The 57,671-nt window shown below is 53.5% G+C and carries 48 protein-coding genes (2 of these 48 cut by a window edge); 41 read left to right on the plus strand and 7 right to left on the minus strand.

Features of this window, described 5'->3' with window-relative positions:
• From CIG75_RS10075 to glnA, 4 genes are all read left to right on the plus strand, one after another.
• Nucleotides 1-109, plus strand: partial view of an ATP-binding cassette domain-containing protein gene (locus CIG75_RS10075; protein ID WP_157729494.1) — the final stretch only. The gene continues 599 nt to the left of window position 1, outside the view; 109 of the gene's 708 nt are visible here — the last part of the coding sequence; its start codon lies off the left edge, out of view; the stop codon is at nucleotides 107-109.
• A gap of 41 nt (nucleotides 110-150) precedes the next feature.
• Complete coding sequence (locus CIG75_RS10080) at nucleotides 151-1,410, plus strand: methionine gamma-lyase family protein (RefSeq protein ID WP_265415082.1); 1,260 nt, start codon at nucleotides 151-153, stop codon at nucleotides 1,408-1,410.
• A 182-nt stretch (nucleotides 1,411-1,592) separates the two neighbouring features.
• Nucleotides 1,593-2,018 carry a MerR family transcriptional regulator gene (locus tag CIG75_RS10085; RefSeq protein ID WP_094236551.1) on the plus strand — a complete coding sequence of 142 codons (426 nt, stop codon included), beginning with the start codon at nucleotides 1,593-1,595 and terminating at the stop codon, nucleotides 2,016-2,018.
• A gap of 56 nt (nucleotides 2,019-2,074) precedes the next feature.
• Nucleotides 2,075-3,409, plus strand: a complete 1,335-nt coding sequence (gene glnA, locus CIG75_RS10090; protein ID WP_094236552.1) for a type I glutamate--ammonia ligase — start codon at nucleotides 2,075-2,077, stop codon at nucleotides 3,407-3,409.
• Between the two features lie 97 nt (nucleotides 3,410-3,506).
• Here glnA and lexA read toward each other — a convergent pair whose 3' ends face one another.
• Nucleotides 3,507-4,130, minus strand: a complete 624-nt coding sequence (lexA, locus tag CIG75_RS10095; RefSeq protein ID WP_094236553.1) for a transcriptional repressor LexA — start codon at nucleotides 4,128-4,130, stop codon at nucleotides 3,507-3,509.
• Nucleotides 4,131-4,369: 239 nt separating this feature from the next.
• On the opposite strand from lexA, the gene fabG reads away from it, so the two are divergent.
• From fabG to CIG75_RS10250, 33 genes are all read left to right on the plus strand, one after another.
• Nucleotides 4,370-5,110, plus strand: a complete 741-nt coding sequence (gene fabG, locus CIG75_RS10100) for a 3-oxoacyl-ACP reductase FabG (protein WP_094236554.1) — start codon at nucleotides 4,370-4,372, stop codon at nucleotides 5,108-5,110.
• The gene (locus tag CIG75_RS10105) at nucleotides 5,110-6,609 is read left to right on the plus strand and encodes a class I adenylate-forming enzyme family protein (RefSeq protein ID WP_094236555.1); all 1,500 of its coding nucleotides are present in this window, start codon (nucleotides 5,110-5,112) and stop codon (nucleotides 6,607-6,609) included. Before fabG ends, CIG75_RS10105 begins: the two co-directional genes overlap by 1 nt.
• Before the next feature lie 130 nt (nucleotides 6,610-6,739).
• Nucleotides 6,740-9,997 carry an AfsR/SARP family transcriptional regulator gene (locus tag CIG75_RS10110; RefSeq protein WP_094236556.1) on the plus strand — a complete coding sequence of 1,086 codons (3,258 nt, stop codon included), beginning with the start codon at nucleotides 6,740-6,742 and terminating at the stop codon, nucleotides 9,995-9,997.
• Nucleotides 9,998-10,026: 29 nt separating this feature from the next.
• On the plus strand, nucleotides 10,027-11,040 hold the full coding sequence (locus CIG75_RS10115; protein ID WP_094236557.1) for a 3-oxoacyl-ACP synthase: 1,014 nt from the start codon (nucleotides 10,027-10,029) through the stop codon (nucleotides 11,038-11,040).
• A gap of 130 nt (nucleotides 11,041-11,170) precedes the next feature.
• Nucleotides 11,171-11,770 carry a winged helix-turn-helix domain-containing protein gene (locus CIG75_RS10120; protein ID WP_094236558.1) on the plus strand — a complete coding sequence of 200 codons (600 nt, stop codon included), beginning with the start codon at nucleotides 11,171-11,173 and terminating at the stop codon, nucleotides 11,768-11,770.
• Nucleotides 11,767-12,000 carry a hypothetical protein gene (locus CIG75_RS10125; protein ID WP_094236559.1) on the plus strand — a complete coding sequence of 78 codons (234 nt, stop codon included), beginning with the start codon at nucleotides 11,767-11,769 and terminating at the stop codon, nucleotides 11,998-12,000. Before CIG75_RS10120 ends, CIG75_RS10125 begins: the two co-directional genes overlap by 4 nt.
• Nucleotides 12,001-12,073: 73 nt before the next feature.
• Nucleotides 12,074-12,655: an ATP-dependent Clp endopeptidase proteolytic subunit ClpP gene (gene clpP / locus CIG75_RS10130; RefSeq protein ID WP_094236560.1), complete on the plus strand. Its 582-nt coding sequence runs from the start codon at nucleotides 12,074-12,076 to the stop codon at nucleotides 12,653-12,655.
• A 210-nt stretch (nucleotides 12,656-12,865) separates the two neighbouring features.
• Nucleotides 12,866-14,074 (plus strand): substrate-binding domain-containing protein, encoded by a 1,209-nt coding sequence (locus tag CIG75_RS10135; RefSeq protein ID WP_094236561.1) that lies wholly within the window; start codon nucleotides 12,866-12,868, stop codon nucleotides 14,072-14,074.
• 50 nt (nucleotides 14,075-14,124) lie between these two features.
• Nucleotides 14,125-14,898, plus strand: a complete 774-nt coding sequence (locus CIG75_RS10140; RefSeq protein ID WP_094236562.1) for an ABC transporter ATP-binding protein — start codon at nucleotides 14,125-14,127, stop codon at nucleotides 14,896-14,898.
• A complete protein-coding gene (locus CIG75_RS10145; RefSeq protein ID WP_094236563.1) occupies nucleotides 14,876-15,601 on the plus strand; it encodes an ABC transporter ATP-binding protein in 726 nt (241 codons plus the stop codon). Before CIG75_RS10140 ends, CIG75_RS10145 begins: the two co-directional genes overlap by 23 nt.
• Nucleotides 15,602-15,605: 4 nt before the next feature.
• Nucleotides 15,606-16,466 carry a branched-chain amino acid ABC transporter permease gene (locus tag CIG75_RS10150; protein WP_094236564.1) on the plus strand — a complete coding sequence of 287 codons (861 nt, stop codon included), beginning with the start codon at nucleotides 15,606-15,608 and terminating at the stop codon, nucleotides 16,464-16,466.
• A 5-nt stretch (nucleotides 16,467-16,471) separates the two neighbouring features.
• Nucleotides 16,472-17,425: a branched-chain amino acid ABC transporter permease gene (locus CIG75_RS10155; protein ID WP_094236565.1), complete on the plus strand. Its 954-nt coding sequence runs from the start codon at nucleotides 16,472-16,474 to the stop codon at nucleotides 17,423-17,425.
• A 12-nt stretch (nucleotides 17,426-17,437) separates the two neighbouring features.
• Nucleotides 17,438-18,205 (plus strand): alpha/beta fold hydrolase, encoded by a 768-nt coding sequence (locus tag CIG75_RS10160; protein ID WP_094236566.1) that lies wholly within the window; start codon nucleotides 17,438-17,440, stop codon nucleotides 18,203-18,205.
• A gap of 124 nt (nucleotides 18,206-18,329) precedes the next feature.
• On the plus strand, nucleotides 18,330-19,304 hold the full coding sequence (locus CIG75_RS10165) for an extracellular catalytic domain type 1 short-chain-length polyhydroxyalkanoate depolymerase (protein WP_227874193.1): 975 nt from the start codon (nucleotides 18,330-18,332) through the stop codon (nucleotides 19,302-19,304).
• A 156-nt stretch (nucleotides 19,305-19,460) separates the two neighbouring features.
• Nucleotides 19,461-19,628, plus strand: a complete 168-nt coding sequence (locus CIG75_RS20705; protein ID WP_157729495.1) for a hypothetical protein — start codon at nucleotides 19,461-19,463, stop codon at nucleotides 19,626-19,628.
• A gap of 118 nt (nucleotides 19,629-19,746) precedes the next feature.
• Nucleotides 19,747-20,244, plus strand: coding sequence for a helix-turn-helix transcriptional regulator (locus CIG75_RS10170; protein WP_094236567.1), 498 nt, complete (start codon nucleotides 19,747-19,749; stop codon nucleotides 20,242-20,244).
• A 92-nt stretch (nucleotides 20,245-20,336) separates the two neighbouring features.
• A complete protein-coding gene (locus tag CIG75_RS10175) occupies nucleotides 20,337-20,879 on the plus strand; it encodes a GNAT family N-acetyltransferase (protein WP_157729496.1) in 543 nt (180 codons plus the stop codon).
• 344 nt (nucleotides 20,880-21,223) lie between these two features.
• Entirely contained in the window at nucleotides 21,224-21,385 is a 162-nt protein-coding gene (locus CIG75_RS20710; RefSeq protein ID WP_157729497.1) for a hypothetical protein, read from the plus strand.
• Between the two features lie 146 nt (nucleotides 21,386-21,531).
• The gene (locus tag CIG75_RS10180) at nucleotides 21,532-23,478 is read left to right on the plus strand and encodes a SpoIID/LytB domain-containing protein (RefSeq protein WP_094236569.1); all 1,947 of its coding nucleotides are present in this window, start codon (nucleotides 21,532-21,534) and stop codon (nucleotides 23,476-23,478) included.
• A gap of 127 nt (nucleotides 23,479-23,605) precedes the next feature.
• Nucleotides 23,606-25,132 (plus strand): protein O-GlcNAcase, encoded by a 1,527-nt coding sequence (locus tag CIG75_RS10185; protein WP_157729498.1) that lies wholly within the window; start codon nucleotides 23,606-23,608, stop codon nucleotides 25,130-25,132.
• Between the two features lie 97 nt (nucleotides 25,133-25,229).
• Nucleotides 25,230-25,955, plus strand: a complete 726-nt coding sequence (locus CIG75_RS10190) for a GntR family transcriptional regulator (protein ID WP_094236571.1) — start codon at nucleotides 25,230-25,232, stop codon at nucleotides 25,953-25,955.
• 19 nt (nucleotides 25,956-25,974) lie between these two features.
• Complete coding sequence (locus CIG75_RS10195) at nucleotides 25,975-26,928, plus strand: N-acetylglucosamine kinase (protein WP_094236572.1); 954 nt, start codon at nucleotides 25,975-25,977, stop codon at nucleotides 26,926-26,928.
• A 25-nt stretch (nucleotides 26,929-26,953) separates the two neighbouring features.
• Complete coding sequence (gene murQ / locus CIG75_RS10200; RefSeq protein ID WP_094238402.1) at nucleotides 26,954-27,850, plus strand: N-acetylmuramic acid 6-phosphate etherase; 897 nt, start codon at nucleotides 26,954-26,956, stop codon at nucleotides 27,848-27,850.
• A gap of 11 nt (nucleotides 27,851-27,861) precedes the next feature.
• The gene (gene nagZ / locus CIG75_RS10205; RefSeq protein ID WP_094236573.1) at nucleotides 27,862-29,520 is read left to right on the plus strand and encodes a beta-N-acetylhexosaminidase; all 1,659 of its coding nucleotides are present in this window, start codon (nucleotides 27,862-27,864) and stop codon (nucleotides 29,518-29,520) included.
• Complete coding sequence (locus CIG75_RS10210) at nucleotides 29,517-30,704, plus strand: anhydro-N-acetylmuramic acid kinase (protein ID WP_094236574.1); 1,188 nt, start codon at nucleotides 29,517-29,519, stop codon at nucleotides 30,702-30,704. Before nagZ ends, CIG75_RS10210 begins: the two co-directional genes overlap by 4 nt.
• Nucleotides 30,701-31,855 (plus strand): exo-beta-N-acetylmuramidase NamZ family protein, encoded by a 1,155-nt coding sequence (locus tag CIG75_RS10215; protein WP_094236575.1) that lies wholly within the window; start codon nucleotides 30,701-30,703, stop codon nucleotides 31,853-31,855. The genes CIG75_RS10210 and CIG75_RS10215 overlap by 4 nt, the downstream gene beginning before the upstream one ends.
• 36 nt (nucleotides 31,856-31,891) lie before the next feature.
• On the plus strand, nucleotides 31,892-33,208 hold the full coding sequence (locus CIG75_RS10220; RefSeq protein WP_094236576.1) for a sugar ABC transporter substrate-binding protein: 1,317 nt from the start codon (nucleotides 31,892-31,894) through the stop codon (nucleotides 33,206-33,208).
• Between the two features lie 88 nt (nucleotides 33,209-33,296).
• Nucleotides 33,297-34,187, plus strand: coding sequence for a carbohydrate ABC transporter permease (locus tag CIG75_RS10225; protein WP_227874194.1), 891 nt, complete (start codon nucleotides 33,297-33,299; stop codon nucleotides 34,185-34,187).
• A 12-nt stretch (nucleotides 34,188-34,199) separates the two neighbouring features.
• Nucleotides 34,200-35,165: a carbohydrate ABC transporter permease gene (locus CIG75_RS10230; RefSeq protein WP_094236577.1), complete on the plus strand. Its 966-nt coding sequence runs from the start codon at nucleotides 34,200-34,202 to the stop codon at nucleotides 35,163-35,165.
• Nucleotides 35,162-36,328 carry a serine hydrolase domain-containing protein gene (locus CIG75_RS10235; RefSeq protein ID WP_094236578.1) on the plus strand — a complete coding sequence of 389 codons (1,167 nt, stop codon included), beginning with the start codon at nucleotides 35,162-35,164 and terminating at the stop codon, nucleotides 36,326-36,328. Before CIG75_RS10230 ends, CIG75_RS10235 begins: the two co-directional genes overlap by 4 nt.
• Nucleotides 36,329-36,350: 22 nt before the next feature.
• Complete coding sequence (gene nagB, locus CIG75_RS10240) at nucleotides 36,351-37,112, plus strand: glucosamine-6-phosphate deaminase (RefSeq protein WP_094236579.1); 762 nt, start codon at nucleotides 36,351-36,353, stop codon at nucleotides 37,110-37,112.
• The gene (gene nagA, locus CIG75_RS10245) at nucleotides 37,109-38,263 is read left to right on the plus strand and encodes an N-acetylglucosamine-6-phosphate deacetylase (RefSeq protein ID WP_094236580.1); all 1,155 of its coding nucleotides are present in this window, start codon (nucleotides 37,109-37,111) and stop codon (nucleotides 38,261-38,263) included. The genes nagB and nagA overlap by 4 nt, the downstream gene beginning before the upstream one ends.
• A 283-nt stretch (nucleotides 38,264-38,546) precedes the next feature.
• Nucleotides 38,547-39,746 carry a LysM peptidoglycan-binding domain-containing protein gene (locus tag CIG75_RS10250; protein WP_094236581.1) on the plus strand — a complete coding sequence of 400 codons (1,200 nt, stop codon included), beginning with the start codon at nucleotides 38,547-38,549 and terminating at the stop codon, nucleotides 39,744-39,746.
• A gap of 398 nt (nucleotides 39,747-40,144) precedes the next feature.
• Here the strand turns inward: CIG75_RS10250 and CIG75_RS10260 are convergent, their stop codons facing one another.
• From CIG75_RS10260 to CIG75_RS10275, 4 genes are all read right to left on the minus strand, one after another.
• Nucleotides 40,145-41,107, minus strand: a complete 963-nt coding sequence (locus tag CIG75_RS10260; protein ID WP_172844447.1) for a tyrosine-type recombinase/integrase — start codon at nucleotides 41,105-41,107, stop codon at nucleotides 40,145-40,147.
• Nucleotides 41,108-41,404: 297 nt separating this feature from the next.
• Entirely contained in the window at nucleotides 41,405-42,775 is a 1,371-nt protein-coding gene (gene murC, locus CIG75_RS10265; protein WP_094236584.1) for a UDP-N-acetylmuramate--L-alanine ligase, read from the minus strand.
• A gap of 110 nt (nucleotides 42,776-42,885) precedes the next feature.
• Nucleotides 42,886-43,143, minus strand: coding sequence for a hypothetical protein (locus CIG75_RS10270; protein WP_094236585.1), 258 nt, complete (start codon nucleotides 43,141-43,143; stop codon nucleotides 42,886-42,888).
• A 70-nt stretch (nucleotides 43,144-43,213) separates the two neighbouring features.
• Nucleotides 43,214-43,729: a DUF456 domain-containing protein gene (locus tag CIG75_RS10275; protein ID WP_094236586.1), complete on the minus strand. Its 516-nt coding sequence runs from the start codon at nucleotides 43,727-43,729 to the stop codon at nucleotides 43,214-43,216.
• Between the two features lie 194 nt (nucleotides 43,730-43,923).
• On the opposite strand from CIG75_RS10275, the gene CIG75_RS10280 reads away from it, so the two are divergent.
• Nucleotides 43,924-45,117 (plus strand): glycosyltransferase family 4 protein, encoded by a 1,194-nt coding sequence (locus CIG75_RS10280; protein ID WP_094236587.1) that lies wholly within the window; start codon nucleotides 43,924-43,926, stop codon nucleotides 45,115-45,117.
• Nucleotides 45,044-45,841, plus strand: coding sequence for a HipA family kinase (locus CIG75_RS10285; RefSeq protein WP_094236588.1), 798 nt, complete (start codon nucleotides 45,044-45,046; stop codon nucleotides 45,839-45,841). Before CIG75_RS10280 ends, CIG75_RS10285 begins: the two co-directional genes overlap by 74 nt.
• 121 nt (nucleotides 45,842-45,962) lie before the next feature.
• On the opposite strand, the gene CIG75_RS10290 is transcribed toward CIG75_RS10285, so the two are convergent.
• Together CIG75_RS10290 and CIG75_RS10295 are read right to left on the minus strand one after the other, a co-directional pair.
• Nucleotides 45,963-46,853: a sporulation protein gene (locus tag CIG75_RS10290; protein ID WP_157729500.1), complete on the minus strand. Its 891-nt coding sequence runs from the start codon at nucleotides 46,851-46,853 to the stop codon at nucleotides 45,963-45,965.
• 36 nt (nucleotides 46,854-46,889) lie between these two features.
• A complete protein-coding gene (locus tag CIG75_RS10295; protein WP_094236590.1) occupies nucleotides 46,890-47,882 on the minus strand; it encodes a phosphotransferase enzyme family protein in 993 nt (330 codons plus the stop codon).
• A gap of 69 nt (nucleotides 47,883-47,951) precedes the next feature.
• Here CIG75_RS10295 and CIG75_RS10300 point away from each other — a divergent pair, with 69 nt between their 5' ends.
• Nucleotides 47,952-48,668 (plus strand): SDR family NAD(P)-dependent oxidoreductase, encoded by a 717-nt coding sequence (locus tag CIG75_RS10300; protein WP_094236591.1) that lies wholly within the window; start codon nucleotides 47,952-47,954, stop codon nucleotides 48,666-48,668.
• Between the two features lie 423 nt (nucleotides 48,669-49,091).
• Nucleotides 49,092-57,671 carry the start of a non-ribosomal peptide synthetase gene (locus tag CIG75_RS10305; protein WP_094236592.1) on the plus strand. Its footprint extends 15,807 nt past the window's final position, so only the first 8,580 of its 24,387 coding nucleotides appear in the window; its start codon is at nucleotides 49,092-49,094; its stop codon lies off the right edge, out of view.

Here is a 57,671-nt window from a genome sequence, read left to right on the forward strand (position 1 = left end):
GATTGATCCGCTGGGAGATGAGCAGGTGGTGGTGATCAAGGAAGGACAGATCGGTGAGAGCGGTGCGGTGCAACGGATCGGCGATTTACAGCGATTTTTTATGGTATAGTGGAAAGTATGTTTCATAGATGGGAGAGACGTATTTTGTCCTTGCTACAACTTTTACAGAATCCGACTTGGGTGCAACTGACCGCCAAGATTGAACAGAAATTGGCTGCGCAGTTTCGCCTGATCGACGAAACGGTCGTCTATAACCAGGCCAAACTGTTGCAAGCGTTCCAAGAGGAACAGGTGAGTGATTTTCATTTTGCTTCTTCGACCGGGTATGGTCACAACGACGCAGGCCGTGAAACATTGGAACGCGTCTATGCCAAGGCGTTTGGCGCAGAATCTGCGCTGGTGCGACCTCATATCGTTTCGGGAACGCATGCGATCGCGCTGGCGCTATACGGTGTCCTGCGTCCAGGTGATGAACTGCTGTACATCACAGGTAAACCGTACGATACGCTCGAAGAAGTGATCGGCGTGCGCGGTGAAGATGGGGAAGGGTCGTTGAAGGAGTTCGGTGTTTCCTTCGACTCCGTGCCGCTTTTGGACGGCAAAGTCGATTTTGACCTTGTAGCCAACAAGATCAAGTCGAACACGAAGATGATCGGCATTCAGCGCTCGGCTGGCTATTCGTGGCGCTCCTCGTTTTCGGTGGAACAGATCGGTGAGATGGTGCGCTTTGTCAAGAAGATCAAGCCGGATGTGATCGTCTTTGTCGATAACTGCTATGGCGAGTTCACCGAGCGTCAAGAGCCGACCGAAGTGGGCGTCGATCTGATCGTCGGTTCGTTGATCAAAAATCCGGGCGGTGGTCTCGCACATAGCGGTGGTTATGTGGCGGGGCGTGCCGATTTGGTACACCGTGCCGCGTGCCGCTTGACCGCACCGGGCATCGGGGCGGAGCAAGGGGCGATGCTCGGCACGAATCGCACGCTGTTCCAAGGCTTCTTCCTCGCCCCGAACGTTGTGGGGGAGGCGCTGAAAGGGGCGGTATTTGCTGCTGGGCTGTTTGAGGAGCTCGGGCTGATCACACATCCCGCTTCAACGGCGCCGCGCACCGACATCATCCAAGCGGTACAGCTTGGGTCGCGGGAGAGACTCATTTCATTTTGTCAGTCGATCCAGGCGGCAGCACCTGTCGATTCCCATGTCCAGCCGGTACCTTGGGCGATGCCTGGATACGCTGACGAAGTGATCATGGCAGCGGGTGCGTTTATTCAAGGCTCATCGATCGAGCTGTCGGCTGACGGTCCAATCCGTGAACCGTTTATCGGCTACCTCCAAGGTGGCTTAACGTACGCCCACGCCAAAGTAGCCGTGTTATCGGCAGTGGCTGGTCTGAAAGAAAAAGGCTTGTTGTAAAAAGCTGACATAGGAAGTGGATGAAAAGACCATGTTATGGGGGAGGGGCCTCCCTTTCCGACATGGTCTTTTGTCTGTTGCCAGGATCTCAAAAATTTTCATGTCAACTTTCCTTACATGCATTGACACCTATACCTGACACGACATATAATAAGGCTATCAAAGGAGAGGCGTTGATGTGAATGAACGACGAAATCAGACGCAATCTCGCCCTATTCCCGATTGGCATCGTCCAGAAGCTGACCGACCTGACCGCCCGACAGATCCGCTACTATGAACAGCACAGTTTGGTCCGGCCAGCACGTACAGATGGAAATCAGCGATTGTTTTCCTTCAATGACGTGGAACGCTTGCTTGAGATCAAGCGGCTGATCGACCAAGGGCTGAACATTGCCGGGATCAAGACGGTGCTTGGACCTGCCAAGACCGCTTCCGATCTGTTGCCTGCTACGCCAAAAGAACAGGTGCAGCAGATCGCACAGGATGTGAAACGAGATCTATCAGATCGTGAACTGCGCGACATGTTGAAAAAGGAAATGCTGCGCCGTCCGGCGATGCCGGGTAACAACCCGTTCAACGCTGGCGACCTATCGCGGTTTTTCCATTAAATAAACATAGAGCATTCATCCCGCATGAGGATGGAGCCTGAGGAGGAGAACCAGAAATGAGCTACACAGTAGAAGACATCAAACGCATGGCCAAAGAAGAGAATGTGCGTTACATCCGACTGCAATTTACCGATTTGCTCGGCGTGATCAAGAACGTCGAAATCCCGGTCTCCCAGCTTGAGAAAGCGTTGGATAACAAGATGATGTTCGATGGCTCCTCAATTGATGGCTTTGTTCGCATCGAAGAGTCCGATATGTACCTCTACCCGGATCTCAACACCTGGCTGATCTTTCCGTGGGAAACGGAAAAAGGTTACAAAGTTGCTCGCCTGATCTGCGACATCTACATGCCGGACGGCACGCCGTTCCAAGGCGACCCGCGTTCCACGCTCAAGCGCGCGCTGGAAGATGCAAAAGCGCTGGGCTTTGATACGATGAACGTCGGTCCGGAGCCGGAATTCTTCCTCTTCAAGCTCGACGGTCAAGGGAATATCACCACCGAGGTTAACGACCAAGGCGGTTACTTCGACCTCGCACCGGTGGATCTCGGTGAAAACTGCCGCCGTGAAATCGTGCTGACGCTCGAAGAGATGGGCTTTGAGATCGAAGCCTCTCACCATGAAGTTGCAGTCGGTCAGCATGAGATCGACTTCAAATATACGGATGCTGTCACCGCGGCTGACAACATCATGACCTTCAAACTGGTAGTCAAAACGATCGCCCGCAAACATGGCCTGCATGCGACCTTCATGCCGAAGCCGATCTTTGGTATCAACGGCTCGGGGATGCATTGCCACCTGTCGTTGTTCCAAGGGAACACCAATTCCTTCTACGATGAAAGCGATGAACTCGGTTTGTCCGAAACTGCGAAACACTTCTTGGCCGGGGTGTTGTTGCATGCGCGCGGTTTTGCAGCGATCACCAACCCGACGGTCAACTCCTACAAGCGACTCGTTCCGGGCTATGAAGCGCCGTGCTACATCGCATGGTCTGCAAAAAACCGCTCGCCGCTCGTTCGCATCCCGGCATCCCGCGGTCTGTCCACTCGGATTGAAGTCCGCAACCCCGACCCGGCGTGCAACCCGTACCTCGTACTGGCAGCGCTGTTGCAAGCAGGTCTGGATGGCATTCGTCGCGATCTGCCGCTGGCCGATCCGGTCAACCGCAACATCTATGTCATGAACGAAGAAGAGCGTTTGGAAAATGGCATCCACTCCTTGCCGGCTTCGCTGAAAGAGGCGATCGACGAACTGCTGGCTGACGAAATCATGGTCGGCGCTCTTGGCGAACATGTCGTCACACATTTTGTCGAAGCGAAGCAAATCGAATGGGATATGTTCCGCACAACCGTCACCGAATGGGAGCGCAACCAATACTTGACCATGTACTAAGAAGTAAAAAACCTGCCCTTGTGGGCAGGTTTTTTTGATTGTGTTGGATGATCGACAAATAAAAAAACCGCCCAAAGCGGGCGGAAGGATAGTAGGTTTACATAATTCCGCGAAACACGCCGACCACTTTGCCGAGGATCGTGACGTTGCGGTAGTGCATCGCTTCCATGGTCGGGTTCTCCGGCTGTAAGCGGATATGATCAGCTTCGCGGTAGAAGCGCTTGACGGTCGCTTCATCGTCCTCCGTCATGGCGACGACAATTTCACCGTTGTGTGCGGTAGCTTGCTGGCGGACGATGACGAGGTCGCCGTCGTAGATCCCTGCATCGATCATCGATTCACCGACGACGTTCAGGAGGAATACATTGCTGTCACCAACAAAGCGAGTTGGCAACGGGAAGTAGTCTTCCACGTTTTCGATCGCGGTGATCGGCAAGCCTGCCGTTACACGGCCAACGATCGGGGCCATCACGGTCGAATATTCAAAACGGGAGTCGGTCGCTTGGTCCTCGTCAAGCACCTCGATGGCGCGTGGCTTGGTCGGGTCACGGCGGATCAGGCCCTTCTGCTCCAAGCGGGCGAGGTGACCGTGCACGGTGGAACTGGAGGCCAGTCCGACCGCTTCACCGATTTCACGAACCGATGGGGGATACCCTTTGTCTTTGACTTCTCTTTTGATAAACTCCATGATTTCCTGTTGCCGCTTGGACAGCTTGATCATTGCAAGAAACACTCCTCAACTACATGGTATGAGCACTATATGATGATGGGAAAATATGTTCGCCAATTCATTGTTGATGAAATTATACCACAGGTTGGTAGCGGATACAAACGTAAGTTCTTATTTTGCTCACCCTTGGCTGAGTTTTGACCCTTGCAACTGCCCTGTAACAATGCGTGGTATAATTTTCATTAACAGAACGTGTCATTAGAACGTGTACATGATGGAGGGATCGATCAATGCGGTTACAGGACAAATCAGCGATCATCACAGGCGGAGCAAACGGGATCGGCAAGGAGACAGCACTCTTGTTCGCGCAACAGGGGGCAAAGCTGATCATCGCCGATTTTGATGAAGCAAACGGATTGGCTGTCGTTAAAGAGCTGCGCGGACTTGGCGCAGAGGCTCATTTTATAAAAGCGGACGTGTCGTCGTCCCATGATGCGGAGCAGGTCGTAGCGGCTGCTGTTGAACATTTTGGCCGTGTGGACATTCTCGTCAACAATGCTGGCATCACCCGCGACGGTTTTTTGGTCAAACTGGAGCAAGCGCAGTGGGATCAGGTGATCGCGATCAATCTGACTGGCGTTTTTCTTTGCACCCAAGCGGCTGCTAAAGTGATGATGGCACAAGGTAGCGGGGTCATCCTCAATGCGGCCTCGGTCGTCGCTCAGTACGGCAATGTCGGTCAGACCAACTACTCTGCAACCAAGGCAGGGGTGGTCGGCATGACCAAGACGTGGGCCAAAGAACTCGGTCCGAAAGGCGTGCGCGTCAACGCGGTCGCACCGGGCTTTGTCACCACCAACATGACCGATAAGGTTCCGGATAAAGTGCTTGATGTGATGAAGCAACAGACCCCTTTGCGCCGCCTCGGTCAGCCGCGCGACATCGCGAATGCCTATCTGTTCCTGGCCTCCGATGAAGCGAGCTTTATTAACGGCGCGGTGCTTGCTGTCGATGGAGGCTTGAGCTTCTGATGGGGACGGCGCGGTTTCCATGGCTGGAAGGCCGCGCCCGTCTCACTCCCGCCAAGACGGCGGTGGTCGAGGCGGGTACGGGCCTGCGCCTCACCTATGCGGAGTTGCACCTTCGTGTGAACCGACTGGCCAGTTGGATGCAACAACAGGGTATCGGGCCTGGTGACCGGATTGCGCTGTTGGCTCCCAACTCAGCCTCCTATCTCGAACTGCTGTTTGCGGCAGGCAAGACGGGCGCTGTCTTCGTCCCGCTCAACTACCGCTTTTCACATGCGGAACTGACCTATGTGCTGGCAGATTGTACGCCGAAGTTGCTGGTCTGCTATGATCGCTTTGCAGCAGCGGGGGAGAGGCTGAGCGGCTTGGTGCCGCTGATTCTGGCACAGGATGAATACCAGACGGTGGTCGAACAGGGGGCACAGACGTATCGACCGACAGAAGTGGATGCGGAAGCGGCGTGGGCGATCATCTATACAGGTGGCACGACAGGTCAAGCAAAAGGAGTCGTGCTGTCACATCGAGCGGTGCTTTGGAACTCGATCAATACGGTGGCGTCTTGGGGCTTGACCGAGCAAGAAGTGACTCCGGTCTACCTGCCGATGTTTCACACAGGCGGGCTGAATGCGCTGCTGATGCCAGTGTTATACATGGGCGGCACGGCGGTGATCGGTGACCAGTTTGATCCACCTACGGTGCTTCAAGTGTTGGAAAGCGAAAGGTGCACGATCGCGCTGTTCGTCCCGACCATGCACCACATGTTGATAGAATCTACCGAATTTTCGGATTATAAGTCCGCGACGATGCATACGTTTCTCTCAGGCGGTGCGCCTTGTCCGCTCCACATCTATGAGGCGTACCGGGCGAAAGGTTTGCAATTCAAAGAAGGCTACGGGTTGACCGAAGCGGGCCCGAACAATTTTTACATCCATCCTGATCTCGCCCAAGTAAAAATCGGCAGTGTCGGCTTGCCGATGTTGCACAACGAGGTGCGGCTGGTCGATGGTTTGGGACAAGATGTAGCTCCAGGGGAAACGGGTGAGCTATTGATTCGAGGGCAGCACGTGTTCTCCGGTTATTGGAACAACCAACAAGCTACGGACGAAGCGTTGCAAGACGGCTGGTTGCACACGGGCGATCTCGGACGGCGCGATGCGGACGGGTATCATTATATCGTCGGCCGCAAGAAGGAAATGATCATCACAGGCGGGGAAAATGTGTACCCTTTGGAAATCGAACACATTCTTGCTGCGCATCCGGCTGTCAAGGAAGTGGTGGTCATCGGTGTCCCGCATCCCAAATGGGGAGAGGTCGTGACGGCGGTGATCGTCTTGCAGGGCGGTACCACCTTAACTGCAGACGAACTCAAATTGTACGGTACGGAACACTTGGCTCGGTATAAAGTGCCGAAGTCGTATGTCTTCCTCGATCAACTGCCGATGACGCCAGTTGGAAAAATCGATAAAAAGCAACTGACTGCGCTTTGCTTTGCAACTGCATAACGAAGGAAGAGGATGCACCTGTGCGCAGGTGCATTTTTTCTGCGGCAGGGATTGTCAGTTCGGGACACGAAATAGGTCTGGGGATTTAGTTAAGAAAATTCAGGAAGTATTTGCACGAAGGAGGACGCTTATGAATTCACAGCCGCTAATGCTTACTACCAAATTGGTGCCGCCTCGTGTCAAAATTCAATGTTTGCGCAGGAAACGGTTGGACGAGCTGTTGATTCAAGTGGCCGATTATCCGGTGACGCTGGTGCAAGCTGATGCCGGATACGGCAAGAGCACGGCGCTGGTGGCTCATCTGTGTTCACAGTTTGACCACATCGCTTGGTACTCGGTGGAAGCAGGGGAGCGCGATGCCTTTCTGTTTCTGAATTATCTGATTCATGCCCTCAAAGCGATTCAGCCGCAGATTGGCGAACGCTCGCTGCGATTATTAGAAGATGCTGAACTCTCGCATGCGGTGCTGCAACCTTGTCTGACGTTGCTGATCAACGATCTTGCCGAATTTGCTCCGGACCCGACGGTGCTCGTGCTTGACGATCTGCATACGGTGGCGGGAGTTCCCGAGATCGCGACGGTGCTCGATCTTTTGATTCGTTATCTGCCTGCCCATCTCCATCTGGTGATCGGTAGCCGCAGAATGCTGGAGATCGATGCGATCAAGCGCTTGCAGGCTACCTATGACCTGCTCTTGATCGGAAAAAAAGAGCTGACCTTTTCGACAAGCGAGATCGCGGCGCTGTTTGAAGAAGAATATGGCATCGTGTTGGACCCTGAGCAGGTCTGCGAAATTCAGGAGCAGACAGAAGGCTGGATCATCGCGTTGCAAATGATCTGGAAAGGGTTGGAGCGAGGCATGGGACTGCCCGAACTTTGGCAGACTCAGCCAGAAGCGGGACGAGCCTTGCTCACCTATCTGGCCGAAGAAGTATTTGACCGTCAGCCGCCAGAAGTGCAGGTGTTTTTGGAGCGCACTTGCATTCTGCAGACGATGGAACCGGACGTTTGCAATCTGCTGCTTGGGCGGGTCAACTCGGCGGAGATGCTCCGGCAATTGGAGCGCTCCGGTCTGTTCGTGACCGAAGCCGGGTCTGGTCATTATCGCTATCATCGGCTGTTTCAAAAATTTTTAGAAACGCACGCCGTGAAAAAGCTCGAGCGATCGGAGTGGACAGACCTTCAGGAGATGGCCGCTGCCCTCTATGAAGGGCGCGGTGATCTGCAAATGGCGATGGCACATTATTCGGCTGCCGACAAAATGCAAGCGGTCGTGCGGCTTCTGCTGATGCACGGGGAAGAGTTGCTGGCAAATGGCCGATTGGAGCTGATGAAAGGTTGGATCGACAAACTGCCCGGTGCTGTGCTCGAACAATATCCGAAACTGCTGTTTTGGCGAGGCGAAGTCGATCGCGCCCTGTCCCGTTTTCACGAGGCGGAACATTGGTACACGCTGGCGGAGGGTGGCTATATCCAAAAAGGAGATGCGCTAGGTCGCAGCTATGTCTATCGCGGGCAGGCACAAGTGTTTCTCGATACGATCCAGCCAGTCAAAGCGAACTATTGGTTGCAAAAAGCGGTCCAGATCCTCGGCGACGACTACCCGGCTGAAACGTTTCAAACCCTGCGGCTACTGGCTGAGAACCACACCAACTCCGGGCAGTTACGGGAGGCGCAAGAGATGATTCAGCGCGCCGACGCGTTGATGCCAGAACAGGTGCGCGATGAGTTGGACGTGCGTCTGCACCTGCGGACCGGTCGCCTGAAGTCTGCGCGGCAGATGACGCTTGCGATCATCGAAAAAGAGTGGCGAGACGCATCGAACGGACAGCACCGCGTCGCCAAATCGCACCGGGAGATGCATTTGTTGCTGTCGCTGATCGATGCGTTCCTCGGCGAAGCGGACTCCTCGCGCTGGCACGCCGAACAGGGAATCGCGATCGGGCAAAAATTGCAGTCGCCATTTGTGGAAGCGGTAGGCTTTATGCGGCTCGGTCATGCGATGGTGCTAGCCGGACGGTTGGAAGAGGCGCAGACTTGCTACCACCGCTCTGTGCGGATGAGCGAAGAACTCTGTGTGGAGCGCGGTAAAGTTGAAGGACTGATGGGACTTTGCATCACCACAGGACTGCTCGGTGAACTTGAATTGGCGGAAACATATGCGCGAACAGGGCTGGAGCTGGCGTTGCACGTCCATGATCTGTGGTGTGCCAACCTGTTGCGTCTGGCGCAGGGGTCGGTGCTTACCGCATGGGGGTACTGCGAGGAAGCGCTGCCCTGGCTATTGGAGGCGGAAGCGGGGTTTGCAGCGTGCGGTGATCAGTATTGCCTTGCTGGCGTCCGGCTATGGCTGTCGATGCTGTATTTGCGATTGGAAAACAAAGCGGAATTCAGACAACAGGTGACCGAGCTGTTACATAGCGTGGAAACGCACGGATTTTACGATCTCTTTATCAGACGAACGCTGTTTGGCCCGAGCGACCTGCAGATGACCGTGCCGTTTTTGATTGAAGCACGGGATGCATTGGGCTTGGAAGGCGCGGAAAAAGTATTGCGAATGATGGGTTGCAAAGGCGCAGAAAAACACCCGGGGTATACGCTGCGCATCTCGACCCTAGGCAAATTTGTCGTCGTGCGGGGCTTGGAGGAAGTGGCCCGCAAAGAGTGGAAGCGCGAAAAGTCACGCCAGTTGTTTCAACTGCTGGTCACCCGACATGGGCAGTTGGTACAGCGCGACGAACTCTATGAACTGCTGTGGCCGGAGATGGATGAGAAGACGGCGAACCGTGATTTTAAAGTAGCGATGAATGCGCTTACGCATGCGATTGAACCAAAACGGGAGGCCCGCTCGAACTGCTTCTTCATTGAAAGGCTGGACACGGCCTATCGTTTAGACCCGGAAGCGGCGGTGTGGATCGATGCCATTGAGTTTGAAAAGCTGGCCGAGAGCGGGTTGCAGTCTGCATCGGTAGACCCAATGCGGGCGGTTGGACAATTGGAAGCGGCGCTGTTGTTATATAAAGGGGATTTTCTTCAGGATCAGCCCTATTTGGAATGGTGTTCGGCGGAGCGGGAGCGGCTGCGCACGATGTATCTGCGAGCGTTGGAGGCATTGGCGCGCCTCTATCAGGAGCGCGGGGCTTATCAGGATGCGACCGTCTGCTGTGAGCGAATCTTACAAAGTGATGCGAGTTGGGAGGCGGCTTATCAAATTTTGATGATCTGCTACCATCAGTTGGGCAATCGGAGCATGGTCATCTCGTCTTACAAAAGCTGTGTGACGCAGTTGTCCGACCATCTCGGACTGACGCCGATGGCGGAGACGACCAAACTCTATCAGCGGCTGGTGCGCGGGGCGGGTAACTCTGCTGTAACTTCTATGCTCTAAAGTAGAGGATAGAGGAGGCAGAGCGAACGATGAATACCCCTTCGATCGGCATTGTCAGCATCGGCACCTATCTGCCGAAGACGTATGAAACTAGCGAAGAGATTGCAAAAAAGAGCGGGATACCGCAGGAAATTATCGAAAGCAAGCTCGGATTTTCACAGAAGCCAATTCCGGGCCCTGATGACCACACCTGCCAGATGGGCATCTGGGCGGCTGAGCAGGCTTTAGAAAAGGGCGGCGTGGATCGGTTGACGATCGACCTCGTGATCTATATCGGAGAAGAGCATAAAGAGTATCCGCTGTGGACGGCAGGGATCAAACTGCAGGAGGCGATCGGCGCTGTCAATGCGTTCGCGTTCGACATGCAGCAGCGGTGTGGGACGATGGTGATGGCGCTCAAAGTGGCCAAGGATATGATGATCGCAGACCCGGAGATCAACACGGTATTGCTGGCGGGCGGTTACCGCAATTCCGATTTTATCGACTACAGCAACCCGCGCACCCGCTTTATGTACAACCTCGGTGCCGGAGGAGCGGCAGTGATCTTGAAAAAAGGGCATCCACACAATCTGGTGCTCGGCAGTCACATCATCACCGACGGCTCGTTTTCGGAAGATGTGGCGGTGGTCGCGGGCGGTACCAAACATCCGATCACAGCCGAAGCGATTGAGCAGCGCTTGAACTATCTCGATGTGATGGACCCCGTGGGGATGAAAGCCCGGCTGGAACAAAAGTCGATGGACAATTTTTTGAAGGTCATTCATCGCTCGCTTGCGAAAAGTGGGTATACGGCGCAAGACCTCGACTATTTGGCGATTTTGCATATGAAACGTTCGGCCCATCGCTATGTGCTAGCAGAGCTGGGACTTGCAGAAGAGCAATCGTACTACCTCTCCGAATATGGTCATATCGGCCAGTGTGACCAGATTTTGTCACTTGAACTTGGGCTTGCATCCGGAAGGTTGAAGCCAGGTGATGTGACCGTGCTGGTCAGCGCCGGAATCGGCTACGCGTGGGATGCCTGCACGGTGCGTTGGGGCTAACGAAACAGGTCAATAAAGGGTGTGCTGATGCCAGCATACCCTTTTTGAGTTGTATCATTTTGACAAATGATGCATAACGTACTAATATATTTTTACGAAGCACAAAGTTTTTGAGGAGGTGAGGAATGCGGTGGAGCATGAAATCCAGGAGACCTGTTATGTGGAATCGCCGGAGCAAGCGACCGCGTTGCTCAACCCGATCCGTGCAGAAATCTTGTCAAAGCTCACCGAGCCGGCCTCGGCCACCGAAGTGGCGCGCATGATCAATGAAACGCCACAGCGGGTAAACTACCATCTCAAGGCGTTGGAAAAAGTCGGGTTGGCCCGACGGATCGGCACCCGACAAGTGCGCAATCTCGTTGAGGTGCTGTACCAATCGATCGCCCGCACGTTTGTCATCTCCGAACTGCTCGGTTGGCATCCGGAGACGGTGCAGCGCATCAAGGATCAAAGCTCGCTGTCGCACCTGATCTCGACCTCCGATCGGATCAAGCGCGATGCGCTGATGCTGATGGATCATAGCGAGCAGTCGGAACAGATTCCGAGTGCAACGCTCACGATGAAGGTGCAGTTGGAGTCGGAAGAGCGGCGCAAACAATTCGTTCAGGACTATGTGCAGGCCGTTCAAGCGTTGGTGGCCAACTACCAGTCGTCGAACGCCGACGATGATACGTACAACGTGATTTTGGCGATCTATCCTGAATGTGGGCAAGGAGGCGATTCCAAATGAGCGAGAGACAAGTGCAAGTCAAGTCGGTCGTGGTCTGGGAAGCGGCGCCACAACAGAAGGAGCCTGCTGAACGAGTGCTACCGTTCCCTACGTCCGTTCCTGAAACGCAGGAGACGACGATGGTGGAATGGTCGGTCGGCGGCACCCCGCAACTGCCGGTACGGCTGATCGGTGTAACTTCTGGCTTTGGCGATGTTTCCAAGGCATCTCCACGCTGCTTGGCAGCATAAACATGGTGATTCTCGTGGCAACCCGCTTGCCGTTTCACACCCATCATAGGCTTATAAAGGGAGGTACTTTTTCATGAATTTGATTCCTTACGTCGTTGAACAAACCAGCATGGGCGAACGCTCGTACGATATTTACTCACGGATGCTGAAAGACCGCATCATCTTCCTTGGCACCGCGATTGATGACAATGTGGCCAACTCGATCATCGCCCAACTGCTGTTCTTGGCTGCTGACGATCCGGACAAAGACATTCATCTCTACATCAATTCGCCCGGCGGCTCGACTACGGCCGGGATGGCGATCTATGATACGATGCAATACATCAAGCCGGACGTCTCGACCATCTGCCTGGGCATGGCAGCGTCCATGGGCGCGGTGTTGCTGTCCGCAGGGGCAGACGGTAAACGCATCGCACTGCCGAACGCTGAGATCATGATCCATCAGCCGTCCGGTGGAGCACAAGGGCAGGCGAGCGATATGGAGATTCAGCTTGAGCGGTTGTTGCACACCAAACGAACGCTGACCAGAGTGCTGGCCGAACGATCCGGTAAAGCGTATGAGGAAGTGCTGGCCGACATGGAGCGCGATCACTGGTTGTCCGCTGAGGAAGCGAAAGACTACGGTTTGATCGACAAAGTCATCGAGAAACTGTAAGGATACGATAGACAGATCAAAACACCGCGAGCAGATGCGCGCGGTGTTTTTTTTGTGCCATTCATCTCGAACCGCACATCGCTGTTCACGACTGTTCCAATTTTGATCGTGTAACGTGATCGTTTACCCCGATAACGATTTGTAACTGTTGTGTAACGCCTTCGCGATAGAATATTGACAACTTTTCGAATAATACGAGGGGGTTCCACCATGCAAAGAAAGAGATGGCAAAAGCTCGGGCTGGTCTCGGTGCTTTCTGTGTCCATGTTGTTGACCGCTTGCAGTACAAAGGAAACTGGGGGCGAAAACAAAGAGCCGATCAAGATCGGGGTTGTCACTTCGAAATCGGGTGCTTTGGAAGCGTATGGCACACAGGAGATCAATGGTCTGAAGCTGGGCATTCAATATGCGACCGATGGCAAAAACGAAGTCAATGGCCGTACGATTGAAATTTTGGTCGAGGACGATGCAGGAAAGCCGGATGAAGGTATTAAAAAGGCGCGCAAACTGCTGGAGGAAGAGAATGTCGATTTCCTGCAAGGTTCGGCCAACTCAGCGGTCGCGCTGGCGATTGCGCCGCTTGCTGAGGAGTATAAGAAGATTTTCATCGTCGATCCGGCGGCCACCGACGAGATCACCGGCAAGAATTTCAATAAATACATCTTCCGCACAGGCCGCAACCTGTCCCAAGATGCGGCGACCGGCGGGAAATATGCGGTCGAAAAGATGGGCAAGACGTTCTTCCATCTGGCACCCGACTATGTGTTTGGCAAGTCGAGCGCGGCCGCTTGGAAAGCGGCGATTGAAAAATCGGGCGGAAAAGTGATCCAGGAAGAATTTGCACCGCTGACCACACAAGATTTCACACCGTACCTGCAAAAAGCCGTTCAATCCGGCGCAGACGTGATGATCGTCACGTGGGCTGGTGCGGGTGGCGCGACCTTGTTTAAACAGATCAACGAATTGAAGATCGCTGAGAAGATGAAGATCACCACCGGGATCCCGGACATCGCGGGCATCAAAGCGATGGGCGATGCAGCAGAAGGTCTGTCCGGCATGACCGCTTACTACTACGGCCTGTCCAAAACGAAGGAAAACGAATGGTTGGTCGCCGAGCATCAAAAGCAGTATAACGCACCGCCGGATCTGTTCACCGCAGGCGGTTTTACAGCGGGCGTCGCCATCGTTGAGGCGATTAAGAAAGCGGATTCAACCGATGCAGATAAACTGATTTCAGCTTTGGAAGGACTGACTGTCAAAGGTGCGAAAGGCGATTATACCTTCCGCAAAGAGGATCATCAGGCCCTGCAGCCGATGTATATCGTCAAATTGGAGAAGCAGGCTGGTTCCGACCACCTTGTTCCCGTACTGGTCCAAGAGTTGAGCGGAGCAGATACGGCTCCGCCGATCCAGAACTAATACAGAAGCGCCCTGCCAAAGAGCAGGGCTCTTTCTCACGGAGGTGGCGTATGGCAGAGCATGTGCTTACGACAAAAGGGCTGACGATCCAATTTGGCGGTCATGTGGCGGTAAACGATGTGGATTTTACATTGGAGCCCCATACTTTCAAATCGATCATCGGGCCGAACGGGGCAGGCAAGACCACATTTTTCAACCTGATCAGCGGACAGTTGAAGCCGACGCGCGGTGAGGTGTTTTTTAAAGGAAACGACTTGACGGGCAGTTCTGTGGCGCAGCGTGCCCGCATGGGGATCGGGCGTTCGTTTCAGATCACCAACGTGTTGCCAAGCCTCACCGTGCTCGAAAATGTCCGCATGGCGGCACAGGCGGTGAGCGGAGTCAGCTTCCGGCTGTTTTCTCATTATCGCAAATTCACCCAATTGGAAGAAAAATCGTTCGAGTTGTTAAAACGTGTGCATCTGGACAGCCAAGCGGACAAACTGGCTAAAAATTTGTCGCACGGGGACAAGCGGAAACTGGAAATTGCCATCTTGCTGGCATTAGAGCCAGAACTGCTGTTGCTCGATGAGCCGACCGCCGGGATGTCGCTCGAGGAAGTTCCGGCGATCATCGAGGTGATTCGCGAGCTGAAAGAATCGGGCGATCAGACGATCTTGCTGATCGAACATAAGATCGACATGGTGCTCGACCTGTCCGACCGACTCGCCGTACTTTTCAATGGCAAACTGCTTGCTGATGGCACGCCAGAAGAGATCATGAACAACGAATTGGTGCAGTCCGCTTATCTGGGAGGGCTCTATGACGACACTATTAAAAGTTGAAGGCTTGCAGACCTATATCGGGCAGTATCACATCCTCCAAGGTGTCGATCTCGATGTAAAAGCGGGCGGGGTCACCGTCATCCTCGGACGCAACGGGGCGGGCAAGACGACGACGCTGCGCACGATCATGGGACTGACCCCGCCGAAAAGCGGCAAGGTCGTGTTTCAAGGCGAGGAGATTCAAGGGTTGGCCCCGCATCTCACCGCTGTCAAAGGCATCGGATACGTGCCGGAAGATCAAGGTATTTTCGCCGATCTGACCGTCGAAGAGAACATGAAGCTGGCGATCCGCCACAAGGATGATGCGACGATGGAGCGGCAAGAAGTCGTCTTGAAACTATTTCCCGACCTTGAGATCGCTTGGAAGCGTAAAGGCGGCAACCTTTCTGGCGGGCAGAAACAGATGCTCTCGATTGCGCGGGCCTTTGTGAATGATAACAAACTTCTCTTGATCGATGAACCGAGCAAGGGACTGGCTCCGATCGTGGTCGAGAAAGTGATGGAAGCCCTGCTGGAGTTGAAAAAGCGCACGACGATCGTGCTGGTCGAACAGAATTTCATTATGGCAAGCGGTGTCGGTGACGATGTGTTCCTGCTCGATGATGGACGTACCGTCTATCAAGGCACGATGCAGGAGCTCAAAGTGGACGAAGAGATCAAACAGAAGTATCTCGGCATCGGCTTGCGGTCGGAAAGGAGGTAGGGCAGTGTCTCTCATCTTGAATTTGTTGTTAAACGGCGTTGCGCTCGGCATGCTGATCTTCCTGATTGCAGTCGGTCTGTCCTTGATCTTTGGGTTGATGGGCGTGCTAAACTTCGCACACGGGGCGATTTTTATCTGGGGGGCTTACATCGGCTGGACGGTGTACGGTGCGACCGGAAGTTTCATCTTGGCACTGCTCGCCGGAACGATCGGCGGCGTCGTGCTTGGCTGGGTGATCGAGCGATTGTTCATCCGTCCTTTCTATGGCAATCATGTCGCTCAAATCTTGCTGACGCTAGGCTTGATGATCGTGATGAGCGAGGGGCTCAAGATCATCTGGGGCCCGAATATTTTGGGATTTGACAAACCGGAACTGCTCCAAGGGGTGGTTACGATCTTGGATCATGCCTTTCCGATCTACCGCTTCTTTACGATCGGGGTGGGACTGCTCGTCCTGCTCGGCGTTCATCTGTTGCTTACGCGCACCAAGTATGGTCTGATCATTCGCGCAGGTGTGCAAAACCCGGAGATGGTGCAGGCGCTTGGCATTGACGTCAAGCGGGCGTTCACGATGGTCTTCGCCTTTGGTGCGGGGTTAGCCGCATTCGGCGGCGTGATGGCCGGTCCTTCTTTCGGTTCTGTCTTTCCAGAGCTCGGCATGCAAAACCAATTGGCCGCGTTTATCGTTATCGTCATCGGCGGGATCGGCAATTTTGCCGGAGCGGCCATCGGCAGTTTGTTGATCGGCTTGTTGCAGACGTTTATGGCCTATTACGTGCCGGATGCGGCCGTGGCGGTCAACGTGGCATTGATGGCGCTGGTCTTGATTTTGAAACCTGAAGGAATTTTTGGGGCGCGGAGGTGAGCCGGATGAGAGCGCGAATCTTGAACAATAAGCTGTTGCTGACTGTCATTTTAGCTGGACTCGCCGTGCTACCTGTTGTCACCGAGTCCAAATTTTTGCTGTCGATGTTGATCTCTGTGTTCATTTTGGCCGTGTATGCGATGAGCTATGACCTGCTGCTCGGCTACACGGGGATCGTTTCGTTTGGTCATGCGATCTTCTTTGGGACAGGAGCCTATTCGGTCGGCATTTTGCTGTCAAAGACAAAAGAGCCCAACCTGTTGATCGTCGCCCTGCTGCTCGGCGTAGCGATTGCAGTGCTGATGGGCATCTTGATCGGTGCGGTGTCGCTTCGGGTGAAAGATGTCTATTTTTCGATGATCACACTGGCTTTGGCCGAGTTGTTTTTTATCGTTTCCGAAAAATGGAGCAGTTTGACGGGCGGCAACGATGGAATCACCTCCATTCCGGTGCCAGCTATCTTCCGCGATCGGATTGCGTTTTACTATATGGCGCTGCTCTTTTTGGTCGTGATGTACCTGTTCTTGCGACGGGTGGTCGCATCTCCGCTGGGACGAACTTTGCAGGCGATCCGCGAAAACGAACATCGCGTGGAGTCGCTCGGCTATGATGTTGTGAAATACAAGATCGTCTCGCTTGTGATCTCCGGCATGGTCGCGTCGCTCGCTGGCGGGATGTGGGCGGTGTTTCAACGCTACATCAATACGTCGGTGCTGAGCCTTGACCGCACGATCGACGCGCTGTTGATGACGATCGTTGGGGGGACTGGGACGCTGGTCGGGGCGATTTTTGGAGCGGGCGTCGTCACATTTGCTCACGAATGGCTTTCGTCACTTTCGACGATACATCCGATCTTTGAGCGCTGGTTGTTGTTCTTTGGATTGGTCTATATCGCGATTGTCATGTTCTTCCCCAAAGGGATCATTGGCACGATCCGCGACAGATGGATGAAAAAGTAGGAGGGGCGTTTCATGCCGCATATGAAGGTTCACGGGATTGATCTGTACTATGAGCAAGCGGGTACAGGAAGCAAAGTGGTGTTATTGATTCATGGCAACATCGCCTCAAGTCGTTGGTGGGATCATATGTTCGCGCCGTTGGCGGAGCGCTATACGGTGCTTCGCGCCGATCTGCGCGGCTGTGGACAGAGCAGTGGAGACGGCGGTGTAGGCAACAACGTACAACAGTACAGCGCCGATCTGCGCGAGCTACTACAGGCGCTCGGACATGAGCGGGTGGTGCTGGTCGGCCATTCGCTCGGCGGAGCTGTGGCGATGGATATCGCTTGCCATGCACCAGATCTGGTCGAGGGGATGTTGTTGATCAACTCCTCACCGATCGTAGGACTGGTTACACCGGAAGAGCGCAAACCGTTGCTTGAACAGATGGGACGTGACCGCAATTTAATGAAGATGGCGCTGGCAGCCGTCATGCCGACTGCTGCGAGCGGTGAGTTTTTTGAAAAGCTGGTCGATGATGCGATGATCGCGGCCCCGACGATGGTGCCGAACTACACGTCGCTTGGCGAGGCCGATTATCGGGAGCCATTGGCCAAGCAAGCGGTTCGCACCCTGATCGTCTATGGACAGCTTGACAATCTGATCACGCAAGACATGATGGAGCGAACGCGCGATGGAATCGCGGGCAGTGAACTGGTGTTCTATGAAGGGGTCGGTCACTCACCAAACGTGGAAGCTCCCGAGAAGTTGGTGCAAGAGATCATCCGCTTTATCGGCTAAATAATCGGAACGAAAAGGCTCAGGGCAGCGATCCCTGGGCCTTTTTGTTGTAACTGTATTGCAACGTCTGCTTGGTAAGATTATTAAGAACATTATGTCAATTTAAAGGGAGGTAGTAGCCAAGATGAACAAAATGGTGAAACGGCTTGCGATGATCGTGCTGACGCTGTTGGTCATGATCGCGTATGTGCCAGTTTCGGAGGCGGCAGGAACTTTTACGGAGTCTTACTATGGCAGTAACTTCTTCTACAAGGTGTACGTGCCAAGCAATTATGTGGCGGGGACAAAAGTACCGCTGATGGTGATGCTGCACGGATGTTTGCAAAATCCGAACGATTTTGCAGCTGGGACGCGAATGAATGCGCTTGCAGAGGAGAAAAAGTTTATCGTGCTCTATCCGGAGATGAACATCTTTGCCAATCCGAACCGCTGTTGGAATTGGTTCTATGACTACAACCAACACCGGGGGCTCGGGGAGCCCGCGATCATCAAAGGGATGGTCGATCAAGTGAAAGCGAAGTACAGCGTCGACAACGCTCGCGTGTACGTGGCTGGTTTGTCCGCAGGTGCGGGCATGAGCGTGATCATGGGCGCCACTTACCCGGACGTGTTCAGCGGAGTAGGCGTGAGCGCGGGAGTGGAGTACAACGCGGCAAACACCGCATTCGGCGGGATTTCCGCGATGTCGTACGGAGGCATCGATCCGCGGACGGCCGGATGGAACGCCTATTACGAGATGGGCAGCTACAAGCGCCGCATGCCAGTGGTCGTCTTTCAAGGCACAAGCGATACGATCGTCAATCCGATCAACGCCTCGCAAGTGATCGCACAATGGGCCAAGACCAACGATCTTGTAGATGACGGCCTTGAGAATGATTCGGTCAAAAACGTTGCCGGATTGACCACAGCGGGCAGCGTGAACGGCAGAAGTTACACCAAGTATGTGTACCACGATAAGTATGGGTCTTCGCTGCTCGAATATTGGAAGGTGAACGGAATGGCGCACGCCTGGTCGGGCGGTTCGACAGCCGGAACCTATACCGATCCAGCGGGGCCGGATGCGTCGCGCATCATGTGGGACTTCTTCACCACCCACTAGATGTGCTACACTGGTGTTGAGGTGAGCAGGATGATTACGATCGACATCAGTGAAAGTGCTGCAGAGCGCATCAGAGAAATGCAAGGCGAAGCGGGGAAAGATGATCATGGCGTCCGCATCTACGTCATGCCCGGCTGAGGCGGTCCAACCTATAACTTGGCTCTGGATGAGCCAAACGCACGCGACACTCGCGTCGAAGAAGCAGGCATCCTGTTCTTGTTCGGTGCGAAGACATCATCGTTGATTCAAGACCTAGTGATCGATTATGACGATGAGGATGGCTTTTCCATCTACGATGAGAGCATTCCCTCTTCCCAATGCTGATTCAATCCCCCTGTGCAGGAAACAGGGGGATTTTTACATTGAGTTGTCAATGATTTGACAAATGAAATAGCTTTGTGTAGTGTAAAATTACACAAAAATGACAAGGTGGGCGGGCGATGTGGATAGGGTGAACGAGCAGGGTTTCAGCCGCGAAATATTCGACAAGATGGTATCAGACAAGCTGAGACTGATTCGAGCCGAACTTGATCTGACCCAGGATAAGATGTCCGAGACGATCGGCATCTCGAAGAAGACGTTGGTGCAAGTGGAAAAAGGCAGACAGACGCTCGGATTCACGGCGTCCGCCCTGACCGCAGTATTGTTTCGCAAAAGCGAGATCGTGGAGTCGATGTTCGGGGATTCCGTATTGGAAATCCTTGATCTGATCGCCGGCAAACGCCAGTCCAAAGGGTGGTACAAAACGATGGGCGGCAAAGTGTGGTGGACAGAGCTTGAGCGGACGGACCACTTCTCTCTGCAAAAACATGTGCTCACCGGACACTGCCGGATCATCGATGATGACAAGTTTTTACACTACTACAGCATGGATTTAGCCGAAGCACAAAAACGCTTGCAGGAGTTAGAACAAGCTGACACTGAACAACAAGGCCTCTGAATGAGAGGTCTTTTTTGGTTGTAGGCCTGTTATTCCGGTTACATACCCATTGGGAAATTGAGAATTTTGGCGTAGGGAATGGAGGGCAGGATGTGTCTGACATCAAAATCGAGCTGATCACGGAAGCAGATTATCGAGAAGTGCTTGAATTTGAATTGAATAACAGGGAGTTCCTGCGGCAGACCGTGCCGGGACGAGATGATGATCAATTTTATCAGCCGCAGAACTTGCGCTCATTTTATGAATCACAGCTCGTAGCCATCGAGCAGGGGGAGAGTTTCTTCTATCTGATCCGCAATCGGATAGGCGAGTTGGCCGGACGCTGTCACCTGTACGACCTGATGCGAGGGGCACGGCAAAAAGCGGAGATCGGCTGTCATTTAAGTCATCAGCACAGTAGACAGGGAATCGCGAGCAAGGCGCTACACCTGCTCGTGCGCGAAGCATTTGATACGCACGGACTGCATCGAATCGAAGCGTCTACCATCACGAGCAACATACCCGCGCAAATGGCGGTGTTGCGCTTAGGATTTCAGTATTATGGCATGTCGGAAGCCTACATTTTGCTCAACAAAGAGTGGCGGGACTGCGTTCATTTTGCGATCGTGAATCGGGAGTGGAAAGCCAAGCGATAGGGAGGAGCCAACGGGGGCTTCCTCTTTTTCATCGAAAATGTTTGCGCGGAGAGCCGAGCTTCATACCTGATGCTGGCTTAAAGAAGAATAGGGCCAGAAAATTTAAATACATCGTGTAACATATCGCAGGCAAGGATCGTCTATAATATTGAGTCTGTTCGGCAAGTTGCGAGAAAAATGAAGCGCGTGGAGACGAATTTCGATCGAAATTTGTCGAAAATTCAGACAAGCATAAACCATCATATATCAGGGCAAAAGCCTCGAACGATATAACAGCAACGTGAATACAATTGATTTTATGGGTCGTGCTTGTTTACATAGGACGAGGAAGGAGGCGTTCGAGAGTGACAGATGCAATGTGGTTTGTGAGTATGGCGATGCCTAAGCTCGATCAAGTAGAAAAATATGTCGGCATTCTGGAAGCTCTCGGTTACGAAACCGATCAGCCGGAAGCTGTCTATGACGGATGGGTTGTCAAATGGCGCCCGAGAAGTGAGAGCGCGTAAAAGCGTAAGAGCCCATGATTGGGCTCTTTTCTTGTTTATTCGGAAAATTTATTCATTCAGTGGAAGAGTAGAAAGGATTTTCAAAATGCGGGGCGAAGTGGTATATACCACCTATTTTGGAGGTGGAAGAGAAGAGGAGGGGTATTATGCGTAAATTTGCTAGTCTCGCAGTCGCCGTTACGCTTACGCTATCGACCGTGATGAGCGGTCCGGTTATGGCGAAAGATGACAACAAGGTGATGAATGGCATCGAAAAAGCATACGTGCTGAGCGTCACTCAAGAGGGAAGTGCTGTCACGTATCAGATGATCGTCAACGGCAATGTGGAAACGTACTACACCCACAACAAGTCGTTTGAGGTGCTGCCGGGCTCTTTCGTATCGTTTAAAGCCAAACAGGACCGTATCGTCCATTTTAACGACACGGTGGCTGTCCTGAATTTGAACGAAAAAGTCATGTCCAAAGACACAACGGCCAAGACGCTCGAACTCGAGTTGTCCGGTACGGTGCAACTGGCAGCCAACTATAAGGTAATTCAATCGCTTAACGGCCAATCGATTCCTAAATCGCTGAACGACGTTTTTGTCGGGGCGGAAAATGTAAACGTTTTCTATAATCAATCGGGTCAAGTTGAACTGATCGTAATCAACGGTCTCACCCCGACCGATACGATGCGCGTCGGGATCATGAACAACGGTTTCGCTTCCCTCGACCATGATCAACTGAGCTTCCGCGCGGTGAACGGTTTGAAAGTGGTCGATAAGAAAGGAGGCCAGCAATTTAACATCGCTGCAAATACGGTGGTCACCTTTGTCAAAACGGCAAATGGTGTAAAAGCGACGGTGAACGGCACCGATTTGTACACCGCGACAGATCGTCTTTATGTCGAGCCGGCAACGGAGGACTCGCTTGTGCAGATCACTTCGTTCACGCGGGCATATGGTACTCCGTCCTATCGCGGTACTTTTGAGATCACGCCATCTGCGATCGCAGGCAAATTAAACCTGATCAACGAAGTGAACATGGAGCAGTATCTGTATCAGGTCGTGCCAAGCGAGATGCCAGCTTCGTTTGGTCTGGAAGCGCTGAAGGCGCAAAGTGTGGCAGCCCGCACCTATGCGATGAGCGATTATTTCTCGAACCGCTACGCGAAAAAAGGGTTCCATGTCGATGACTCCACCCTGAGCCAAGTGTACAACAACAGCGCGGAGAGTTCGCTCCACACGCAGGCGGTCAATGCAACCTCCGGCAAGATCATGGAAAAGAACGGCGTTTTGGTCGATGCACGCTACTACTCGACATCGGGTGGTTACGGTGCCGCGAAGCACGAAGTATGGTCTGATGCGGGCAACGTGTTCCCTGGTGCACAGATCTCCTATCTGTCATCGCGCTCTTTCACCTACGACCCGAGCAATCCAGCGCAGATCTACAACATCAACACCCAAGATGAAGCGGCTTTGAACGCGTTCTATAAAGATTTGACTTTGGACGGCTACGATGCAGCTTCCTACTACTTCCGTTGGAAAGTTGGATTCTCCAAGCTCGAGCTAGAAAACACGATCAACCAAAATCTTGCTGGCCGCTATGCAGCAGACCCGGCTTTCATTTTGACAAAAAATGCGGCGGGCAACTTCGTACAGCAAGCGATTCCGGCAAGCGGGATCGGCCAATTGAAAGACCTGTACGTCACAAAGCGCGGTCAAGGCGGCAACATGATGGAATTGGTGGTTGAAGGTACGACTGGTACCTATAAGATCATTAAAGAGTACAACATCCGCTTTACCGTTCGCCCGAGCAAAACGTTCACGCTCGGCCAAGACGTGTCGTTGTATCGTGCAAAAGGCGGCTCGACGTCCTATGATCCTGGCTATACGATCAAGAACAACACGATCTTGCCGTCCGCATTTGCTTCTTTCGATATCGCGCGCGATAGCAGCGGTAATCTGACGAACGTCACCTTCTTTGGCGGCGGTAACGGTCATGGCGTCGGGATGAGTCAATATGGGGCATCGATGCTCGGTCTGTCCGGATGGACGTATGACCAGATTTTGAACGCGTACTACAACGGAATGGCGATTGTAAACGCTTACTAACAATAACGGGAAGATTCAGAAAAAACAGGCACCACCTAGTCATTTTGGGTGGTGCTTTTTTATATTTCTTGTTATGGTAGAAAGGAATAGAGTACAACTGGGCGATAATGGGGAAGGAGTAGATGGGATGAAACGAACGGTAGTCTGGGTCGGTGTTCTCGTCGCAGCGCTTAGTGCAGGCAGTGCCCTATATTTGACACATCCGGAACAGGAGAAGCAGGGGAAAGTGTCATCTGTACAGGCTCCAGCAGCTGTGGTGGGTTCGAAAGACGCATCGAATCAGAAGCAGGAGGATAAAAAAGCAGCAGAGTCGTTCGCCATCCGCGGGGTCATCGAAGGGTTCTACGGAGCTCCTTGGACGCATGATCAGCGGCTTTCGATGTTCGAGTTCATGTCGCGCAACCATTACAATACGTATGTCTATGCACCAAAAGATGATCCGTATCAGCGTTTGAATTGGGCGTTGCTCTACCCGGAGCAGCAAGCGGCACAAATGCAGGAATTGATTACGAAGGCGGCGTCGAATGGATTGAGTTTTGTTTATTCGATCTCACCAGGACTACCCCTTCCGCTTCCGTCTCAGCCGCTCACAGCGGAGATGAAGCAAAAAGCGATCACCTTCTCGTCTAATGAAGATCGCGACCTGTTGATTGCCAAAGTTGAACAATTGCGCAAGATGGGCGTGCATACAATCATGTTGTCGTTTGACGATGTGTTGGAGGAGTTGAACGACAAAGATCGCGGCATCTACGGCACCAACTATGCTGAGGCCCACATGCAACTGGCTAACACCTTGCTTGTTGAAGGGAAGCGAAAAGATCCGAAGTTCCAACTGTGGTTTGCACCGACCCGCTATTTTGGTGTAAAAGATCATGTTTATTGGCAGACGTTGCGCGAACAGCTTGATCCGTCGATTCAAGTGATCTGGACGGGGCCGGAAATCCTCTCGAAGAAAATTGATTCGGCAGATGCTGATAAAGTGGCACAGTTATTAGGGCGTAAACCGCTGATCTGGGATAACTACCCGGTGAATGATTTTACTTATGAGATTGCCAAAGCGCCGCAACTCTTTTTCGGTCCGTTGGAGTCTCGCTCCGTCGATCTGCAAAAGCATGTAGCGGGACTGCTCGCCAACCCGATGGTACAGCCAGAGTCGTCCAAACCGGCGCTCTATTCGATCGGGCAGTATTTAAACCGTCCGGCTTCCTATGACCCGGATAAAGCGTATGTGGAAGGACTATCTGAGGTAAGCGGCGTTTCGCGCTTGGATCTCTTTAATAAATTTACCGACTATTCTCGCCGTTCGATGTTTGAACAGGAATGGAATCCGAAATTTAAAGCGTTGGTCGATACGAATGACACGGCGCGTTTGCATAAAGAATTTGAAGAGCTGCGCAACTTGCGCATCGCGATGCAAAAATCGACGGCGAACAAGCAGTTGCTTAAAGAGATCGATCCTTGGTTGATGAAATTGAGCCGAGAAGGGGAATTGGGTCTGCAAACACTGCAAATGCTGACTACAGCACAAGATTCGCCGGAACGCGCACAACTCGCCGAGAAGACGCGGCAAGAATTGATCGCCTTGCAACAGGAACCGTATAAGATCGGGGAAGAAATTTTGACGTTTGTAGACCTTTCATTGTCCAAAGAGTAAAAAATTATTTTCCATTCGAAAAAAACAGCAGGAAAAGTCAGAAACTATTCGAATATATAAACTGGTATAGACCTCCATAGGTTAGGTGAAGTGATCCATGTTAAACAAAAACATTCCAATTCCGCTCTACTATCAGCTCAAGGAACGACTGACTCAGACGATCTGCGAAGGAGAACTGGAGCCGGGAGCGTTGATGCCATCGGAACGCGAGCTGAGCGACCGATACGAAATCAGTCGCATGACCGTTCGGCAGGCGCTTGGTGAGATGGTCAAAGAAGGCTTGCTGGTTCGCGAGCAGGGGAAAGGGACGTTCGTCGCGGAGCCGAAGATCGCCCAACCTCTCTTGCGATTGACCTCGTTTAGTGAAGACATGAGAAGCCGAGGGATGAAGCCCGAGTCGCGCATCCTTGCCATTTACGTCGAAGAGGCGGCACCAAATGTCGCAACTGCGCTCAACCTGGGCGACAATCGCAGCGTGCTGGTACTGGAGCGCATACGTCTGGCCGATTCGAAGCCGATGGCCTATGAGGTGTCCCATCTGCCGTTGGCCCGCTTTCCGGATCTTGAGCAGGAAGATTTACATTCGGTTTCGCTGTACACGCTGCTGGAGGAAAAACACGGCCTGCAGATTAAATTCGCGAGACAAGTGATCGAGGTCGGGCTGTCAGACCGCTCGAATTCGGAAGAACTTGGCATCGCGCTCAAATCGCCCGTGCTGCTCATCGAGCGTGTGACGTTTGATGCTGACGAGCGGCCGTTCGAATTCGTCAGCTCGGTGTACAGAGGAGACCGCTATAAATTGCAAGTAGAACTCCATCGGTAGGTGTTGACCTTTGACCGCAATGAAAGCGTTTGTAGGGGTTGATGGTGGAGGGAGTAAGACCCGAGCTGTCGTCGTCACGGAAACTGGCGAATGGATCGCCGACATCGTGACAGCAGGCAGCAACGTCAACCATTTCGGGTGGGAGCGAACGCAGAGCGTTTTGCAAGATCTGTTTGTGAAAATTCGGGCCGCCCTCCCGCCCGATGTTCGGATACACAGTCTTTTTTTCGGAGTAGCAGGAGTTGATCGCCCGGAAGCGCGGGCAAGAATGACAGAATGGATAGCAAGCCGCTTTCCAGAAGCTATCGTTGAAGTGGAAAGTGACACATTGCCAGCGCTGGTAAGCGGTTCTGGCGAGACAGCAGGTATCGTGCTCATCGGCGGCACCGGATCGATCGCGTTTGGCATCAATGAACAAGGGGAGCAGTGCCGCGTCGGCGGTTGGGGCTACCTGATCGGCGATGAAGGCAGTGGCTATGCGATCGGTAAGGATGCATGCGCGATGGTGATGCGAAGTTTTGATGGCCGCGGTCCGCAGACGTTGTTGACCGCAAAGCTCCTCGATTTTTACAACGTGGAGACACCACCCGCTTTGATTCCGCTCGTCTACGCCACCGACATGACCCGCGAGCAGATCGCAGGTGCGACTCGTTTCGTTTTTGAGGCGGCACAGGAAGGTGATGCGGTGAGCATCGATTTGCTGAGCAAAGCGGCTGACGAGTTGAGCGATTTGGTGCGAACGATGCTCGGTCGCCTTTCATTTAAGAAAGAGCGTGTGCCGGTGGTGTTGACTGGCGGACTGTTCCACGAAGGAAGCCCGTTGCTGGACATGGTCCGTGGGCGTTTGTCTGAGCGCGTCGATGTGGTGCGCAGTACGCATCCTCCCGTCGTCGGTGCCGTGTCGTTGGCGTTCAAACAGGGGGGCGCCACGCCGGGTGACCATTGGGAACAGACGCTAGTGCGAATCAAATGAAGCAGAAGAAGGGATGACCCTGTCCGTGGAATCAATTTCGAAATTAAGCACTGAACAGACCAACGACAACTCAGCGAACCTCGACCAGATGAGTGCGCTAGAGATCGTGACTTTGATCAACAAGGAAGACCAGACGGTCGCACTCGCGGTGCAAGCAGCATTGCCGCAGATTGCCGCCGCGGTCGAACTGATCGCAGCAGCACTGGCCAAAGGCGGTCGCCTGTTCTATATCGGAGCGGGCACCAGCGGTCGTTTAGGCGTTTTGGACGCTTCCGAATGCCCGCCTACGTTTGGCATTGACGCCACGCTCGTCCAAGGCTTGATCGCCGGAGGTGACGCTGCGCTGGTCAACGCGCTGGAAGGCGCAGAAGATGATGCTTCCGCTGGGGCTGATGATTTGCAAAAGGTCCAGTTGAGCCTGCTCGATGTGGTAGTCGGGATTGCGGCGAGCGGACGCACGCCTTACGTGGCGGGCGCTTTGGCCTATGCACGGGAAGTCGGGGCGGCGACGATCGCGCTGTCTTGCAATGCACCAGCTGAAATTTCCAAGCTGGCCGATGTGGCGATCGAAGTGGTGACCGGGCCGGAAGTTTTGATGGGCTCTACTCGCATGAAGGCAGGCACCGCACAGAAGTTGGTGCTGAACATGCTGAGTACCGCGAGCATGGTGCAGAGCGGCAAGGTCTACCAGAACTTGATGATCGACGTGAAACCGACCAACATCAAGCTGATCGACCGCGCGACGCGGATTTTGACGATGGCAGCCGATGTGGAATACGACACTGCTGCGGTCGCTCTCACGCGGGCGGACAATCGGGCAAAAATAGCATTGGTCATGCTGAAGACCGGGCTGGGACCGGAAGAAGCAGAACTGCGGTTGCAGGCAGTCAACGGCTTTGTGCGCCGTGCCATTGAAGGATAGGGGGAGGCATCATGTCAGAAAAAGGGTGTTCGTTGCGTCAAAAGATCGGACAGACGATGATGTTCGGGTTTCACGGTACAGAGCCGTCACCTGAGATCACCTCGTTGATCCGCGACCATCATGTCGGAGGAATCATCCTCTTTGCCCGCAACATTGGGGAGCCCAAAGATGTGCTGCGCCTGACGATTGCGTTGCAAAAGATCGCCTATGAGGCGGGTCATCGCCATCCGCTCTTGATCTCCATCGATCAGGAGAATGGCATCGTGCGCCGCTTAGGGGCGGGTACGACCCTTTTGCCGGGCAACATGGCACTCGGCGCGACAGGGGAGAGCCGTTACGTGCAAGCGGTGGCCGAGGCGACCGGGCGCGAACTGAAAGCGCTCGGCATCAACTACAACCTTGCGCCGGTGCTCGACATCAACAACAACCCGCACAACCCGGTGATCGGTGTTCGCTCTTACGGCGAAGATCCACAGTTTGTAGCCGAGTGCGGATCTGCGGCGATTCATGGATTACAAGCGGCAGGCGTCGCTGCGTGCGGCAAGCACTTCCCCGGTCACGGCGACACGAGCAAGGACTCGCATTTGACCTTGCCGTTGATTCCGCACGATCTGGAGCGACTGAAGCAAGTGGAGTTAGTGCCGTTTGTGAAAGCGATTGCAGATGGTGTTGATTCGCTGATGATCGCGCACGTTTGCTTCCCTGAGATCGAGCCCGATCCGACCCTTCCGGCCACGCTTTCTCGCCGTGTTGTCACAGACCTGTTGCGAAATGAACTCGGGTACCAAGGTGTGATCACCACCGATTGCATGGAAATGAAAGCGATTGCCGACAGTCCCGGCACGGTGGAAGGCACGTACCGTGCATTTCAAGCGGGCATCGATTTGTCGTTCATCTCGCATACCTACGAGTGGCAGATCGGAGCGATCGAGCGGCTGGTAGCTGGAATTGAAGCGGGAGACACACCTGTCGAGCGTCTCGATGACGCGGTTGGACGAATTCTCAAGCTGAAGGAGAAATATCTGCATTGGGATGAGATCACACCGTGGTTTGAGCAGACAGACCCTGTGCCGGATGCGATCGTCGGGGGACCGGAGCATGAGCAATTGGCACGCGAGGTGATGGAAGCTGCCGTGACGCTTACCAAAAATGAGGCGGGGCTGCTTCCGATGACTTTGCAAGCGGAGCAGACGGTCGCGGTGGTCTGTCTGCAGAACAAGTTGACCTCGCTCGTGGAGGATGAGCGCTACCTGATCAATCCACTGCAACAAGCGCTGCAGGCAACACACCGCAGCGCACGTTGTTTCGAGGTGCAGAATCCTCCGACAGAAGCGGATATCGAACAGGTGATCCAAGGATTGGACGGCTGTGCGGCGGTGATCGTCGGCACGATGAACGCGCAGTTGGCGCCAGGTCAGTCCCAACTTGTTCAGCGCTTGAACCAGAGCGGGGTGCCGCTGATCGTGATCTCGATGCGCACGCCCTATGATCTGGCGATGTTCCCAGAAGTAGCAACCCATATTGCCGCTTATGAATGGACGCCGACAGCCCTACAAATTGCCGTAGAAGCCATTTTTGGCCAGCGCGAACTGTGTGGCCGCTTGCCGGTGACCATTCCGAATGTCGCGGTACGGGGGCATCGAGCAGACAACCGGGGTGATCTGCAATGACAGAACATGCAGCTCTGACTTGCGTGGGTTTGATGTCAGGCACCTCGGTGGACGGGATCGATGTAGCCATCGTCGAGATCGTGGGCCGACCGCCCGCACTCGAAGTCAAGGTGCGCCATTTTGAAACGGTCCCTTTCTCCGAAGCGGTGCGCAGTCGGATTTTCCACCTCTTCGACCTCGAAAAAGCAAACGTCTCCGAGCTGAGCACGATGAACTTTTTGCTCGGGCATGTCTTTGCCGACGCGACGTTGACCGCGTTGCGAAATGCTGGAATTGCACCGCATGAGGTAGCGTTTGTCGCCTCACATGGACAGACGATCTACCACAATCCGGTGCCGGAATTGATCGATGGCTATGAGGTCATCTCGACCTTGCAGATTGGTGAAGCTTCGGTGATCGCTGAAAAAACGGGAATTACGACGATCTCCGACTTCCGCGTCCGCGACATGGCGGCGGGTGGGCAAGGAGCTCCGTTGGTGCCTTTCGTTGACAAACTGCTGTTTACAGCGCCAGACAAAGGGCGGATCGCTGCGAACATCGGCGGCATTGCCAACCTGACCGTGCTTCCGGCAGGTGGTCGGTCCGAGCCGCTTGGCTTTGACACAGGCCCTGGCAACATGATCCTCGATGGACTGGTCCAAAAGATCACAGGCGGCACGAAGCACTATGATCAGGATGGAAAGATTGCGCAGACAGGTCAAGTAAACGAAGCATTTCTCGCGAAATGGTTGGAATTGCCATACTTTGCCGCCCAACCGCCGAAATCGACAGGACGTGAGCTGTTCGGCGCCGTCTGTGTCGAGCAATGGTGGTCTGAAGGTCAGGCTGCAGGTCTCGCTCCACAAGACTTGGTGCGAACGGCGACCGAGTTTACGGCACGAACTTTTGCCGATGCGATCAAACGTTTTGTTCTGCCCGCATATGCAATCGAGGAAATGTTTGTCGGTGGGGGCGGATCGTATAACCCCGTGTTGATGGACAGCATCAGAAAGCATTTGCCGAATCTTGTGATCGAGCAACAAGAGGCGACAGGGATTCCAGGCGATGCGAAAGAAGCGGTATGTTTTGCAGTTTTGGGCTATGAGTGCTTCCACCAAAGGCCCAACAATCTTCCGTCCGTCACTGGAGCCGCTCGGCCTGTCGTGATGGGGAAAGTTGTGCGGTCTCAGGAGGGACAAGCATGATCCGTATCGGGATCGAAAGGTTTCTTGCAGATGATCTCGGGCGCTTCAAAGGAGCAAAAGTCGGATTGCTCAGTCATCACCCCGCGGTGAACGATCAGTTTGTCACGACGATCGATCTTGTGGCACTGCACCCAGACCTTCAGTTGCAGGCGCTCTTTACGCCGGAACACGGGTTGTTCGGAGTGGCGCAGGCAGGGGAACAGATCGGCGATGAGCTTCACCCGCGGTATCAGGTGCCGATCTATTCCTTGTATGGCACGCGCAAGAAGCCGACTGCTACCATGCTAGCTGGACTGGACGTGCTCCTGATCGACTTTCAGGATGTGGGGGCGCGTTTCTACACCTATATCTCTGCGCTCGGCTACATGTTGGAGGCGGCAGCAGAAGCGGGGTTGCCTGTAGTAGTGCTCGATCGGCCCAATCCGATCGGAGGTCAGATCGTTGAAGGGCCCCTTTTGCAGCCAAACTTTATCTCGTATGTCGGACGCTACCAGATTCCGCTCCGCTTTGGCTTGACGATTGGCGAGTTAGCGCTTTGGATCGCCAAACAAGAGCAGTTAGCAGTCAATTTGACCATCGTTCCGATGACGGGTTGGAAGCGTTCGATGTGGTTCGATCAGACGGGGCGCGATTGGGTGCCGCCGTCGCCGAACATGCCTGCTTTGACGACAGCGATCGTTTATCCGGGCATGACCTTCTTCGAGGGGACAAACGTCTCAGAAGGTCGTGGTACGACGCGTCCGTTCGAATTTTTTGGTGCACCTTGGATCGAGCCGTCCGAATTGATCGCTCGCTTTCAAGAGCGGGGAATTCCTGGCGTCCAGCTTCGTGAAACCTGCTTCATCCCGACCTTTTCCAAGTATAAGGACGAGATCTGTCGAGGGGCGCACGTGCATGTCACCGATCGGGAACAGTTCCGCCCGGTGCGAATGGCGATGCATCTACTCGAAGTGATCAAGGAACTGTACCCCGATTATTTGAAGTGGACCGATCCGGTCAAGGGCCGTCACTTTATCGACTTGCTCGCTGGCACCGATCAATTGCGGTTGGCGCTCGACAGCGGGCAGGACCTCACATCGCTATATGAAAAGTGGGAGACAGAGACAGAAGCGTTTCGATCATCTCTAGCTACTAACTTTTTATATTCATAAATCATCTATCATTTTTGACTAGGGGGCATCACAAACATGAAACATGTTAAATCGGTAGCGCTGGTCACAGCTGTCTCACTCTTGGGCGTCGGACTGGTTGGTTGTAGCAGCGATGAGAAGAAAGAAGAATCGTCTGCGAACTGGACTGGTAAGATCACGATTTGGGACGGTCCTCGTTGGGCAGATGACAAAGAGAATAAGTATCACTGGTTGGAGAAGATGGCAGCCGAATTCGAAAAAAGCCATGAGGGCGTAAAGGTTGACATCGTACAAGTTCCGTGGGCTGAGTTGAACGACAAACTTGGCGTCTCCCTCTCAGGTAAATCCTTGCCGGACATCGCACCGATCGACATCTCCGGCAATGGAGTCAACCCGACGTTTGTCAAGCAAGGCGCGGTCGAGCCGCTCGATGACTATTTCACCGCTGAAGAGAAGAAGGACTTCTATCCGAACGCATTGGAAGCGTATACGAAAGATGGCAAAATGTATGGCGTGCCGGCGGCGATGACCGTTCACTCCCTTTTGCTCAACCTCGACATCTTCAAAGAGCGCAATGTTGAGCCGCCGAAAGACGGACAGTGGACTTGGGAAGAGTTTACCGACAAGATGAAAAAGCTGACCTATGACAAAAACGGTGATGGCTCGATCGACGTGTATGGTTTCTCGACCTATATCAAGAACGGCTACTATGAAGCTTGGCCATTCCTGTACATGAACGGCGGTCGTTCGCTGAATGACGATGCGACCAAATTTACATTCGATTCCTCGGAAGCAATTTCTGCGATGAAAGCGCTGGCCGACCTGAAAGCGGCCGACAAAGTAGCGCCGAAAGAAATGGGCTCCGGTGATGTCGGCGGCACCTGGAAAGCGTTTGCGAAACAAAAGACGGTCGCTGTTGAGCCATGGGCTACTTGGGCGATCTCCGCTGCACAAGGCGAAAAGATGAACTTTATGGTTGCTTCCTACCCGTCGGGTAAAGCTGGCAAACCGGTTACGATCGGCGGCGTTGGCGGTTGGATGATGTTTGACCAAAAAGAAGATGGTAAGAAGAAAGTGGTTGCCGAATTCATGAAGCAACTGAGTGCGACCGAACAACAAGTGCTGTCCGCGAAGAGCTACGGCACCTTCCCGTCCCGCATTTCGGCGATGGAGCAAAACCCGTTTGCTGACAACGTTCAAATGCAACAAGCGCAAAAGCTCACCGAACAGGCGGTCATGCTGCCGCGCCACGAAAACTGGAAGAAGATCGACGAAGCGATCCAACAACAGCTTCAACTCGTGCTCAACGGTGAGAAAACTCCGGAAAACGCGATGAAGGAAGCAAAATCGAAAGTTGATGCACTTCTGAAGTAGCAGACGCAGACTTGTCATGTTTCGAGGGGGACCCTGATTGCCAAGGGTCCCCCTCACACCTAAAATTTTGAGCATCGGGGGAACGGATGTGAAGGCCTCCAATGGACTGCTGAAAGAAATGTGGAAACAGCGGGCCGCTTATCTGTTTTTGCTACCAAAATTGATCTTGTTCATTCTGTTTATCGTGATCCCCGTATTTTGGGCTTTTCTGATCGCTTTTCAGGAGTACGGGTATTCAGGAAGCAAATGGGTTGGATTTGACAACTTCATCAAAACATTCGAAAGCGAAACGTACCGCGTGGCGTTACTCAACACTTTGAAATATACGGTCATTACGGTGCCTTTGAACATCATTTTGGCGCTGGGTCTCTCCACGCTGATCTATCCGCTTGGCCGAATGTCGCAAAGTTTCTTCCGTGGTGCCTTCTACTTGCCGACCGTTACGTCGATGGTAATCATCGCGATGGTTTGGCGCTGGGTGTATAACTATCGCTTTGGTCTGTTCAATTATTTCTTGGACTTTTTCGGAATCCCGCCTCAAGACTGGCTGAACCAGTCTGATACAGCGCTGTGGGCACTGATCATCATGAGTGTTCTGATTCCGCCGGGCGTAGGGATCATCATGTATCTGGCGGCGATGGGCTCCATTCCCGAATCGCTGTATGAGTCGGCGAAGATCGATGGAGCGAATTCGTTCCAAAGATGGTGGCGGATCACGGTGCCGCTGCTCAAGCCGACCACGCTGTATCTGACCATGCTGTCACTGATCGGTTCGTTTCAGGTGTTTATCCAGGTCATCCTGATGACGGGTGGCGGGCCAGGTGACGCGACGGAGACGGTCGTACATCTGATTTACAAAACGGCTTTCCGCGATTTGGAATTTGGGTTGGCCTCGGCACAGGCTGTGGTGTTGTTTATCATCACCCTGATCTTCGGGGTTGTACAATACCGAATCATGTACCGCAAAGGGGAAGAGTAGGAGGCGAAAACCATGAAATTGAGACGAACATCTTCAAAGTTAATCACCTACACCGTCTTGGTGGTCTGGGCGATCATCTCCTTGCTTCCGCTGTACTGGGTATTCACGACCGCGCTTCAACTATCCGAATACCAGGATGAGACGACCGGGCAGGTCATTTCATATGTGGATTCAGAACCGCCCAAACTTTATCCGATGGGCATTCCCAAGTATTTTGAGGAATGGGGATTAGCGCGCGATGCCGAATCGGCGGGTGACATCGTGCAGGCAGAGCACCATCGCGAACGGATGAGTGCGATCGTAGCAGATACGTTCTCCGGCTTTAAAACGCTATTTGCCGGAACGAACATCTGGCGTTGGTTTTTCAACTCAGCATACATCGCGATTGTCGTCACGATCGGCATCTTGTTGCTCGACACGATGGCCGGATACGTGTTGGCGAAAAAGAACTTCCCCGGTCGTAATTTCATCTTCTGGTCGATCATCGCGACGATGATGATTCCAGGACAGATCACCTTGGTTCCTTTGTTCATGATGGTCGGGGAACTGAAATTGATGAATACGCATTGGGCGCTGATCTTGCCAGATTTGTCGATGGTCTTTGGCGTTTTCTTGATGCGACAATACATGCTGTCCGTTCCGACCGAGCTGTTGGAAGCGGCACGCATTGACGGTGCATCGGAGTGGAAGACGTTTTGGAAGATCGTCGTGCCGCTGGCGAAACCGGCGATGGCTACACTTGGCATTTTCACATTTATGAATGTGTGGAACTCGTTCTTGTGGCCGATCATCGTGCTTGACGACGCGAGCCTATACACGCTGCCTGTGGGTCTAAAAACGTTACAGGATCAGAATTTGGCCATCTTTAAGCTGCTGATGAGCGGTGCGGCCATCGCGGCCATACCGATGATCGTCGTCTTCATTGCCTTCCAACGCTACTTCATCAAAGGTCTCACCATGGGTGGTGTCAAGGAATGACGAACTTGGGCGATCGTCTGCACAGTCTTGTACGTGCAGGTATCGAACAGGGCGTTTTTCCAGGTGCAGCAGTATCGGTCAGGAAAAAGGGCCAGTTGGTGCTAAACGATACGTTCGGCCATGCGGAGATCGTGCCAAAAGTGCGGGCGATGCGGGCTGGGATGACGTTCGACATCGCGTCATTGACCAAAGTGATGGCGACGCTTCCGGCCGTGTTGCGCACAGTGCGCGCGGGAAAAGTATCGCTTGACCGTCCGATCGCCGATTATTTGCCAGAGTGGGGGGCGGAAGGGAGCAGACGCGCGGTCACACTGACCCATCTGCTCACCCACACTTCCGGTCTCCCCGCATGGCGGCCTTACTATGTCAGGTTGCACACAGCGGAAGAATATTGCCGTCAGATCTGTCGTGAGCCGCTCGAATATGAGCCATGCACACGCGTGGTTTACAGCGATCTCGGCATGCAACTTGCCGGGTTTCTCCTCGAGCGCATCTGGCAAAAGTCGCTGGTGGAGATTTGCAGCCAGTTGGTATTTGAGCCGCTCGAACTGTCAGCGACCGGATTCTACGCTCAGCACGATGTACCTGTGCCATCCACTAGCAAAGAAAGTCAGATCGGGCCCATTTTTGTTGCGACTGAGGTTGGAAATGTTTTGGAGCATGGCATGTGCATGGAGTACGCAGAAAAATGTCGTACTGGCATGTTGCCCGAGGGAGCCTTTTTCATCACCGAACAAGATATAGCTGCGCTGGCTTGGCGAACTGCGACCAGCTATGGAACTGTGAACGACGGCAATTGTTACTACGGGCTACACGGGATCAGCGGACATGCAGGGCTGTTTTCTACGGTGGAGGATGTGGCTCGTTACTTGGCAATGTGGCGCGAGGGCGGTCAGGTCGGGGGCCAAACCTACTTGGATCGCGATCTCGTCAGCCTTGTCGTCAGCAATCGGACGAAGGGGCTCAACCTTGCACGGGGTCTCGGGTTTGAGATTGCGTACAAGTCGAACGCATTTGGACATACCGGATTTACCGGAACTTCGCTTTGGTATGATCCGGAGAGCGACACGGAGGCGGTTGTTCTTACCAACCGTGTGCACCCGCAAGTCAAAGCGGGGATTGTAGATTGGCGACGCACGTTTCACAGCGTCGCGTTTGAGTGAGTAGAAAGGAGCGTGGGGCAGAGTGAAACTTTTGGTCGAGCGAGATTATGATTCGATCAGCAAGCGAGCAGCCGCGTTGGTCGCTGAACAGATTGCCAACCGACCAGATCTCGTAGTAGGTCTGGCCACTGGGAGCACGCCGCTTGGCTTATACCGTTATCTGATCGAAGAGGTGCAACAGGGCCGACTCTCGCTGGCAGCTGTCAAAACGTTCAATCTTGATGAATATCTCGGACTTGCTCCCGATCATCCGCAAAGCTATCGCAGCTTTATGGAGGAGAACCTGTTCTCCCAGATTGATGTCGTACCAGCCAATACTCACATCCCAAATGGTCAACCTGATGATATTGCGGAACACTGTGCCGCTTATGAACGGCTGATCGTTGAAACGGGAGGCATCGACATCCAAGTGCTCGGGATTGGGCGCAACGGTCATATCGGATTTAACGAACCGGGGGAGGCGTTTGGAAGACCGACCCACCTCGTCAAGTTGGCCGAAAGCACTCGCCAAGCGAACGCGCGGTTCTTCTCGCATTTGGGGGAAGTGCCGACACACGCGATTACGATGGGGCTAAAAAGCATTATGAACGCACGCCGCGTCCTTCTGCTAGCAGCAGGAGCGGACAAAAGCGAAGCCGTTTACCGCGCAGTTTGCGGTGATGTGAGTGAAGATCATCCTGCTTCGGTGCTGCAACTTCACCCCGACTGTATCTTTTTGCTGGACGAAGCGGCGGCCGCTCTTCTTCCCGCCGAGCTCCGGCAAGACAAGGGGATGAGGTGGTGAGCGACTTGATCGTACAAGGAAAATTGGTTTGCGATGACGGGGTGCTGGAAAACGGGATTCTGATCTGCGAACAGGGAAAAATCGTCTATGCCGGTCCATCCCGCGGGGAAATTCCAGATGTTGTGTGCACTACAGGATATCTCGTACCCGGCTATGTGGACATTCACATCCACGGAGCGAATGGGTATGATGTGATGGACGGCACAGCAGATGCTTTGCGCGGCGTCGCCAAGTCGCTCGCTTCCTATGGGGTCACGTCGTTTTTGGCTACGACGCTGACCGCAAGCATCGACCAACTGGTGCTCGTGCTTGATGCATGCAAACGCTGCGCAGATGACACTTTTGATGGGGCCGAACTGCTCGGGGTCCATTTGGAAGGTCCGTGGATCAATAGCAAACACAAAGGTGCGCAAAATGCCGATCATGTCATCGGCCCGACAATCGAGGATGCGAAAACGTTGCTTTCAGCAGGTGGCGGGCTCGTCAAACTGGTCACGATGGCTCCGGAAAACCAGCATGCTGACGCTGTGATCGCCTATTTGAGCGAACAGGGTGTCAAAGCTTCGGTCGGTCATTCGGATGCCACCTATGAGCAAGTCAAAGCAGCGATTCCTCACGGTTTGTCGCATGTCACGCACTGTTATAACGCGATGCGCGGCTTGCATCATCGCGAACCGGGCGTCGTCGGTGCGGCCATGTACCATGACGAACTGACCGCCGAATTGATCGCCGATGGCATCCATGTTCATCCGGTGGCGATGAGCATCTTATACCGCTTGAAGCAAAGTGATCGACTTGTGCTCGTCTCCGATAGCATGCGTGCCGTCGGTATGGAAGATGGCCGGTATGATCTTGGCGGTTTGAGCGTATACATGCAAAACGGGGAAGCTCGCTTAGCAGATGGCACGTTAGCAGGCAGCACGTTGACGCTGGAGAAAGCTGTGCAAAACATGGTCACACTCTGCGGCGTCCCATTGGCTGAAGCGGTCAAAATGGCCTCTGCAACTCCGGCTCGCGTGATCGGAGCGGGGGAGAATAAAGGCCGATTACAGGCCGGATATGATGCAGACTTCCTGTATCTTGATGAAGAACTACGCGTTGTCACGACCTATCGAGCGGGACAAAACATTTACGAACGACACTCCGGTTGAGCGGGGTGTCGTTTTTAATTTCCATAACATGTTTTATGTCATCAAGGCGAGCGCCTGCATAGGATAGCTCGAAAGAGTGAAATGTGTGATCGATTCCTTTTGCAGCCAGATGAAGGGTGGTATGGATAATGTGCGGCGGAGCGTCAGCCTAGAGCTCGACATTGTGCGCCAACACAAGTTGGCAGTCGGCCAACTCTGGCTCTTGGGGGAGGAATCGCCAGCGAAGTGGCGTGTATAACGGAAAATATGGGCTCCAATCAGTTAAGAAAATGGAGGTGGGCATGTGTCCCAGACGCAGTTAACGTATGTGATCATTCAAGCGGGCGAAACCTTGGAATCGATTGCAAACCGTTATGACACGACCGCCTGGACGATTGCCCGTCTGAATCGCATATCAAAAGAAGCGGTGCTCACGCCCGGCTCACTGCTGCATGTACCGAAAGCGCCACCGAAACGAGAACCGAAGCAAAAGCTGATTCGACCGCGGCGTCCACGCTACGCATTCGCGGTACACACCGGTCGAGAAGGTGTATATCCGGGAAGTGAGAAGACTTTAGAAAAAGTGGGGCAGGACGGCCTGACTGGGATTTTTCCGATCTGGTTTCAACCCGCTCCGCTCGAACCGTGGGATATACAGTCTTTTGTCACCCCCGATGTGGTCGAAGCGACAGTTGCTTCTGCTCACCAGCGCAATGTGCGAGTCTTTGCGATACTCACCAATTCCTATTACCAAGGTACCGTATCCAGCAAAGAAGTCGCACATCAGGTGATGGCGTATCACCCGGACCGTTTTTTGAGCAAAGTGTTGGACACGTATAGCAAATTTGGGCTGGATGGCCTATTGCTCGATTGGTTTGACCTCTATGAAGATGATCAAGATCACTTTCGCACTTTCTTGGCCAAACTGGCCGACATGTGTCAGGAATATAGATTGAAATTGGTGGTCAACGTACCGCTTTTCCCAGATCATGAGGGTGTACCTAGCGCTCCGCTCGACTTGGCGAGCGTTGGCCGACTGGCCGACTTGGTCTGTCTAATCCTCAATACTGAACATCGCATGCACACCCAGGCCGGTCCGCTGTCCTCGATTGGCTGGACGGAAATGGGTAGCCTATTTGCCTTGGAAAATGGTGTCCCGCCGCACAAACTATTGCTCGGCGTCGCAGGATATGCTTATGACTGGAAAGGACGAAACGAGGTGCCAGAATACCTTTCCTTTGAAGGAGCGATGAATAGAGCACGTCAATACAGAACGAGTGTGCAATTTGATGCCAAGAGCCAAACTCCGACCTGTCGCTATACGGACAGCAGTGGAGCCGAACATCAAATCTGGTTCGAAAACACCTCCAGCATGTCGCAAAAAATCAAGTTGATCGATCGCTTGGGGCTGGCAGGAATTACGATGTGGCGACTCGGTGTGGAAGATCCGGGACTGTGGACCCTACTGCGGTCACGCTGGAACGAAGTCAAAAAAATGAAATAGGGCGCATTGGCTCTGTGCTCGAATCGCACCGCTTATCGTGATCTAGGCAACCCTCGGGTATCCGAAATCCAATCTCGGCGGTGCTTTTTCATGTTCAAAGGAAATCAGTGGAGGGGTGGACCGAGCGATTCGAACCGGAGCAACAAGGTGATCGCATACGATGATGCCGAATGACGAGGAAAAAAAGCAAAGTGGGGTCGTTCGTTATCTAGCAGAGGGAAGCAGGCGTGTTGCTAATACAAAAAGCCGAGGTCTCGAGACGACAGACCTCAGCTTGCTCTTCACTTCAGAGGAATCCAGGGAAGTGGCGTGTATGACGGAGACTAGGATAGTTCAAAAAAGTGAAGTGTTGAGTATTCATGATTGAAACCTAGTGGACATAATATAATTATAGACTACTAAATTGATACTTGATTAATGTAGGCACCAGCGCTTTCCGAAAGTTCGCGAATATCATGGAGATAGCGTTCGGTCGTGCGTAAGCTCTCGTGTCCCATTTGACGCTGTACCTGCAAGAGCGGTGCTTCCGCCTCCAAAGAAAAAGTCGCACAAGTGTGACGCAAAATGTGCGGCGAGATGCGGCGGGAGAGTCCGGCTGCATCGGACAGGCGGTACATCATGTCGCGAATGCCGTTCTGACGGTAGCGTGTGAGACGGCGCGTAAAGATGAGCGGAGTCTTATCGCGATGATCGAGCTCTGGATTGAGCCCATTTTTGATACGGAACTCCTGTAAGAGTGCCCAAACATCAGGGCGAATCAGCACGGGGCGGTCTTTATCACCTTTCCCGCGCACCATCCAACCGATGTTGCCACGCATATCTTCATAGAGGTCGCCCCAATTGCCTTGGCACAATTCTTCGACACGAACTCCGGTCGTGATCAGCAAAACGACCATCAGATAGGCCCGGTCGAGGCGCCTGGCCGTCTCTAATAATTTTTGAGCTTCGGAAACGGAAAGCGAACGTTTATGGGTAGCGCGGATCGGAACGCGTGGGGCCGCGATCAGCACAGAAGGATTTCTGACCATGTATCCAAGTCGGTGAGCGAAGAGAAAAAGGGAACGCATCACGTTGATCATTCTCTGCTGCGTTGCGGACGCATAGTGTTGCAGGCTATAGCAATATTCAACCAATTGCACATAGGTCACTTGGGCGAGGGGAGTGCCATCGATAAATTTTAGAAAAGCCTCCAGGTCATGATGATAAGCTTTTCGTGTCATCTTCGACCATTGTTTAGGACGGGGACGATTCAGGAAGAGGGTAATCAAATGTTCATCGTGCAAGATCCCCATCTCCTGTGCCATGCTAGGAACCTGCGCACCGATCACAGTAGGCAGATTGCGCGTATCATCATTCATCATTACCATTCCTTTCTATGTCAAATCTCTATGTTCTTATTATAGCGATAACAGGTTATTATCGCCATACTCTATAGAAATATTGTTTTTCAAGACCAATCCTGCACTAAAAGTGGATTCGATTTGCATTGGTTTACATAAATCATCTAACTCTATGAAAAAACATCCCTTCTATTTCCCTCTGTAAGCCTCTTATTTTACGAGTTAGTATCCTAGGTACCCTCAAGCCTAAAGCCCCATAGGGAGCGGATTTGGGGGGATAAACAAAAAGGCCGCCCAAAGAGGCGGCCTTTTCTTCATTTATTCCGATTTTGATTCCAAAAGCAGGGAAAGTGAGTCTTCTCCGATCCCTCGGACGTTTCCCGCCCCCATCGTCAGCACGATGCCTTGCTGATCCTTCGCATACTGGCGCAAATAGTGACTGCCCTGTTGAAAGTCCTCGACGAAGGTCACCGTCTTGCCGCGTTCGCGAATCGCATCGGCCAACTGTTCGGACAGCTGATCTCCGGGGTCCGCTTCGCGGGCCGAAGAGAAAAGTTTGACGAGGAGGACCTCATCAGACAGCGTCAACGAGTCGGCAAACTCTTGCAGAAATTTTTTTGTCCGTGAATAGGTGTGCGGTTGAAAGACGGTGATCAGACGATCTTCGGGGAATGAGTTCTTCACCGCGCGCAGCGTGGTTTGTATTTCGCTTGGATGGTGTGCATAATCATCGTAAAAGTCCATCTGACCTAGCCGACCGAGATAGTCAAAGCGACGGTAAACACCTTGAAAGTCTTGCAACGATGCCCGCACCATTTCAAAAGGAATATTCAGATGCCGGGCGAGTGCGATCGTTGCCAGAGCATTCAGTACATTGTGTTGCCCAAGTGAGCGGAACTGCACCGTTCCCAGTGGTACGCTCTTTTCCCACACATCAAAGCGTAGTACACCCCGCGTTTCTTGAATGTTGGTCGCGTAAATGTCATTGCTCGGATGAAGGCCAAAATAGACCACTTTCGCATGGGTCGTCAGCATCCGGCAGCGCCGATCATCCCCACAGGCGATCAACAGCCCATCGAACGGCAATTTGTCGGCCAACTGTTGAAACGCTTGGTGTACATCGTCGTGATCTTTGAAATAGTCGGGATGATCGAAGTCAATGTTGTTGACAATCAAAATTTGCGGCGAGTAGTTGAGAAAATTACGCTTGTATTCACATGCTTCCGCGATGAGCATTCCTGCGCCATAACGCGCATTGCTACCGATGTTATAGTTTTTGCTACCGATCACCACCATCGGGTCCATCTCATTGTGGGTGAGCAGCGCGCCGATCATCGAAGTTGTCGTCGTCTTGCCGTGCGTACCGGAAATTAATACGGCAGGCCGTTCCATCGTGATCCGACCGAGCATTTCTGGATAGGTGAAAACGGGAATTCCGAGCTCCAGCGCCCGTTTGATTTCGACATGCTCATGATTGTATGCAGAAGAGTGAACGACCACGTCCGCGTGTTCAACTTTTTCAGGAGACGGTAAGCCGATATATGTGATTCCCGCTTTCGAGAGCAGTTCGTCCGTAAAAAACACTTCCTGACTGTCCGATCCGGACACCTCATATCCCATCCGAGCGTACAACTGCGCCAATGCGCTCATTCCAGTCCCTTTAATGCCTACAAAATGAATTTTTTTCATCGCTTTGCACCCTTTCTTCTAAAGGAGCGAGCTCCTGCGAATGGTGAGATGGGGGAGTGGTCTTACATAGTACGCACAACGCCCAAACGATGTGCCTTTGGCGTCAGAAGTCACTCCTGATCAGGTGTGGCGTGGCGACCAAGGGGTGGATGCAACACCGCTTCGACAAAAGTGCGGCGCTCCGTTTCGGAGTTGATTAATTTGCGTATGTAATCGGCACTGCTCATATTGAGCCGCACATTATAATTTCGTTCATACAAGTTCTTAAAATGGGGGTCGTTCATCAGTTCTTGCCACCAAGTCGTTTCATAAAGATCTTCTGCCGCATCTCGGTGCTCTCTCGCTTCGTACCAAAAACCCATACCCATAAATAAAGGCCCTCCTTTTCTTGGTACTATTCCCAAGATCGAGGAGGGCAAACCGTTAAACGGTCGTTTTTTAGAAAATGGCCATATAAAACCAAGCGATCTGAATGCCGACGAGCAGCACCTTCAAAAACGTGCCAGCCAAAAAGCTGAGCGCTGAGCCGAAACCAACTTTTATCACTTCATCGCGCTTGCGGCGCATGTACATCTCACCTAACATCGCGCCAACGATCGCACCCAGCAATGGGCCGAAGATCAATGCGAGCGGGCCCAAGAACGAGATGAGAAAAGGTAGAACGAACATCCCGATCGTACCACCGATCATTCCTGCCTTCGAGCCGCCCATCTTCTTGATCCCAAGGATTTGCGCCACGTTGTCGCTGATCATGCCCACGATGATCAGCACCGATTGACCCAACCAAAAGCCCCAGGAAAGGTCTGAAAAATCAACGATCCAACCGTAGATCAACGCACCTGGAATGACCAGCAACGCACCGCCCGGAAAAATCGGAACGAGCGTTGTGAACAAGGCGGCCAGCATAAAGAGCGTTGCGATGAGAACGGCGAGAATCTGCAAGGCAATATCCAACCAAGATCCACTCCTTTTTTTAAATACAACTAGTAGTACGGTCTGCCCGACTAAAAGATGCAGATTCGCCTATTTCAAGAGCCGTCCATCCCAATTCGGCGTCTCTATCCATAACATAATAGGAAATGCACGGAAAGGCAACCACAAAACACATGATGCCTTTGGAAATGAACCAATAAAGGAGAGGAGTACAGATGCGGCTTTTGGTGATGAGCAATGAATTTCGCCCGTTCATTATCGGTGGGCTGGGCATCGTCGCCACCGAGTTGACCAACGCGCTGGCTCAGGATAAAACTTGTCAAATTACCGTGCTGACCAAGGGGCCAAAGCGCTACGGACAGGTCAGATCGTTGGACAATCTAAAAGTGGTACGCTTGCCCCAGCAATCATCCTATACATCTCGCACACATTTTTTTCCCGAGCCTCTTGAACAATGGCTTCTTCAACAACCTGATGACCCACCCGAACTGCTGCATGTGCACAGCGTGCAGTGTTTAGAACTCGCACTGCGCTGTAGAGCGAGATGGAACATTCCACTGGTCTACACCTGCCATTCGCTTGTCCTTCATGAAAAAGCGAATGCGGAACGAGAACTGGTCGTCGCACGGCAGGAACGTTTGCTGGTCGAAGCGGACAGCATCACCGTCCCCAGCCTCTGGTTGCAGGAGGAGATCGAGCACAAGTATCCCAGATGTCAGGGCAAGATCACGATCATCCCAAACGGAGTGACACTGCATAACGCCGCCTCGCGACCAATCAATCATCCGCTCTTGTTCGTCGGTCGGCTGATACCAGTCAAAGGGATTGAAGAGTTACTGCATGCGATCGCCCTGTTGCGAGCAGAAGATCCGCACGTGAAGCTGTCCGTGATCGGTACGGGAACTGAACGCTACACGAAACATCTGCATAAGCTGTGTGAAGATCTCGGGCTGAGCGATTCGGTGCGCTGGCTCGGACATCGCTCACACCAAGAGGTGCATCGTGCCTACACAGCTGCCGGCGCAGTACTTGTGCCTAGCCGCTCCGAGTCATTCGGACTGACAGCACTTGAAGCTTTGGCCGCAGGAGCACCGCTTGTCGCCACCCAAAGCGGCGGCCTGTCGCACTACATCGATGAAAAAGTGGCCTCCGTGCTTTCCGATATATCACCACAAACGATCGCTGCAGGGATACGATCGATGTGGCAAGATCCGGAACGCACAGCACGTCGAACAGCGGAAGGACTGAAGTTGGCGGCACGCTTTAGTTGGGCAGAGATTGCTTTCCGATACGGAGCGCTTTTTCAAGCGTTGATTGCGGAAAGGGGGGGCAAGAATGCAAAAACACCATTGGAAACTCGAACGGCCTTGGAAAGAGAAACGCCAAGGACAAGTTTGGGTGGTGCGTGACGAAGCGGATACGCGCGGCTACTTTAAGTTCGCCACCAAAGAGCAATGGTACTTCGCCGGCCCGATGATCGCCAATGAAATCATTGCGGCTGCGCTCGCCAAACGCCTCGGATTTCCTGTCTGTGAATTAGAAATGGCGATCGTCTGGGGCCCAACCGGCATCCCTCAAGAAGGGATCGTCTCCCTGCAGGTCGATGCCGAAGAAGTGATCACGTGGCGGGAAGCAGATCCGGCAGTCAAACTCGCACCTGAACAACACATCGAGCAATTTGACCTGCTCGCCCAAATGGTCGTCTTTGATGCATGGATTGCCAATATCGACCGCGCCAAGGGTAAAAACTTGATCCTCTACCGCAATGCCCCAGACGAACCGTATAAATGGTACCTGATCGATCATGGTCTGACTTTGTACGGATCACCGCGCAAATGGAAGCGCGGGCCTTGGAATTCCCCGCTTTGGGAGCAGATCTGGCGCTTCTACAACGTGCCACAGGGGTTGCTCGCCGCTCAATCGGACAAAGCGCGTCTGGAGCCGATGATACAAAAAATCGAAAACCTGCGCGTTTCCGATATCGACGCTGCCGTTCGTTCCGCCCCACGCCGACACTTGCAACTCCGCGATCGGCAGTTCATCAAGCGGTTGTTGTTGTATCGACAGAAACGACTGCGTACCATGATCGATCGCTGGCTGGCCCATCCGGGGGAAAAAGAGTGCAATACCTAAAAACCGCTCCGAACTTAAGAGGTTTTTACTGATAGGTAAGAAAGCGCTTTACGCACGATGTCTAGTTGATTGCGTTGTGATGACCCCTATACAAAAGACCAGGGAGGATGCCCTGGTCTTTTTATGATTCGTCACCCGATTTGCCGCCAAACAGCAAGTCACCGATCGCATATCCGGCGATACCACCTGCGATCGCACCGCCAACCCCGTGGCTACGACCGCTATGCTTCGGTTTGTTGCGCACTCTTGGCAAGGTCGGGTAGCGGTTGGGCTTCGGATTGTTCAGTTCGGACTCCAGTGCCTTATGGATTGTATTTAATGTAGCTTCTGGATCTCTCAAGGTGTCAAAGGACAAGCGCAACGTGAAATGTGACTCGTCAAGATCGAGTTTGTCGGCCAGCGCGCCCAGCAGCCCTTTGACTTTTTTATCAAGTTCGATGTGGAGCACCAGACCGCGATCTTCGGTGATGTAGACAACTTCCAATTCATCGATGCGGCCCGCAAACGGGCCTTGTACCGGACGATATTCGAATTCTTGGTAATGGCCGTTGAAAACGCCCGACTCCTGCTTGTCTCGGAAGCCGAGCGCATGCAACGCGTTTTGTGCCGTTGCGGTCGAGGGGCGGGGGAGTAGAATAAATTCATCAAAATCGTGTGTGTCCAGCGCTTGCGGTATGTCGAGGCGAGTATGATAAGTATAGCGCACATAATGGGTTGACTGCGGAAGTTCCGGCAGTTGATGCCGAAACGGGAACTCAAGTTTCTCACCAGCTCTCACCTGCAAGCCCTGGGCTACTGTCACCGACTGAATCCTGCTGCGGGCGGTACGGTCATCAAGTCGAGCTTCCAACAGAAAATCGACATGGATCGCGTCAATCTTCTGATCGACATTGCCGCCTTCGACCAGAATTTTCCCGCTTACTTCCTCACCAATCCGACCACGGGAATCATCGAGTACGAGGTTGACCGTAGCAGCACCGATCCAAATTTTAGAAAGAAACTTTTTAATCAACAGAATTCCCCCTTCTCTGTATGCACTGCCAGTATATCACAAAGATTCAAAACGGATGTCGGTCAGCGGGGCATCCGTTTCGATCGCCCGTCTGGTTTGGGCGATTCGATTCGCCATCAGATCTGAGAGATTGTCCAGATCGAATGCTTGATGATAAAAAACGTAAAGCAACAGGCGGCGCAATTTCATGAACTGGGGAATGGTCGTAAGCCAAGATTGCGCCAAATCTGACTCGGTTCGATAGCCGGCAAGAAAATGCCTCATAAAATGCTCGCCAAATTGTTTTTCCTCTGCGTCGCTTTGAGGGGGTCTGGAAAATCGGGTTAGCGCCTGATAGATGATATTCGTCAGATCACTTATATACCAGTTGTAACAGCAGTCGTCAAAATCGAATGCGGTAAGTTTGTCATCTTGTATGAGAAAATTTCGCGAATGCAGATCATTATGAATCAGCCCGTATCCGGCCTGATCGATCGGCAAACGCTCGAAGTTTTCCAGCAAAGATTCTGCGTGTTGCAAAACGGCGGTCTGGGAAGCGGGGATGAACTTCGCAATGTTCAACCACTCTTCCTCATGCCACTCCCGGCGCTTGAAAACAGGCTGAGCCTGATACGATCGGCTCAACCGATGCATTTGGCCAGTCAGTTTGCCCCAGCGATAATAGAGGTCCGCATGCCAATCTTCTTCCGTCGGCAGCCTTCCTGCCGCTTTTTCAAACCGGACGGCCATAAAGCCGTTGGGCAACTCTTCAACCAGATTTCCGTCTAACGAAGGTACAGCACAGGAAACAGGAGCGCCGTTTCTGCCTAGGTAATTCACAAAATCGACCTCGCCTATAAGCTCCTGCAAAGCACGGCGCGAACGATGCGTCAGACGTAGGATATATTCCTGCTCCTTCACTTGATGCTCGAAAACGATGTTCACATTTCCGCTGCCCAGATCGAAGAGACGCTCTCTGGTCAAGCCGTATTTTTCAACGGCGGCCTGCACAACCTGCTCATCTAGCAGATGTTGGTAATTTTGACTCATCAAAGCACCTTCTCATCGCTTGATTTCAAATTTTTTCTTCGGTAACGTAAAGGGCAAAGGAGTGATCCAATGAACACTTTCACCAATCGCATCGTCCTCGTCAGCGGAGCCGCGCAGGGAATTGGTCGCGTTGTGGCGCAAACGTATGCAGCGCGAGGCGCATCGGTGATCGCAGTCGATCTCGCAAGTATCGCCCTCGACCAGGTAACAGCGATCCAAGCCGATCTTCGAGACCCGCAGGCGATCGAAAGCCTGTTTGCAGAAGTCCAAGCGCAATATGGACGTCTTGACATCCTGATCAACAATGCAGGGATCTCGCGCTGGAAATCCCCATACGAACTGACGGTCGAGGAGTGGGATGAGGTTCTCAACCTCAACCTGCGCGGCAGCTTCCTTTGTGCTCGTGAAGCAGCCAAACTGATGAAAGCGGGGGGAGGCGGTAAGATCGTCAACATGAGCTCGACGCGCGCCTTGATGTCCGAGCCGAACACCGAAGCATACGCCGCCTCCAAAGGGGGCCTTCTGGCATTGACCCATGCCCTGGCTGTCTCACTCGGCCCCGATCAGATCCAAGTCAACGCGATCTCTCCAGGTTGGATCGAGACCAAAGATTACAGCCAATTGCGCGCCGAAGACCATGCGCAACACCCGTCAGGACGCGTGGGGAGACCGGAAGACATTGCAAACGCCTGCCTTTACTTAACCGATCCTGCCAACGACTTCATCACCGGTGTAAATCTCGTCATCGACGGAGGTATGACGCGCAAGATGATCTATCTTGAATAGATTGAGTATACTATACAAATGATGTCGTGGCAGGATATGGTGGGCAGAAGAAAAGCCAGAGCTTCCAATTAAAGGCTAGTCATTGAACACATAGCCTGAAGACAGAATTAAGCAGTCAAACGACTACAATTGATCTAGATACACGGACACTGTTTGGACAGTAAGGTGTCCGTTTTGATGGCTAAAACGAAGGAGCATCCCCGTGAAATGGGATGTTCCTTTTTTGTATCTATACAATAATTTTTTATCATAGTAAAAAAATTAGAAAATTTTATTTTTTACATTATGTGTTGAAGGTATTTTAGAAATAATGAAGTATATTACTTTGTATTATGTATTTTTTATTTTTTAAAAAAGAACAACGAGTCAATTTGCAGCATCATTCATTGGCTGGAATATATCCTCAACGGGGGGTCTACAAGAATGAAAGCCAAACGCACATTTACAACGCTGGTTAGTCTCTTGCAATGGCGTGCCGAGCAGCACCCTGCACAAGTGGCGTATTCATTTTTGAGCGAAGACGGTTCAGAACGGTCGATCACCTATGCTGAGCTCGATCGCCGCGCACGATCGTTGGCTGCGCTGTTGCAACAACATTCAGCGACAGGCAAGCGCTCTTTGCTGCTCTATCCACCCGGTCTGGAGTATATCACCGCTTTTTTTGGCTGTTTGTACGCAGGTGTCATTCCAGTGCCCGCTTACCCGCCGCGCGCAAACGGACATCTCGACCGCTTGCAGTCGATCGTAAGCGATTCACAAGCTCGGTTCGCGTTGACCACGCCGACCATTCATCGCACAGTGGTAAATCGCTTCGCAAATTCACCCGGTTTGTCCGAATTGACATGGCTGACAGTTGCAGGTTTAGAAGACCGATCTCAACGATGGCAACCACCGCAGTTGCGATCTGAATCACTTGCTTTCTTACAATATACGTCTGGCTCGACCGCACTGCCCAAAGGAGTTATGTTAACACACGGCAATCTGTTACATAATTTAGAGTTGATGCAAGACTGCTTTGGCACAACTTCTGACAGCAACTGCGTCATCTGGTTGCCGCCGTATCACGACATGGGTTTGATCGGTGGGATCTTGCAACCGCTGTTCACGGGCTACCCGGTCACGCTGATGGCGCCCGTCGATTTTATCCAACGTCCGTTTCATTGGTTGCAGACGATCTCCCAAACAGGGGCCTCCATCAGCGGCGGGCCAAATTTCGCCTATGAATTTTGTTTGCAAAAGATCACGCCGACACAGCGGGACATGCTCGACCTCAGCTCGTGGAAAATCGCGTTTAGCGGAGCGGAGCCGATTCGCCACGAGACGTTGGAACGCTTTGCCGAGTATTTTGCGCCGTGTGGATTTAAAAGAGAAGCGTTTTACCCGTGCTACGGTTTGGCAGAAGCTACTTTGTTCGTCACTGGTGGACATCGCGAGGAAGCGCCGATTGCCACCACGTTCGATGGAAAAACGCTACAAGAAAATAAAGCGCTTGTGGTCGAAACGCCAAAAGATGGCGATCACACGCTGGTTTCCTCCGGCCGCGTCGCATTGGTCCGTCAAAAAGTGGTCATTGTCGATCCACAAAGCGGCGTGCTCTGTACAGATGGTCAAATTGGAGAAATCTGGGTAAATGGACCTAGCGTCGCTCAAGGGTATTGGAACCGACCCGAGCTGACAGAAGAGACGTTTCACGCCACTTTGCAAGCGTCAGGTGAAGGTCCGTTTTTGCGTACCGGCGACCTCGGATTTCTACAGTGCGGGGAACTGTATATCACTGGACGCCTGAAGGACTTGATCATCATTCGCGGGCGCAACTATTACCCGAACGACATCGAGTATACGGTACAAGCGAGTCACCCAGCCGTGCGAAACAGCAACGGCGCAGCTGTCGCGGTCGAAGTGGACGGCAAAGAGCGCCTCGTAGTCGTGCAAGAGATTGAACGCGCGCACCGCAAGGCCAATTTGGCTGATGTGACAGAGATGATTCGGCAAGCGGTGTCCGCAGAACATCAGTTGCCAGTCTACGCGGTCGTCCTGATCAAGCCGGTGTCAATTCCGAAAACATCCTCGGGTAAAGTGCAACGCCACAAATGCCGCGAACATTTCGAAGCTGGGAGACTCGAAGTCCTCTTTTCGGACCTTTTGGTCACAGATGTCGAAACGGTCGCGACCGCTGAAGTCGTGATCAATGACGTGTCAGAGGGTAGTGGGCAAGAGTTGACGCTCGAACAGTTGCTCGCAACCGATCAAACCGAGCGTCAACAGGTACTGCAATCGTTTCTGACCGCCAAAACGGCGCGTGCGCTCGGTCGATCACAACGATCTGTAGACCCGACACGGACACTGCATGCACTGGGGCTCGATTCGCTGAGCGCCGTTGAGATCAAGCAGGCAGTAGAAGAAACTTTGGGCGTGACCGTCTCGTTTTCGCGACTTCTGGCAGGTCCGAGCATCGCCGAACTCGCGGAGGAAATCTGCCTGCAATTGACAGCAGGTGATGCCCCGAAAGCGAAAGCGGTCGAAACGGGGGAAGCGCCTACTACTTTCGCCCTGTCCCACGGTCAACGCGCATTGTGGTTCGTACAGACGCTCGCGCCAGACAGCGCCGTATACAACATCGCACGCGCCGCGACCATCGAGTCGGCGCTCGATCACACGGCGCTTCGGGAGGCATTTGCTCAGCTAGAACGGCGCCATGAACTGATCCGCAGCCGTTTTGTAGAACAGGGCGGGGAGCCGATCGGTATGGTGCAAGATGCACATGGTGACCTCCTGAGCGTGATCGATGCGTCCTGCTGGAGCGAAGTTCAACTTCAGGACACCTTGACGACCGAGGCGAACCGTCCATTCAATTTGGCCCATGACGCTCCGCTCCGGGTTCAGCTGTATGAACGAGGGGAGCGTCCTCCCGTCTTGCTGATGACCGCCCATCACATTATCGCGGACTTCTGGTCGCTCGGTGTTTTGGTGCAGGAATTGCAGGCGCTGTATGCGGTTGCTGAACAAAAGAGCGAGCCGTTGTCCCTGCCGTCGAAACGTTCGTTCGCACACGCTGTCCACGAGCAGGAAACACTGCTCAGCAGTCCGCGCCGCCAACATCTGGAGGCATACTGGAATTCGCAACTCGGCGGTGAACTGCCCGTCTTGACCCTGCCGACCGATCTCCCACGATTGCCAGTGCAAAGCTATCGCGGGGCAGTCCAATCATTTGCTTTGCCTGCAGAATTATCAGGTGCGCTGAAGCGGATCGCCGCGGAGCACGGCGCGACGCTGTACATGACATTGCTCGCTACATTTCAAGTGTTGTTGCACCGGATCACGGGCCAAGAAGAAGTGCTGATCGCCTCGCCGACAACGGGCCGCACCAGCTCCAAAGATGCTGGAGTGATCGGGTATTTTGTCAATCTGGTGGTACATCGTGCCAACTTTGCGCTCGCGCCTTCATTTGCCGACTTCTTGGCACAGGTCAAACGGTCGGTCATCGGAGGGCTTGAACATCAAGAATACCCGTTCCCGTTGCTGGTCGAACTGCTGCAGCCGGAACGCGATCCAAGCTACCCGCCGCTGGCTCAGGCGATGTTCACCTACCAAAAATCCCATCTGGCCGAGCAGGAGGGGATGGCCCGATTTGCGCTGGGCGAAGAAGGCGCGATGCTCCAGGCAGGCGCCTTGACCATGCGCTCACTGGAGTTGGAACAGCGCCATGCACAATTCGATCTCGCTTTGACGATGGCAGAGACGGGAGACAGGCTGGCCGGACGAATTGAATATAACACCGATCTGTTTTTGCCGGAGTCGATCGAGCGGATCTGCGCACAATTTGCGATGCTGTTGACGAGCATCGTGCAAGATCATCACACCACGGTCGCCGCTTTGACGATCTTGCCAGAACAGGAAGCGGAGACCTTGCTTTGCACCTTCAATCAGACCTCGATGGACGAGCCACAAGCTCTGTGCATCCATCAGTTTTTGGAGCGACAAGCCGCATCTGCACCCGATCGGATCGCGGTCATCGACGGCGAAGTGCGAGTAACCTACCGTGAACTAAATGAACGGGCCAACAGGATCGCACACCGTCTCCAACAGCTTGGAGTCGGGCCGGAGGTGCTAGTCGGCATCTACATGGAGCGCGGGGTAGAGATGATCTGTGGCATGCTCGGCGTATTGAAAGCGGGCGGCGCCTACGTCCCTTTAGATCCCGCCTATCCGAAGGAGCGTATCGCGTACACGATGGAGGATGCGCAGATGCAGGCGATTTTGACACAGACGAAACTGGCGGGCGAACTGCCCGTTCACCGTGCGCATGTGCTCTGCCTCGATGCCTTGCGCGAATCGCTCAGCCATGAGCCGACCAGGAATCTGACTTCGCTTGTGACCGATCACAATCTGGCCTACGTCATCTATACGTCCGGTTCGACTGGCCAACCAAAAGGCGTAGCGATCGAACACCGGAGCGCAGCAGCGTTGATCCATTGGGCCGAAGCGGAGTATCCGGCAGACAGATTAGCGGGCGTGCTGTTCGCAACGTCGATCTGCTTCGATCTCTCGGTGTACGAACTGTTTGTCACGCTTGCATGTGGCGGCAAAGTGATCGTTGCAGAAAATGCGCTTCATCTGCCTCAACTGCCTGCCAAAAACGAAGTGACGCTGATCAACACCGTCCCATCGGCAATCGCCGAACTGCTGCGCGCTGACGGGATTCCTCAGTCGGTGCGCACGGTCAATCTGGCTGGCGAGCCGTTGCCACTGGCGTTGGTGCAAAAACTATATGACCAGCCTTCGATTGAACAGGTCTACAACCTGTACGGCCCGTCCGAAGATACGACCTATTCCACATATGCATGGATCGATCGAGATAAGAGGACGACGCCGGTGATCGGCAGACCGCTGGCCCATACGCAAGTCTACCTGCTCGACAAACAGAAACGTCCCGTGCCGATTGGCGTGGCAGGGGAACTGCACCTCGGCGGACGCGGGTTGGCACGCGGCTACCTCGGGCGGGACGATCTGACGGCAGAGAAATTCATTCCCAATCCATTCTCTGATCAACTGAACGCGCGGATGTACGCGACTGGTGACTTAGCGCGCTGGCTACCAGACGGGACACTTGAGTATTTGGGGCGGATCGACCACCAAGTAAAAGTCCGCGGCTTCCGCATCGAGCTCGGCGAGATCGAAGCCGCGCTGATGCAAGAGCAGAGCGTTGAGTCCTGCCTGGTTCTCGTGCACGAGGATCGACGCGGTGATATGCGTCTAGTTGCCTATGTGGAAAATCGAGGAGGCATTGACAGCTCGACACTGCGCGCTCAGCTCAAGCGGACGCTGCCCGACTATATGATCCCTGCCACTTTTGTCATCCTCGATGCGATGCCGCTTACGCCAAACGGAAAAGTGGACCGCAAAGCTCTGCCCGCACCCGACTTTTCCTCCAACCAGCCTTACAGCGCACCACAAACGCAGTCTGAACAGCGTTTGGCCGAAATTTGGAGCGAAGTGCTCGCGGTGGAGAGCGTGGGCATCCATGACAATTTTTTTGAACGAGGCGGTCACTCATTGCTCGTCACACAAGTGCTGTCGCGCATTCACAGCGTGTTCGGTCATCGGCTGCCCGTGCATGCGATGTTCGAAGCACCGACCTTGGCCGAGCTTGCATCCAAGCTGGACGCGGTGGGGGAAGGGCACGCACAGCCTACACCGTTCAGAAAAGTGGAACGGACAGCCAACCTACCGCTCTCGTTTGCTCAACAGCGCCTGTGGCTGAGTGAACAACTGCTCGCTGGCGAAGCGGTCTACAACATGCCGTACGCCTTGCGAATGAGCGGAAACCTTCAATTCGAAGCATTGCAGCGCACTTTGCAAGCGATTGTCGAGCGCCATGAGTCGCTGCGCACAACTTTTGTCGAACGAAACGGAGCGGCGGTACAAGTGATCGCAGAGCACGTGGGACAGACTTTGTCGATCCTCGACCTGCGTTCATTGCCTGCCGAAGAAAGGGAAGAGGAAGCACTGCGTTTGGCGCATGCCGATGCCATCAAGCCGTTCGACATTGCACAAGGTCCGCTCATTCGCTTCACACTCCTGCAAACGGCAACAGAGGAGTACCTGTTTCTCATCAACATGCATCACATCATCTCAGACGGTTGGTCAATCCGCGTGCTGATCCGTGAGTTTGGCACACTGTACGAATCGTTCGCTGATGGCAAACGTTCACCGCTCCCCGAACTTGCGGTGCAGTATGCGGACTTCGCCTCTTGGCAGCGCGAATGGCTGACAGATGGTGCGATTGACGAGCAACTCGGCTATTGGAAACGACAACTCGGCGGTGAACTACCCTTGTTGCAGCTGCCGACCGATAGCCCGCGCCCTGCTGTGCAGACGTATCGCGGGTCGATGGTGCGCTTCGCTTTTTGTGATCAACTGCTCGCACGCCTACAACAGTTATCGAATGAAAAAGGCGCTACGCTTTTCATGACCCTGCATGCCGCCTTCACCATTTTGCTCAGCCGTTATTCGGGTCAGGATGACCTTCTCATCGGCACACCGAGCGCAGGGCGCACGCGGAAAGAAACGGAGGACCTGATCGGCTTTCTTGTCAATTCGCTCGTCCTGCGCACCGATTTGTCCGGCTCGCCAAGCTTTACCACCTTGCTGGATCGTGTGAAGCAAACGGTGCTGGACGCTTATGCGCATCAAGAAGTGCCGTTTGAAAAGCTGGTCGAAGCGCTGGAGGGCGATCGCGACTTGAGCCGCCCACCGTTGTTTCAGGTCATGATCGCCATGCAGGACAACCCGCTTGCACACCTAGCGTTGCCTGGGCTGACTTTGACGCCGTTCGCTTTGGATTCGACCATCGCCAAATTCGACTTGACCCTTTTCCTGACGGTAGAAGAAGCCGGGCTCACTGGCGCTTTTGAATACAACACCGATCTGTTTGAGCGCGCGACGATCGAGCGGATGGTCGGCCATTTGGAAACGCTGGTCACGGCAATCTGCCAAGATCCAGATCGAGTGATCGACGACTTGCCGATACTGACCGACACAGAAAAACAGCAATTGATCGATTGGAACAACACGATGAACCCCTATCCGCACACCAGCACGATCCATGAGCAATTTGCCGAACAAGCCCGCCTGACCCCCGAGCGCATTGCGGTCGAATTCGCGGGCGAAACGCTGACCTATCGCCAGTTGAATGAACAGGCGAATCGCTTCGCCCGCTTCTTGCAACGCCAAGGGGTACAGACGGGCAACTTGGTCGGTCTGTGCATGGAGCGCTCCTTCGATCTGGTGTTCGCTCTGCTCGCGATCCTCAAAGCGGGGGCAGGGTATGTTCCGTTTGATGCAAGCTATCCAAAAGATCGCCTGCGCCATCTGCTAACCGACTCGCAAGTCAACATCCTCCTGACTCAGTCCGAGCTTTTGCCTCACCTGCCCGCTGCGCACCTGCGAGCGATTTGCGTGGAAGATATCGCCTCTGCAATCGCAGCAGAGAGCTCAGCAGACCTGATGTCAGATGCGAAATCACATAATACTTCTTATGTGAACTACACATCCGGTTCGACAGGCTTGCCGAAGGGCGTTTCGGTCCCGCATCAAGCGGTGTTGCGCTTGGTGAAAGACACCGATTACGCATCGTTTGGTGAAGAGGAGGTGTTCCTGCAATTTGCTTCGATCTCCTTTGACGCCGCTACGTTCGAAATCTGGGGCCCGCTGCTCAATGGCGCCAAATTGGTGATCTTCTCAGCCCATCTGCCGTCGCTTGAAGAGCTCGGACGCTTGATTCGCGATAGGTGCATCACGACCCTGTGGCTGACAGCCGGCCTGTTCCACCAGATGGTTGATCAGCGCCTGCAAGACTTACGCGGCGTGCGTCAACTGCTGGCGGGCGGTGACGTGCTACAACCGGGGCATGTTCGCAAGCTGTTAGACGAACTGCCGAACACAGTGTTGATCAACGGGTACGGTCCGACAGAAAGTACGACGTTTGCGACGACCCATCGCATGACGAGCCGCGATCACATCGGCGAGAGCGTGCCGATTGGCCGCCCGATTCGGAACACCTCCGTCGAGGTGCTCGATGCGAAGATGCGCCGCGTACCGATCGGCGTTCAAGGCGAACTGTTCATTGGCGGCGACGGCTTGGCGATCGGCTACCTCGGCCAACCGGAACTGACCGCTGAGCGATTCCTGCCGCATCCGTTCCAAGCAGGGCAACGCTTGTACAAAACGGGCGATCTCGTGCGTTGGCTAGCAGACGGCACGCTGGAATTTATCGGCCGCCTCGACAACCAAGTCAAGCTGCGCGGCTTCCGCATCGAACTGCTTGAGATCGAAGCGGTGCTTGGCGCGCATGAGAATGTGCAAAAAGTGATCGTCATCGCCAGAGAGGAGAGCAAAGGGGACAGACGGCTCGCCGCGTATGTCGTGCCGCACAACACCACATCATTCGATGTGGACGCATTGCGCACCTATGCCAAAGAGCGCCTGCCAAGCTACATGATCCCTGCTGCGTTCGTTGTGATGGCCGATTTGCCGCTTACTGCCAACGGCAAAGTAGACCGCCAGCTGCTACCGAAGCCCGACTACGCCACGCTGACAGAGTACGTCGCGCCGCGCAACCCAATTGAAGCGCAGATCGCCGCCATTTTTGCAGAAGTGCTCAGCACCGATCAGATCGGCGTGCACGACAACTTCTTTGATCACGGCGGACATTCGTTGCTGGCCACACAGGCGATCTCCCGCATCAACAACGCATTTGGTATCTCGCTGCCGTTGCGCACTTTGTTCGAAGCGGGCAGCGTGGAACGGTTGGCGCGAGAAATCGCCGCACCGCAGAAAGCGGAGCGGATAGCGCTCGTCAAGCGCACCCAACAGCATAAGTTGCCTTTGTCCTACGCACAGCAACGCCTGTGGGTGCTCGATCAACTGATGCCCGGCTCCAGTGTGTATTCGATACCATTTGCACTGCGACTGAAGGGCACACTCAATACCGCCGCTTTGGAG

It is taken from the genome of Tumebacillus algifaecis (genome assembly GCF_002243515.1).
Classification (GTDB): domain Bacteria; phylum Bacillota; class Bacilli; order Tumebacillales; family Tumebacillaceae; genus Tumebacillus_A; species Tumebacillus_A algifaecis.

What these genes read in the sequence shown, in the direction of transcription:
- CIG75_RS10085 (WP_094236551.1), top strand. Translation starts at nt 1,593, where the DNA reads ATGAACGACGAAATCAGACGCAATCTCGCCCTATTCCCGATTGGCATC.
- glnA (WP_094236552.1), top strand. Translation starts at nt 2,075, where the DNA reads ATGAGCTACACAGTAGAAGACATCAAACGCATGGCCAAAGAAGAGAAT.
- lexA (WP_094236553.1), bottom strand. Translation starts at nt 4,130, where the DNA reads ATGATCAAGCTGTCCAAGCGGCAACAGGAAATCATGGAGTTTATCAAA.
- fabG (WP_094236554.1), top strand. Translation starts at nt 4,370, where the DNA reads ATGCGGTTACAGGACAAATCAGCGATCATCACAGGCGGAGCAAACGGG.
- CIG75_RS10105 (WP_094236555.1), top strand. Translation starts at nt 5,110, where the DNA reads ATGGGGACGGCGCGGTTTCCATGGCTGGAAGGCCGCGCCCGTCTCACT.
- CIG75_RS10110 (WP_094236556.1), top strand. Translation starts at nt 6,740, where the DNA reads ATGAATTCACAGCCGCTAATGCTTACTACCAAATTGGTGCCGCCTCGT.
- CIG75_RS10115 (WP_094236557.1), top strand. Translation starts at nt 10,027, where the DNA reads ATGAATACCCCTTCGATCGGCATTGTCAGCATCGGCACCTATCTGCCG.
- CIG75_RS10125 (WP_094236559.1), top strand. Translation starts at nt 11,767, where the DNA reads ATGAGCGAGAGACAAGTGCAAGTCAAGTCGGTCGTGGTCTGGGAAGCG.
- clpP (WP_094236560.1), top strand. Translation starts at nt 12,074, where the DNA reads ATGAATTTGATTCCTTACGTCGTTGAACAAACCAGCATGGGCGAACGC.
- CIG75_RS10135 (WP_094236561.1), top strand. Translation starts at nt 12,866, where the DNA reads ATGCAAAGAAAGAGATGGCAAAAGCTCGGGCTGGTCTCGGTGCTTTCT.
- CIG75_RS10140 (WP_094236562.1), top strand. Translation starts at nt 14,125, where the DNA reads ATGGCAGAGCATGTGCTTACGACAAAAGGGCTGACGATCCAATTTGGC.
- CIG75_RS10145 (WP_094236563.1), top strand. Translation starts at nt 14,876, where the DNA reads ATGACGACACTATTAAAAGTTGAAGGCTTGCAGACCTATATCGGGCAG.
- CIG75_RS10155 (WP_094236565.1), top strand. Translation starts at nt 16,472, where the DNA reads ATGAGAGCGCGAATCTTGAACAATAAGCTGTTGCTGACTGTCATTTTA.
- CIG75_RS10160 (WP_094236566.1), top strand. Translation starts at nt 17,438, where the DNA reads ATGCCGCATATGAAGGTTCACGGGATTGATCTGTACTATGAGCAAGCG.
- CIG75_RS10165 (WP_227874193.1), top strand. Translation starts at nt 18,330, where the DNA reads ATGAACAAAATGGTGAAACGGCTTGCGATGATCGTGCTGACGCTGTTG.
- CIG75_RS10180 (WP_094236569.1), top strand. Translation starts at nt 21,532, where the DNA reads ATGCGTAAATTTGCTAGTCTCGCAGTCGCCGTTACGCTTACGCTATCG.
- CIG75_RS10185 (WP_157729498.1), top strand. Translation starts at nt 23,606, where the DNA reads ATGAAACGAACGGTAGTCTGGGTCGGTGTTCTCGTCGCAGCGCTTAGT.
- CIG75_RS10190 (WP_094236571.1), top strand. Translation starts at nt 25,230, where the DNA reads ATGTTAAACAAAAACATTCCAATTCCGCTCTACTATCAGCTCAAGGAA.
- CIG75_RS10195 (WP_094236572.1), top strand. Translation starts at nt 25,975, where the DNA reads ATGAAAGCGTTTGTAGGGGTTGATGGTGGAGGGAGTAAGACCCGAGCT.
- nagZ (WP_094236573.1), top strand. Translation starts at nt 27,862, where the DNA reads ATGTCAGAAAAAGGGTGTTCGTTGCGTCAAAAGATCGGACAGACGATG.
- CIG75_RS10210 (WP_094236574.1), top strand. Translation starts at nt 29,517, where the DNA reads ATGACAGAACATGCAGCTCTGACTTGCGTGGGTTTGATGTCAGGCACC.
- CIG75_RS10215 (WP_094236575.1), top strand. Translation starts at nt 30,701, where the DNA reads ATGATCCGTATCGGGATCGAAAGGTTTCTTGCAGATGATCTCGGGCGC.
- CIG75_RS10220 (WP_094236576.1), top strand. Translation starts at nt 31,892, where the DNA reads ATGAAACATGTTAAATCGGTAGCGCTGGTCACAGCTGTCTCACTCTTG.
- CIG75_RS10230 (WP_094236577.1), top strand. Translation starts at nt 34,200, where the DNA reads ATGAAATTGAGACGAACATCTTCAAAGTTAATCACCTACACCGTCTTG.
- CIG75_RS10235 (WP_094236578.1), top strand. Translation starts at nt 35,162, where the DNA reads ATGACGAACTTGGGCGATCGTCTGCACAGTCTTGTACGTGCAGGTATC.
- CIG75_RS10260 (WP_172844447.1), bottom strand. Translation starts at nt 41,107, where the DNA reads ATGATGAATGATGATACGCGCAATCTGCCTACTGTGATCGGTGCGCAG.
- murC (WP_094236584.1), bottom strand. Translation starts at nt 42,775, where the DNA reads ATGAAAAAAATTCATTTTGTAGGCATTAAAGGGACTGGAATGAGCGCA.
- CIG75_RS10270 (WP_094236585.1), bottom strand. Translation starts at nt 43,143, where the DNA reads ATGGGTATGGGTTTTTGGTACGAAGCGAGAGAGCACCGAGATGCGGCA.
- CIG75_RS10280 (WP_094236587.1), top strand. Translation starts at nt 43,924, where the DNA reads ATGCGGCTTTTGGTGATGAGCAATGAATTTCGCCCGTTCATTATCGGT.
- CIG75_RS10285 (WP_094236588.1), top strand. Translation starts at nt 45,044, where the DNA reads ATGCAAAAACACCATTGGAAACTCGAACGGCCTTGGAAAGAGAAACGC.
- CIG75_RS10295 (WP_094236590.1), bottom strand. Translation starts at nt 47,882, where the DNA reads ATGAGTCAAAATTACCAACATCTGCTAGATGAGCAGGTTGTGCAGGCC.
- CIG75_RS10300 (WP_094236591.1), top strand. Translation starts at nt 47,952, where the DNA reads ATGAACACTTTCACCAATCGCATCGTCCTCGTCAGCGGAGCCGCGCAG.